46 protein-coding genes and 3 tRNA genes (1 of these 49 running past the window's edge) are annotated in these 57671 nt (G+C 73.8%); 16 read left to right on the plus strand and 33 right to left on the minus strand.

Annotation, left to right across the window (positions count from 1 at the left end; genetic code table 11):
* The 7 genes from IF01_RS49875 to IF01_RS43850 all read right to left on the minus strand — a co-directional run.
* The coding region (locus tag IF01_RS49875) for an NAD-dependent epimerase/dehydratase family protein (protein WP_157855224.1) at positions 1–88 on the minus strand (88 nt) is incomplete at its 3' end.
* Positions 89–205: 117 nt separating this feature from the next.
* Positions 206–874, minus strand: a complete 669-nt coding sequence (locus tag IF01_RS0112705) for a response regulator transcription factor (protein ID WP_030393461.1) — start codon at positions 872–874, stop codon at positions 206–208.
* A gap of 169 nt (positions 875–1043) precedes the next feature.
* Positions 1044–1116, minus strand: a tRNA-Thr gene (locus tag IF01_RS0112710).
* Positions 1117–1181: 65 nt separating this feature from the next.
* Positions 1182–2516 carry an MFS transporter gene (locus IF01_RS0112715; protein ID WP_063764200.1) on the minus strand — a complete coding sequence of 445 codons (1335 nt, stop codon included), beginning with the start codon at positions 2514–2516 and terminating at the stop codon, positions 1182–1184.
* A gap of 121 nt (positions 2517–2637) precedes the next feature.
* Positions 2638–3915: a type VII secretion-associated serine protease mycosin gene (gene mycP / locus IF01_RS0112720; protein WP_030393463.1), complete on the minus strand. Its 1278-nt coding sequence runs from the start codon at positions 3913–3915 to the stop codon at positions 2638–2640.
* A 98-nt stretch (positions 3916–4013) separates the two neighbouring features.
* Complete coding sequence (locus IF01_RS48205) at positions 4014–5666, minus strand: WXG100 family type VII secretion target (protein ID WP_157855209.1); 1653 nt, start codon at positions 5664–5666, stop codon at positions 4014–4016.
* Between the two features lie 43 nt (positions 5667–5709).
* Positions 5710–6171 (minus strand): DUF2563 family protein, encoded by a 462-nt coding sequence (locus tag IF01_RS43850; RefSeq protein WP_051740386.1) that lies wholly within the window; start codon positions 6169–6171, stop codon positions 5710–5712.
* Positions 6172–6646: 475 nt separating this feature from the next.
* Between IF01_RS43850 and IF01_RS0112740 the strand changes: the two genes are divergently transcribed.
* The gene (locus tag IF01_RS0112740; RefSeq protein WP_051755263.1) at positions 6647–8632 is read left to right on the plus strand and encodes an FUSC family protein; all 1986 of its coding nucleotides are present in this window, start codon (positions 6647–6649) and stop codon (positions 8630–8632) included.
* Positions 8633–8708: 76 nt separating this feature from the next.
* Here the strand turns inward: IF01_RS0112740 and IF01_RS0112745 are convergent, their stop codons facing one another.
* The 7 genes from IF01_RS0112745 to rsmI all read right to left on the minus strand — a co-directional run bounded on the left by IF01_RS0112745 (position 8709) and on the right by rsmI (position 16870).
* On the minus strand, positions 8709–10556 hold the full coding sequence (locus IF01_RS0112745; protein ID WP_030393466.1) for an ABC-F family ATP-binding cassette domain-containing protein: 1848 nt from the start codon (positions 10554–10556) through the stop codon (positions 8709–8711).
* A gap of 149 nt (positions 10557–10705) precedes the next feature.
* A complete protein-coding gene (locus IF01_RS0112750) occupies positions 10706–11641 on the minus strand; it encodes a 4-(cytidine 5'-diphospho)-2-C-methyl-D-erythritol kinase (RefSeq protein ID WP_030393467.1) in 936 nt (311 codons plus the stop codon).
* Positions 11642–11651: 10 nt separating this feature from the next.
* Positions 11652–12521, minus strand: a complete 870-nt coding sequence (rsmA, locus tag IF01_RS0112755; RefSeq protein WP_030393468.1) for a 16S rRNA (adenine(1518)-N(6)/adenine(1519)-N(6))-dimethyltransferase RsmA — start codon at positions 12519–12521, stop codon at positions 11652–11654.
* A gap of 88 nt (positions 12522–12609) precedes the next feature.
* Complete coding sequence (locus IF01_RS0112760) at positions 12610–13488, minus strand: TatD family hydrolase (RefSeq protein WP_030393469.1); 879 nt, start codon at positions 13486–13488, stop codon at positions 12610–12612.
* A gap of 32 nt (positions 13489–13520) precedes the next feature.
* The gene (metG, locus tag IF01_RS0112765) at positions 13521–15140 is read right to left on the minus strand and encodes a methionine--tRNA ligase (protein ID WP_030393470.1); all 1620 of its coding nucleotides are present in this window, start codon (positions 15138–15140) and stop codon (positions 13521–13523) included.
* 52 nt (positions 15141–15192) lie between these two features.
* On the minus strand, positions 15193–15642 hold the full coding sequence (locus tag IF01_RS0112770) for a hypothetical protein (RefSeq protein WP_030393471.1): 450 nt from the start codon (positions 15640–15642) through the stop codon (positions 15193–15195).
* Positions 15643–16000: 358 nt separating this feature from the next.
* A complete protein-coding gene (gene rsmI, locus IF01_RS0112775; protein WP_078879911.1) occupies positions 16001–16870 on the minus strand; it encodes a 16S rRNA (cytidine(1402)-2'-O)-methyltransferase in 870 nt (289 codons plus the stop codon).
* Between the two features lie 97 nt (positions 16871–16967).
* On the opposite strand from rsmI, the gene IF01_RS0112780 reads away from it, so the two are divergent.
* Together IF01_RS0112780 and IF01_RS0112785 are read left to right on the plus strand one after the other, a co-directional pair.
* Positions 16968–18872, plus strand: a complete 1905-nt coding sequence (locus IF01_RS0112780; protein ID WP_078879937.1) for a dolichyl-phosphate-mannose--protein mannosyltransferase — start codon at positions 16968–16970, stop codon at positions 18870–18872.
* A 193-nt stretch (positions 18873–19065) separates the two neighbouring features.
* Positions 19066–20838 (plus strand): penicillin-binding transpeptidase domain-containing protein, encoded by a 1773-nt coding sequence (locus tag IF01_RS0112785; protein ID WP_051740389.1) that lies wholly within the window; start codon positions 19066–19068, stop codon positions 20836–20838.
* 27 nt (positions 20839–20865) lie between these two features.
* Here IF01_RS0112785 and IF01_RS0112790 read toward each other — a convergent pair whose 3' ends face one another.
* The 4 genes from IF01_RS0112790 to IF01_RS0112805 all read right to left on the minus strand — a co-directional run bounded on the left by IF01_RS0112790 (position 20866) and on the right by IF01_RS0112805 (position 27114).
* Entirely contained in the window at positions 20866–22281 is a 1416-nt protein-coding gene (locus tag IF01_RS0112790; protein WP_051755265.1) for a glycosyltransferase 87 family protein, read from the minus strand.
* A 211-nt stretch (positions 22282–22492) separates the two neighbouring features.
* Positions 22493–23980, minus strand: coding sequence for an amino acid permease (locus IF01_RS0112795; protein ID WP_051755268.1), 1488 nt, complete (start codon positions 23978–23980; stop codon positions 22493–22495).
* A gap of 252 nt (positions 23981–24232) precedes the next feature.
* The gene (locus IF01_RS0112800; RefSeq protein ID WP_369826060.1) at positions 24233–25687 is read right to left on the minus strand and encodes a penicillin-binding transpeptidase domain-containing protein; all 1455 of its coding nucleotides are present in this window, start codon (positions 25685–25687) and stop codon (positions 24233–24235) included.
* A 95-nt stretch (positions 25688–25782) separates the two neighbouring features.
* Entirely contained in the window at positions 25783–27114 is a 1332-nt protein-coding gene (locus IF01_RS0112805) for an FtsW/RodA/SpoVE family cell cycle protein (RefSeq protein ID WP_037779750.1), read from the minus strand.
* A 200-nt stretch (positions 27115–27314) separates the two neighbouring features.
* Between IF01_RS0112805 and IF01_RS0112810 the strand changes: the two genes are divergently transcribed.
* Both IF01_RS0112810 and IF01_RS0112815 read left to right on the plus strand, forming a co-directional pair.
* The gene (locus IF01_RS0112810) at positions 27315–28637 is read left to right on the plus strand and encodes a VWA domain-containing protein (protein ID WP_030393479.1); all 1323 of its coding nucleotides are present in this window, start codon (positions 27315–27317) and stop codon (positions 28635–28637) included.
* Positions 28638–28639: 2 nt separating this feature from the next.
* Positions 28640–29512 carry a hypothetical protein gene (locus IF01_RS0112815; protein WP_051755269.1) on the plus strand — a complete coding sequence of 291 codons (873 nt, stop codon included), beginning with the start codon at positions 28640–28642 and terminating at the stop codon, positions 29510–29512.
* A 209-nt stretch (positions 29513–29721) separates the two neighbouring features.
* Here the strand turns inward: IF01_RS0112815 and IF01_RS0112820 are convergent.
* From IF01_RS0112820 to IF01_RS0112855, 8 genes are all read right to left on the minus strand, one after another.
* Positions 29722–29795 (minus strand) — tRNA-Ala (locus tag IF01_RS0112820).
* Between the two features lie 169 nt (positions 29796–29964).
* Positions 29965–31077, minus strand: coding sequence for a divisome protein SepX/GlpR (gene sepX / locus IF01_RS0112825; RefSeq protein ID WP_030393481.1), 1113 nt, complete (start codon positions 31075–31077; stop codon positions 29965–29967).
* Positions 31078–31227: 150 nt separating this feature from the next.
* Positions 31228–31836: a GNAT family N-acetyltransferase gene (locus IF01_RS0112830; protein WP_030393482.1), complete on the minus strand. Its 609-nt coding sequence runs from the start codon at positions 31834–31836 to the stop codon at positions 31228–31230.
* Between the two features lie 14 nt (positions 31837–31850).
* Positions 31851–32354, minus strand: coding sequence for a MogA/MoaB family molybdenum cofactor biosynthesis protein (locus IF01_RS0112835; RefSeq protein WP_030393483.1), 504 nt, complete (start codon positions 32352–32354; stop codon positions 31851–31853).
* Entirely contained in the window at positions 32351–32851 is a 501-nt protein-coding gene (moaC, locus tag IF01_RS0112840) for a cyclic pyranopterin monophosphate synthase MoaC (protein WP_030393484.1), read from the minus strand. Before moaC ends, IF01_RS0112835 begins: the two co-directional genes overlap by 4 nt.
* A gap of 120 nt (positions 32852–32971) precedes the next feature.
* Positions 32972–34327 (minus strand): molybdotransferase-like divisome protein Glp, encoded by a 1356-nt coding sequence (gene glp / locus IF01_RS0112845; protein ID WP_030393485.1) that lies wholly within the window; start codon positions 34325–34327, stop codon positions 32972–32974.
* A gap of 26 nt (positions 34328–34353) precedes the next feature.
* Positions 34354–35274 carry a UTP--glucose-1-phosphate uridylyltransferase GalU gene (gene galU, locus IF01_RS0112850; protein ID WP_030393486.1) on the minus strand — a complete coding sequence of 307 codons (921 nt, stop codon included), beginning with the start codon at positions 35272–35274 and terminating at the stop codon, positions 34354–34356.
* A gap of 161 nt (positions 35275–35435) precedes the next feature.
* Positions 35436–36245, minus strand: coding sequence for a GGDEF domain-containing protein (locus IF01_RS0112855; protein WP_051755271.1), 810 nt, complete (start codon positions 36243–36245; stop codon positions 35436–35438).
* 105 nt (positions 36246–36350) lie between these two features.
* Here IF01_RS0112855 and IF01_RS0112860 point away from each other — a divergent pair, with 105 nt between their 5' ends.
* On the plus strand, positions 36351–36977 hold the full coding sequence (locus IF01_RS0112860; protein ID WP_030393488.1) for a 5-formyltetrahydrofolate cyclo-ligase: 627 nt from the start codon (positions 36351–36353) through the stop codon (positions 36975–36977).
* A 151-nt stretch (positions 36978–37128) separates the two neighbouring features.
* On the opposite strand, the gene IF01_RS0112865 is transcribed toward IF01_RS0112860, so the two are convergent.
* Positions 37129–39849: a penicillin acylase family protein gene (locus IF01_RS0112865; RefSeq protein WP_030393489.1), complete on the minus strand. Its 2721-nt coding sequence runs from the start codon at positions 39847–39849 to the stop codon at positions 37129–37131.
* Positions 39850–40181: 332 nt separating this feature from the next.
* Here IF01_RS0112865 and IF01_RS0112870 point away from each other — a divergent pair, with 332 nt between their 5' ends.
* From IF01_RS0112870 to mscL, 4 genes are all read left to right on the plus strand, one after another.
* The gene (locus IF01_RS0112870) at positions 40182–41672 is read left to right on the plus strand and encodes a potassium/proton antiporter (RefSeq protein WP_030393490.1); all 1491 of its coding nucleotides are present in this window, start codon (positions 40182–40184) and stop codon (positions 41670–41672) included.
* A 339-nt stretch (positions 41673–42011) separates the two neighbouring features.
* Positions 42012–43352, plus strand: coding sequence for an MFS transporter (locus IF01_RS0112875; RefSeq protein WP_051755309.1), 1341 nt, complete (start codon positions 42012–42014; stop codon positions 43350–43352).
* 115 nt (positions 43353–43467) lie between these two features.
* Complete coding sequence (locus tag IF01_RS0112880; RefSeq protein WP_030393492.1) at positions 43468–43794, plus strand: FmdB family zinc ribbon protein; 327 nt, start codon at positions 43468–43470, stop codon at positions 43792–43794.
* 655 nt (positions 43795–44449) lie between these two features.
* Entirely contained in the window at positions 44450–44869 is a 420-nt protein-coding gene (mscL, locus tag IF01_RS0112885) for a large conductance mechanosensitive channel protein MscL (protein ID WP_030393493.1), read from the plus strand.
* 73 nt (positions 44870–44942) lie between these two features.
* On the opposite strand, the gene IF01_RS0112890 is transcribed toward mscL, so the two are convergent.
* On the minus strand, positions 44943–45209 hold the full coding sequence (locus IF01_RS0112890; RefSeq protein ID WP_030393494.1) for a hypothetical protein: 267 nt from the start codon (positions 45207–45209) through the stop codon (positions 44943–44945).
* Positions 45210–45402: 193 nt separating this feature from the next.
* Entirely contained in the window at positions 45403–46374 is a 972-nt protein-coding gene (locus tag IF01_RS0112895) for a sigma-70 family RNA polymerase sigma factor (RefSeq protein ID WP_030393495.1), read from the minus strand.
* A 397-nt stretch (positions 46375–46771) separates the two neighbouring features.
* Between IF01_RS0112895 and IF01_RS43855 the strand changes: the two genes are divergently transcribed.
* A complete protein-coding gene (locus tag IF01_RS43855; protein WP_051740395.1) occupies positions 46772–47647 on the plus strand; it encodes a phosphatase PAP2 family protein in 876 nt (291 codons plus the stop codon).
* Positions 47648–47793: 146 nt separating this feature from the next.
* Here IF01_RS43855 and IF01_RS0112905 read toward each other — a convergent pair.
* Positions 47794–47866 (minus strand) — tRNA-Arg (locus IF01_RS0112905).
* A gap of 199 nt (positions 47867–48065) precedes the next feature.
* Here IF01_RS0112905 and IF01_RS43860 point away from each other — a divergent pair.
* Positions 48066–49631, plus strand: coding sequence for a glycosyltransferase family 39 protein (locus IF01_RS43860; RefSeq protein WP_078879913.1), 1566 nt, complete (start codon positions 48066–48068; stop codon positions 49629–49631).
* Between the two features lie 120 nt (positions 49632–49751).
* Positions 49752–50690 carry a YhjD/YihY/BrkB family envelope integrity protein gene (locus tag IF01_RS0112915; protein WP_030393498.1) on the plus strand — a complete coding sequence of 313 codons (939 nt, stop codon included), beginning with the start codon at positions 49752–49754 and terminating at the stop codon, positions 50688–50690.
* A 52-nt stretch (positions 50691–50742) separates the two neighbouring features.
* Here IF01_RS0112915 and IF01_RS0112920 read toward each other — a convergent pair whose 3' ends face one another.
* Positions 50743–52953, minus strand: a complete 2211-nt coding sequence (locus IF01_RS0112920) for a D-alanyl-D-alanine carboxypeptidase (RefSeq protein ID WP_030393499.1) — start codon at positions 52951–52953, stop codon at positions 50743–50745.
* 298 nt (positions 52954–53251) lie between these two features.
* On the opposite strand from IF01_RS0112920, the gene IF01_RS0112925 reads away from it, so the two are divergent.
* The 3 genes from IF01_RS0112925 to IF01_RS0112935 all read left to right on the plus strand — a co-directional run bounded on the left by IF01_RS0112925 (position 53252) and on the right by IF01_RS0112935 (position 55717).
* Positions 53252–54007, plus strand: a complete 756-nt coding sequence (locus IF01_RS0112925; protein WP_030393500.1) for a GOLPH3/VPS74 family protein — start codon at positions 53252–53254, stop codon at positions 54005–54007.
* 640 nt (positions 54008–54647) lie between these two features.
* Complete coding sequence (locus IF01_RS0112930) at positions 54648–55511, plus strand: helix-turn-helix domain-containing protein (RefSeq protein WP_030393501.1); 864 nt, start codon at positions 54648–54650, stop codon at positions 55509–55511.
* On the plus strand, positions 55508–55717 hold the full coding sequence (locus tag IF01_RS0112935; protein WP_030393502.1) for a DUF397 domain-containing protein: 210 nt from the start codon (positions 55508–55510) through the stop codon (positions 55715–55717). Before IF01_RS0112930 ends, IF01_RS0112935 begins: the two co-directional genes overlap by 4 nt.
* 141 nt (positions 55718–55858) lie before the next feature.
* Here the strand turns inward: IF01_RS0112935 and IF01_RS0112940 are convergent, their stop codons facing one another.
* The gene (locus IF01_RS0112940; protein ID WP_030393503.1) at positions 55859–56974 is read right to left on the minus strand and encodes an ADP-ribosylglycohydrolase family protein; all 1116 of its coding nucleotides are present in this window, start codon (positions 56972–56974) and stop codon (positions 55859–55861) included.
* A 217-nt stretch (positions 56975–57191) separates the two neighbouring features.
* Positions 57192–57671, minus strand: partial view of a bifunctional FO biosynthesis protein CofGH gene (locus tag IF01_RS0112945; protein ID WP_030393504.1) — the final stretch only. Its footprint extends 2109 nt past the window's final position; the window shows 480 of its 2589 coding nt (coding positions 2110–2589); the start codon falls outside the window, past its right edge — the gene reads right to left on this strand; the stop codon is at positions 57192–57194.

A 57671-nucleotide genomic window follows, 5' to 3' on the forward strand; every position in this document is an offset into this window, starting at 1 on the left:
CGGTCACCCGGTGCCCCGCCTCCAGCAGGTGGGCGGCGACCACACTGCCGACATAGCCGGCGCCACCCGTGACCAGGTACTTACTCATGATGCGACCTCCAGCGGGCGATGGTCCGCGGTCGGCGGACCATCGGGGACGTTCGTACGACTGGGGCCCATTCTCCCTGCCCACCGGGGGTGCTCGGACCACCCGAACGGCCGTCCGTCAACCGCGCGCCATCCGGTCCAGCAGGCCGGTCCGCGCCGCCACCGCCGCCGCCTCCAGCCTCGTCCGCGCACCGAGCTTCATCAGCACCCGCTGGACGTGGGTCCGGGCCGTGCTCGCCGCGATCCGCATCCCCGCCGCGATCGCCGCGGTGTCCTCGCCGTCCGCGATCCGCGCCAGCACCTGCACCTCGCGCCGGGTGAGCAGCCGCAGCAGCCGGACCGCCTCGTCGTCCGGCTCCGCCGCCGGTCTCAGCAACTGGTCGAACGCGCCCCGCAGCACCTCCACCGCGACCGCCGCCTCACCGGCCCGGGCCCGCGCGATCGCCCGCTCGACCACCTCGATCCGCTCGTCGCTCGGCACGTAGCCGGCCGCGCCGGACGCGAACGCGCCCGCCACACCACGGAGTTCACCCACCGGACCGAGCACGATGACGGCCACCTCGGGCCGTTCCCGGCGGATCCTGCGCAAGCCCTCGAACGCCCCCGGGTCGGCCGGCGCGGCCACCCCCAGCAGGCACACCTCCGGACGCCGCCCCGCCACCAGATCGGCCGCCGACGCGGCGGGCGACCCCACCGCGAGCACCCGGTGGCCCCGCAGCTGGAGCGCGGTGGCCAGCGCCTCGGCCAACAACCGGTGGTCGTCGACCACCACGAGGCGAACACCCATGAGACCCCTCCAGGTCGGCGTCCCGCCGCAGCCCCGCCCGACGGGAGCGGGCGGCCGGTGACGCACCATCACAGCGCATTCCGTACCCGACTTGCCAGACCGTCTCACCGCCACCAACGGGCGAGCACAACGAAAAGGACCCCCGCCTCGACGGCGGGGGTCCTGACCGAGCCCCCATGCGGAATCGAACCGCAGACCTTCTCCTTACCATGGAGACGCTCTACCGACTGAGCTATAGGGGCCTGTTGCCTGTCCGAGCTCCTCGGCTTCGCTTCCGCTCCGCCCTCTCGCTCGAACAAGGAAGACATTACACGGCAGGGGGGCGGAATGGGAAATCGGTCCCGGCGGTCCGGACGGCCGCCCCGGACACCGCCGAGAGGTCGCTCCCACTGGTCTCCGGCAGCAGCCGCAGACACAGCAGCGCCACCACCCCGCACCCCGCCAGGTACCAGCCCACCGGCTCCGCGGTCCCGTACGTCCCGGTCAGCCTGGTCGCGATCAACGGCGTGGTCGCCCCGCCCACCACCCCGCCCAGGTTGTAGGTCAGCGCCGCCCCCGTGTACCGCACCCGGGTCGGAAACAGCTCCGGCAGGAACGCCGCCAACGGCCCCAGCAGGCAGCCCAGTACCACCATCGCCCCCGCCAGCGAGAGGAACATCAACCCGCGCCGCTCCGTCTCCAGCAACGGGAACAGCAGCAGCGACCACACCACCGCCAGGCCCGTCGCCCCCTGCAGCGTCCGCCGGCGCCCCCAGCTGTCACTGCGCCGCGCGCTCAGCCAGACCGTCACACCCTTCCCCACCGCACCGGCCAGCAGCATCGACAGCACCACCGTGCTCGGCACCCCGAGCCCCGTCGTCGCGTACGCCAGCGAGTACGTCGTGGTCAGGTAGAACAGCGCGTACCCCACGGTGATCGCGCCGCAGCCCAGCAGCACCGTCCGCCAGTGCCCCCGCAGCACCTCCACCACCGGCGCCCGCTCGACGCCCGTCCGCGCCTCGCCCCGGAACAGCGGCGTCTCCTCCAGCCGCAGCCGCACGAACAGCCCGACCGCCACCAACCCCAGCGACGCCAGGAACGGCACCCGCCAGCCCCAGGACCTGAACGCCGCCTCGTCCAACCACAGTTGCAGCACCAGGAAGATCCCGTTCGCCAGCACGAACCCGGTCGTCGGCCCCAACTGCAGATACGCCCCGTACCGCCCCCGCCGCCCGGCCGGCGCGTTCTCCGCCACCAGCAGCGCCGCACCGCCCCACTCCCCGCCCAGCCCCAACCCCTGACACACCCGCAGCACCACCAGCGCCACCGGCGCCCACCACCCCCACTCGGCGAACCCCGGCAGCACCCCCACCACCGCCGTGGACAGCCCCATCAGCAGCAGCGACACCACCAGCGTGGTCTTCCGCCCCAGCCGGTCCCCGAAGTGCCCGAACACCACCGCCCCCAGCGGCCGCGCCAGGAACGCCACCGCGTACACCGAGAACGCCGCCAACAGCGCGCCCACCGTACCCAGTTCGGGAAAGAACACGTCCCCGAAGACGAGCGCCGCCGCCGTCCCGTAGATGAAGAAGTCGTAGAACTCGATCGCCGTACCGATCAGCGCCGCCGCAGCGGCCCGCCGCATCTGCCCCGTCGCACCCATACCCCCAACCCTGGCGACCCCGCCCCACCCCCGACAGCGCCCACCCGGGTGACACCCGCGCCCCACCGGGCACCCCACGCCCCCCCGGCGCCGCCCGCTCGCCGGGGGGCGTGGGCGTCCCCTACGCCCTCCGCCGCCGCAGCAGCAGCACCACAAGTACTGCGGCCACCAGCACCAGCCCCCCGGCCACCGAGGCCACCAGGACCAGGGCCGAGCCCTCGTCCTTCTGCTCCGCGGCCGGCGCGGCGGAAGCCGAGGGCGGCGGGGTGGGCGCGGGCTGTGCCGCCGGACTCTGGGACACAACGGGCGTCGGGGCAGGTGCCGACGGAGCGGCCGAGCCACTCGGCGCGGACTGCCCGACCGGCTGCTCCTGGATCGGGTACACATCCGCCGGCCCCGGATCCCCCGGCTCCGTCAGCGCCACCCGTGGGCGGACGATGCCGTATCCAATGGCGTCGTTCCGCTGGGCTCCGTCGTCCGCCTTGCCCGCCGTATTGAGCAGAACCCGCGCCACCTGGTTGGCGGTCCACTCCGGATGCGCCGCCCACACCAATGCGGCCGAGGCCGAGACGAGCGCCGTCGCATCCGATGTGCCGTGCCCCTTGCAATAGCCGGAGGACGCGGCGCAAGCGCTGAAGATATCGATTCCCGGAGCTGCGAGATCCACCTGCGGACCTCGCTCCGACTCCGCCGTGACTGTGCCGTTCCGGTCGACCGCCCCCACACCGAGCACCAGGGGAATCGCACCGGGATACTGGACCGGATTCCCGCTCTGCGCCGAGTTCCCGACGCTGGCGACGACCAGCGAGCCCTTGCTGTTCGCGTGGGTCACAGCGGCCTTGAGGGATTCCACATCGGCGGTCGTGGCCTCTCCTGCGACACTTCCCTGCGAGATGCTGATGACCTTCGCGCCCTGGTCGGCCGCGAAGGTGATGGCCTGGCTGATCTGGCCGAGGAACTCCGACGTATTGACCGTGGTCCCGGTGTTGCCGTTGTCCTTGACCTTCACCGGCAGCAGTTTGACCGAAGGCGCGAGCCCGTATGCGCCCTGACCACCCAGTCCCTTGCCGGTACCGGCGATGACGGAGGCCATCTGGGTGCCGTGGCCGCTCTTGTCCTCCTCGATGCCGCCCGGAAGGCCGCTGAGGTCCTTCCCCGGGAGGAACTGTCCTGCAAGGTCGGGGTGGCTCAACTGGAAGCCGCTGTCGATGACCGCGACGACAACCCCCTGCCCCTTGCTGGTCCTCCACATGTCCGGCGCCTTCATGGTGTCCAGGTGCCACTGCTGCTCGCGGATCGAATCCGCCGCGACCGCCGGGCCCGCCAACGGCCCGGCCACGATCCCGGCCGCCACCATCGCCGCGGCGAAGCCCCGCGCCCGTACGTTCGTCCGCCGCATCGCTGCTCCCTCGTCACTTTCCCCGTCGAACCAGAACCGCGCCCCGCGCAGGACTGCCCGGCCACCGGGAGTCCCAGTGGCCGGGCAGTTGTTCCGGACTACTCAATCACGCCCGGGTTGCTCTTCGGAGTACCGCTGGTCCAGGTCTCCTCGTCCTCGTGCAGGTAGTCGGCCCGGTTGCGACGGTCGCGTTCGCGCCGCTCGCCCGCGCCGCCCGCCATGCCCGGGCCCATCATGCCGTTCTGGCCCGGCCGCGCCGCGCCCTCGGCGGACGCAGCACCGGCCGCGGCGGCCCGGTTGCGCAGGCCGCTGCCGCCCGGGGTGAACTCCCCGGCGGCCACCGGCCCCTTCGCCCCGCCGACCACACCGCCGCCGGTCGAGCTGTAACCCCGACCGCGCGAACCACCGACCGCGCCACCGCCGTGGCCGCCGCCCTGGTGCATCCCGCCACCCGGACCGCCGAAGCCGCCGCCACCGGACCCGCCGGACCGGCCCTGGGCCTCGCGCGCCCCGAAGACCGTGCCGCCGTTGCTCGCGCCCGGACCGCCGTTCTTCGTCGGCAGACTGCCCCCGACAGTGCCGGTCCGGCTCGGGGGGACCGGGCCTCCGCCGCTCTTCAGCGGACCGGTCCCACCGGTGAACGGACCGGTCCCGCCGAACGGGATCGGCCCCCCGCCCGGGAATCCACCGGGGCCGCCACCGGGCATACCCGGGTGCCCGGGACCGCCGCCCTGCGGGTACACGGGCGCGGGACCGCCCCCGGGACCCACCGGTCCGGTCGGGCCGGGCAGCGTAGGTACCGTCGGCAGGCTGTCGAGCCCGGTACCGGGACGGTCCCCGGGGTGCGTCGGTCCCGTCGGCACCGGTCCCGGCGTGGTCGGGTCGCCCGGCAGCGGCACCGGAGTGCCGCGCCGCGGCGGCGTCGGCGTGACGCTCCCCGGCGGGGTCGGCCCGGGCGTCACCAGCACCGGCGGACGCGGCGTCACGGAACCGCCGCCGCTCCGGTCGCCGCCGGAGGGCGGGCTGTAGCCGCTGCTGCCGGTGTAGCCGCCACGCGGAGTACGGCCCGTGCCGCCGGAGCCGGCACGTCCGCCGCCGCCACCACCGACCGATACCTCTTCCGCCCCGCTGTGCGACTCGCCACCCGACTGACCCGGCAGATCCGGCATCTTGAGCGAGTTCAGCTTGGTCGTCGCCGCCTCGTAGGCCTGCCCCAGCTTCTCCATCTGGTGGATGGCTTCCTGGTGCGCGGTGTCCACCCGCTTCTGCGCCGCCGCGGCCTCCGTGTAGGAGACCCAGGTCGGGTCCTCCTTCTTCATGATCGCGTCGGTGGAGACGGACGGGTTGCCGAAGCCTGCGATGCTCAACGGCGAAGGCTTGAGGCACGGCTGCTCGGAGTGCCGCTTGACCGTGTCGAGGTCCTTGGTCGGGACCTCCGGCACGCCGGTCTTCGCGGTGCTCAGGGCCTCGCCGGCCTGCACCATGGCGTCGCCCGCGCCCTTCGAGTACTCACTGATCATGGACGCCGACTTGTGCAGGTCACCGGCCCACGACTTGAAGTTCTCGGCGGCCGGCCCCTCCCACTGGATCTGCGTCACGTGGGCGGCCAGTGCCTTGCTGAGCTCGTCCAGGACGCGCCCGGCGGCCTTGAGCTGGTTGCCACGACCGGTCACCTTGGACGGATCGCTGCCGGCCACCATCAGCTTGAGCTGGGGATGTCCCAGCCCTTCGAAGTTCGTTCCACCTGCCATCAGTTGCTCCCCGTTCCAACGAAGCGAACACACACGCCGATCATCAGTACTTGCCGGTCGCCGCCGGCCCGCCCGGGCCGCCGTCCGCGTTCTTCGCGACCGCCTTGACCGCCGCCGTCTGGTGCTCCTCGTTGTTGCCGTAGCTCCCCGCCGTCTGCGCGACCGCCTTGCTCATCTTGTCGATCTGCTCCGCGAACGACTTCGAGAGCTGCGCGATCGCCGCGTGCGTCTTCTCGTACGCGGCGATCAGGTCGGCGGACTCGTGGAAGCCGCTGCCGAGGTTCCCGGCGTGCAGCTTCTGCTCCTTGATCTTGTGCTGCGCCGCCTCCGAACCCTCCAGCGAGGCCAGCAGCGCGTCGACCTTCTTCTTGAAGTTGGTGAGCGTGTCGAGCTCGATCTTGACGTCCTTGGACCCGAACGCCGCCACCAGCGCGTTGGCGCTGACGTCGACCTGGACCTGGCCGACCACGCGACCGATCCAACTGTTGCTCAGCGTCCACGGCATCACTTCACCGTCGGGGCCGTCGGCCCAGCCCGCGCCTCCCGGTCCAGCCTCGCCTGGCACAGCATCCACCTCTCCCCCGTGCACGGCGCGGCCCCTGCGGGTCGCCGCACCGCGACACACCGTCAACTACTCGGTCCTACCGGCCGCACAGATCGATCGGGCCCGTCAGGCCCATCGGGTCGATCCGGCAGAACCGTCCGCCCATCGGGACGGACGGCGCCTCAATCATCGTAGCCACCGCCTCCGTCGGACCGGCAGGGCCCGTGCTCCGCTTGAACGCGATCGGTACGAACTTGACACGTGCACCCCGTGCGGGGGCCGGGCGGCCCGGTCGGTGGGCGCCGTTAGACTGGCCGGGTCCGGTCGCGCCGGACGAGACCTCCACTGCCGCGCAGCGTCGCACAGCAGCGCCCCGGGCCGCCGCCCAGCCCCGCACCCGCCGGGCCCCGGCCCCGCCGCGGATCGGACGCCCCGCATGCCCACCAGCACCCCGGTCGACCCCAGCGCCCCGAACAGCCCGAGCGCCCCGAACCCCGCCACCCCCTGGTGGGCCCGGGCCGCCCGTCCGGCCCGGCCGCCGCTGCCGTGGGCGCCGATGGCCCGGGCCGCGCTCGCCATGGCGCTGGCGCTGGCCGCCGGGCTGCTGGCGCACCGGGTGGACCTCGGGGTGTTCGCCGGGCTGGGTGCGATGCACGCGACCATGAACGACCGCGTCGAGCCGGTCCGGCTGCGGGCCCGCCGGATCGCCACCGCCGTGCCGGCCTCGGCGCTCGGCATGCTGATCGGCAGCGCGCTCCAGCACGCCCAGGTCGGCGCGCTCGGCCTGGGCGCCGGGCTGACCGTGACGGCGTTCGTCTCCGGCGCGCTGAGTGCGACGGGCCCGCGCGGTTCGGCGGCGGGGCTGCTGCTGCTCGTCTCGGCCGCGCTCGGGAGCGGTATGCCGCTGCCGCACCCGTGGTGGGCGGCCGCGGCGGTGCTGCCGGCGGGTGCGGTGCTGGTGCTGCTGCTCGGTGTGCCGCTGCGCGGCCGCCGGACTCCCGGTGCCGACCCGGCCGTGCGCGCGCTCGCCGCCGTGTACGACGCGCTGGGGCGGATGCTCGCCGATCTCGGGACTCCGCGGGGGTCGGCCTCCCGCCAGGTGCTGACCGCCCGGCTGAACCAGCTCCAGGACGTGCTCCCGCCCCTTCCCCGCCACCCCGGGACCTCGCCCGGCGCCACCGCCCACCGCGTCCACACGATGTACCGGGCCGCTCTCGCCGCCACCGAGGCGGCCACCGGCCTGCTCTGGGCCCTGCGGCCGGTGCCGCCCGAGGTGGCCGCCGTGCCGGGCCTGCTGGCCCGCGCGGTGGAAGGCGGCAGCGGGGCGGAACACAGCGCCGGCGAGGTGCCGGTGCCGGACTGGGCGCCGGACACGCCGTCCCGGCAGGCCCTGGACGCGGCACTGCGCGCGGCCGCGGCGACGGTCGCGGGCCGGGAGGCCGCGCTGGGCACGGCTCCCGCGCCCCCACCGGACCCGTGGCGGCTGCGGGTGCGCCTGGTCTCGCCGGGGGCGGCCCGGTACGGGGCGCGGCTGGCACTGTGCATCGCGGTGGGGGCGGCGCTGACGGCCGCGCTGCCGCTGAGCCGGAGCTACTGGGTGCCGATGACGATCGCCTTCGTCCTGAAGCCGGACCTCGGCTCGGTGTTCCTGCGTTCGGTGAGCCGTGCGGTGGGGACGGTGCTGGGGGTGGCGGTGACGGCGGCGGTGCTGTCGCTGGCTCCCGGCCCGTGGGCGCTGGTCGCGATCGCCGCGCTCTGCGTGGCCCTGCTGCCGTACGCGACGGCGGCGCACTACGGGCTGAACACCGTGGTGATGACGCCGATGGCGCTGGTCCTGCTGCAACTGGGCGGGCAGGACGGTGCGGCCGAGTTCCGGCCCCGGGTGCTGGACACCGTGCTGGCCAGCACGATCGTGCTGCTGTTCGGCCATCTGCTCTGGCCGGAACGGCCGCGGCACCGGATCGAGCCGCGGCTGGTGTCCGCGGCGGCCGCGCTGAAGGCCTACCTGGCCTCGGTGGTGCGGCAGGACGGGCCGGAGCCCCGGTCCGAGGTGTGGCTGCGGCGGACGGCCTACCGGGCGCTCGCGGATGCCCGCGCGGAGGTGGAGCGGGGCCTGGCCGAGCCGCCGCCGACGGGCCGGCTGGCGGCCGAGTGGCTGCCCGCGACAACCGCGCTGGAGCGGCTGAGCGGTGCGGTGGCGGCGTTCGCGGCGCAGCGCCGTTACGGCGGGCGGGTGCCGGAGCGGGCGGAGGTGGAGCGGGTCGGCCGGGCGCTGGACGAGCTGACGGCGGCGGCGCGCGCGCACCGGCCGCCGACCGGGGCGGCGGCGCGGCCGACCCGGCCGCACGACCCGTCGCGCAGCGCGCTGGGCCGGGCGGCGGACGAGCTGGACACCCTGCTCGCCGGCCGCCCGCCCCACTGAGCCGACCGGCCCCGACCCCGCGACCCCCGCGACCCCGAGCCCTCGGGAGCCCGAGCCCCCCGGGAGCCGACCCCGGTCAGACCTGCTCGGCCAGCTCCAGCCAGGTCATCTCCAGCTCCTCCTTCTCCTCCCGGACCGCCCGCAGCTGGCTGTCCAGCTCGGCGACCTTGGAGAAGTCGGCGGCGTGCTCGGCGAGCTGGGAGTGCAGCTTGGACTCCTTCTGGTCCAGCTTGGCGATCTGGCGCTCCAGCTTCTGCAGCTCCTTCTTCGCCGCCCGCAGGTCGCCGCCCGACAGGGCGGGCGCCGAGTCCTCCGCGCCGCCCGCGGCGGCTCCGGTCGCGCCGGACGCCACCGAGGCGGCGGCCGAAGCGGCGGCAGCGGCGGCGGCCGCCATCGCGGCCCGACGCTGCAGGTACTCGTCGACACCGTTCGGCAGCATCCGCATCCGCCGGTCACCGAGCAGCGCGTACGTCACGTCGGTGGTCCGCTCGATGAAGAAGCGGTCGTGGCTGATGACGATCATCGAACCGGGCCAGCCGTCGAGGAGGTCCTCCAGCTGGTTCAGCGTCTCGATGTCGAGGTCGTTGGTGGGCTCGTCGAGGAAGAGCACATTGGGCTCGTCCATCAGCAGCCGGAGCAGCTGGAGCCGGCGCCGCTCGCCGCCGGACAGGTCGCCGACCGGCGTCCACTGCTTGTCCTTGCCGAAGCCGAACTGCTCGCACAGCTGGCCGGCGCTCATCTCCCGGCCCTTGCCGAGGTCGACCCGGGAGCGGACCTGCTCGACGGCCTGCAGCACCCGGGTGGTCGGCTCCAGCTCGGCGACCTCCTGGGAGAGGTACGCCAGCCGCACCGTCTTGCCGACCTTGACCACGCCGGAGGCGGGCTGGATGTCGCCCTCCGAGGTGTACGCGTCGCGCAGCGCCCGCAGAAGCGAGGTCTTGCCGGCGCCGTTGACGCCGAGCAGGCCGATCCGCTCGCCGGGGCCGAGCTGCCAGGTGACGTCCTCCAGCAGCAGCTTCGGGCCGGCCTTGACCGTGATGTTCTCGACCTCGAAGACGGTCCTGCCCAGGCGCGCGTTGGCGAACTTCATCAGCTCGCTCTTGTCGCGCGGCTCGGGGACGTCGGCGATGAGCGCGTTGGCCGCCTCGATGCGGTAGCGCGGCTTGGAGGTGCGGGCCGGGGCGCCGCGGCGCAGCCAGGCGAGCTCCTTGCGGGCCAGGTTCTGGCGCTTCTGCTCCTCGGTGGCCTCGATCCGGGAGCGCTCGGCGCGCGCGAAGACGTAGTCGGAGTAGCCGCCCTCGTACTCGTGCACCGAGCCGTGCTGGACGTCCCACATCCGGGTGCAGACCTGGTCCAGGAACCAGCGGTCGTGGGTGACGCAGACGAGCGCGGAGCGCCGGTTCTGGAGGTGCTGGGCGAGCCAGGCGATGCCCTCGACGTCGAGGTGGTTGGTGGGCTCGTCGAGCACGATCAGGTCGGGCGAGCCCAGCAGCAGCTTGGCGAGGGCGATCCGGCGGCGCTCACCACCGGAGAGCGGGCCGATGACGGTGTCCAGGCCGTCGGGGAAGCCGGGCAGGTCGAGGCCGCCGAAGAGGCCCTCGATGATGTCGCGGATGCGGGAGTCGCCGAGCCACTCGTGGTCGGCACGGCCGGCGATGACCTCGTGCCGGATGGTGGCCTCGGGGTCCAGCGAGTCGTGCTGGGTGAGGACGGCCATCTCCACCCCGCCGACGTGGGTGATCCGCCCGCCGTCCGGCTCCTCCAGCTTGGCGAGCATCCGGATCAGGGTGGTCTTGCCGTCCCCGTTGCGTCCGACGACGCCGATCCGGTCCCCCTCGCTGACGCCGAGGCTGACCCCGTCCAGAAGGGCCCGGGTGCCGTACACCTTCGTGACGGACTCGATGGTGGCGAGATTGACGGCCACGTGTGCTGCGCTCCTGGGTTCGACGGTCCGGGCTCGGGCGGAGGTCCGGATCCTCCCCAGCCTAGTGGGCCCGCCCCGGCTCCCCTCCCGCCCGAGAGCCGACGACTGCCGCTGCCCCGCCGCCGCCCCGCTGCCGTTCCGCTCCCCCGCTACTCCCCCGCGGTCACCGCTGCGCCCGGCACCGGCCCGTGGGTGGCGTGCGCGGCCCGGCAGCTGCCGGAGGCCCGCAGCGCGGCCGCGACGGCCTCGGCGGCGTCGGCGTCCTTGGCCAGGAAGGCGCAGGTCGGCCCGGAGCCGGAGACCAGGGCGCCGATCGCGCCGGCCTCGGTGCCCGCCCGCAGGGTGGCGGCGAGGGCGGGGCGCAGCGACAGGGCGGCCGGCTGGAGGTCGTTGGTCAGCGCGGCGGCCAGGGCGACGGCGTCGCCGTCGGCGAGGGCCACGAGCAGCGCGGGCTCGGCGTCGGGGGTGGCCACCTCGGTTTCGGCGGAGCCGGTGCCGGCCTCCTCGCGCAGGCGGTCGCACTCGCGGAAGACCGCGGGCGTCGACAGGCCGCCGTCGGCGACGGCGAAGACCCAGTGGTAAGTGCCGGCGACGGGCAGCGGCTCCAGGATCTCGCCCCGGCCGCGGCCCAGGGCGACGCCGCCGACCAGGGCGAACGGCACGTCCGAGCCGAGTTCGGCGGCGAGCTCCAGCAGCACCTCGGCGGGCGTGCCCAGCTTCCACAGGGCGTCGCAGGCGACCAGCGCGGCCGCGCCGTCCGCGCTGCCGCCGGCCATGCCGCCGGCCACCGGGATGGCCTTGGCGATGTGCAGGTGGACGTCGGTCGCGGCGAGGCCGTGGTGGGCGGCGAGCAGTCGGGCGGCGCGGGCGGCGAGGTTGCTGTCGTCCAGCGGCACGGCGTCGGCGTCCGGCCCGGTGCAGCTGAGGGTGACGCCCGCACCGGGTTCGCCGGCCGTCGCGGTCACCTCGTCGCCGAGGGCGACCGCGAAGAAGACGTTGGCCAGGTCGTGGAAGCCGTCGGCGCGCAGTCCGCCGACCCCGAGCTGGACGTTGACCTTGGCGGGCACGCGTACCGTGACGGTCACTGGGAAACCCTTACTCCGGCTTGTGTTCGGCGATGGCGGCGAACTGCTCGACGGTGAGCATCTCGCCGCGCAGCTTGTGGTCGATCCCGGCGGCGGCGAGCGCCTGCTCGGCCCCGGCGGCGGAGCCGGCCCAGCCGGCCAGCGCGGCCCGCAGGGTCTTGCGGCGCTGGGCGAACGCGGCGTCGACGACCGCGAACACCTCCTCGCGGCTCGCGGTGGTGCTCGGCGGGTCGTGGCGGACCAGCGAGACCAGCCCGGAGTCCACGTTGGGGGCGGGCCAGAAGACGTTGCGGCCGATCGCACCGGCCCGCTTCACCTCGGCGTACCAGTTGGCCTTGACCGAGGGGACGCCGTAGACCTTGTTGCCCGGCTTGGCGGCGAGCCGGTCGGCGACCTCGCTCTGCACCATGACCAGGGTCCGCTCGATGCTGGGGAAGGTGGCGAGCATGTGCAGCAGCACCGGCACGGCCACGTTGTACGGCAGGTTGGCGACCAGCGCGGTCGGCGCCGGACCGGGCAGCTCGGTGACCAGCATGGCGTCGCTGAACACCAGGTCGAAGGAGTCGGCCTTGCCGGGCATCCGGGCGGCCACGGTGTCCGGCAGGTGGCGGGCCAGCACCGGGTCGATCTCGACCGCGGTGACGTGCCGGGCGACCTCCAGCAGCGCGAGGGTCAGCGACCCGAGCCCGGGCCCGACCTCGACCACCGTGTCCTCGCCGGTCACCTCCGCGGCCCGGACGATCCGCCGTACGGTGTTGCCGTCGATGACGAAGTTCTGCCCGCGCTGCTTGGTCGGCCGAACGCCGAACGCTTCCGCCAGCGCCCGGATGTCCGCGGCGCCGAGCAGGTGGCTGTCAGAGGTGGGGTCGGTGGTGCTCACCCGCCAAGGATACGGGCGCCCCGCCCCCTCACCGCTCGGCGACCGGCCCGGGGCCGGTCGCCGGCACCCGGGGCCGCGTTCGAACGGATCAGTACCCGAACGCCCGCGCCGTGTTCTCCGCGATCGCCGTGGCGAGCGCGTCCTCGTGCAGGCCCAGGGTGTCCGCCATCGACCGCACCGTGACCGGGATCAGGTACGGCGCGTTGGGGCGGCCGCGGTAGGGGTGCGGGGTGAGGAAGGGGGCGTCGGTCTCGACCAGGACCCGGTCCAGCGGGGTGACCGCGAGGGCGTCCCGCAGCGGCTGGTTGGCCTTGAAGGTGACCGGGCCGGCGAAGGAGAGGTACCAGCCGTGCTCGGCGCAGACCTTGGCCATCTCCGCGTCGCCGGAGTAGCAGTGGAAGACGGTCCGCTCGGGCGCGCCCTCCTCCAGCAGGACCGCGACGACGTCCTCGTGGGCGTCCCGGTCGTGGATCACCAGGGCCTTGCCGTGCCGCTTGGCCATCGCGATGTGGCGGCGGAACGACTCCTTCTGGATCTCCACGCCCTCCGGCCCGGTGCGGAAGTAGTCGAGGCCGGTCTCGCCGACCGCGCGGACCTGCGGCAGCGCCGCGAGCGCGTCGATCTCGGCCAGCGCCGCGTCGAGCGCGGCCTGCCCGCCGGGCTCGCGCCGCTGCCCGGACCACCCGTCGGGGTCGCCGAGGAAGATCCGCGGCGCCTCGTTGGGGTGCAGGGCGACGGCGGCGTGCACCTGCTCGAACCGGGCCGCCAGTTCGGCGGCCCAGCGCGAGCCCGGCACGTCGCAGCCGACCTGGACGACGGTGGCCACCCCGACCGAGGCGGCCTTGGCGAGGCCCTCCTCGGGGGTGCCGGACTGCATGTCCAGATGGGTGTGCGAGTCCGCCACCGCCACCGCCAGCGGAGCCGGCAGCGGCGGCGGGGTGGACCGCTCGTCGTCCTTCTTCGGCATCGGTCGTCCTCCTCCGGCCCCAGGGACAAGCCCTAGGCGGCCGGCTTCTCCTCGAGGCGCGGGAACAGGATGTCGCCCTTGGTGACGGTGGCGCCGACCGGCAGCAGGCCCCACTGCGCCGCCTGCGCGACGGTCTGCTCCGCGAGCGCGCCGAGGCCCTCGGCGGCGCCCAGCGAGTCCCAGAGCTTCTCGGCGGTGGCCGGCATGACGGGGTTGAGCAGCACCGCGGTGGCCCGCAGCGACTCGGCCGCGGTGTAGAGGATGGTGGCCAGCCGGTCCCGGCCCTCGGCCGAGTCGTCCTTGGCGACCTTCCACGGCTCCTGCTCGGTGAGGTAGCCGTTGACCTGCTTGACGAACTCGAAGATCGCCGCGAGGCCGCCGGCGAAGTCCAGCTCCTCGCCGATCTTCCGGTCGGCGGTCGCGACCGCCGCCGCGAGCCCGTCCGCGACGGCCTGCTCGGCGTCGCCGTGGGCGGGCGCGGCCGGGAGGGCCCCGTCGAAGTACTTGCCGACCATCGCCGCCACCCGGGAGGCGAGGTTGCCGAAGTCGTTCGCCAGCTCGGAGGTGTACCGGGCGGTGAAGTCCTCCCAGGAGAACGAGCCGTCGGTGCCGAACGGGATCGCCCGCAGGAAGTAGTAGCGGTAGGCGTCCACGCCGAAGTGCGAGGTCAGGTCGGTGGGCGAGATGCCGGTCAGGTTGGACTTGGACATCTTCTCGCCGCCGACCATCAGCCAGCCGTTGGCGACGACCCGCTTCGGCAGCGGCAGCCCCGCGGCCATCAGCATCGCGGGCCAGATCACCGCGTGGAAGCGCAGGATGTCCTTGCCGACCAGGTGCACCGAGGCCGGCCACAGCTCGGCGAAGCGCTCCGGGTCGGCGCCGTAGCCGGCCGCGGTGATGTAGTTCTGCAGCGCGTCCACCCACACGTACAGGACGTGCTTGTCGTCCCAGGGCAGCGGGACGCCCCAGTCGAAGGTGGAGCGGGAGATGGAGAGGTCCTGCAGGCCCTGCTCGACGAAGCGCAGCACCTCGTTGCGGGCCGTCTCGGGGGCGATGAAGCCGGGGTTCTCGGCGTAGAACTCCAGCAGCTTCGGGCCGTACGCGGAGAGGCGGAAGAAGTAGTTCTCCTCCTCCAGCCACTCGACCGGCTTCTTGTGGATCGGGCAGAGCTTCTCGCCCTCGGTGGCACCGTCGAGCAGCTCGGCGGGGAGCTTGTACTCCTCGCAGCCGACGCAGTACGGGCCGGAGTAGCCGCCCTTGTAGATCTCGCCCTTGTCGAACAGGTCCTGGACGAACTCCTGCACCCGGGCGGTGTGCCGCTCCTGGGTGGTGCGGATGAAGTCGTCGTTGGCGATCTCCAGGTGCTGCCAGAGCGGCTTCCAGGCCTCCTCCACCAGCTTGTCGCACCACTCCTGCGGGGTGACGCCGTTGGCCTCCGCGGTGCGCAGGATCTTCTGACCGTGCTCGTCGGTGCCGGTCAGGTACCACACCCGCTCGCCGCGCTGGCGGTGCCAGCGGGTCAGTACGTCGCCCGCCACGGTGGTGTACGCGTGGCCCAGGTGGGGGCGATCGTTGACGTAGTAGATCGGGGTGGTGACGTAGTACGCGGGAGTGGTGCCCCCGGTGGTGCTGTGGTCTGCAGTGGCCGCCATGGTCGGCAAGCTTAGTCGGGCCCGGGTACGGGCCCGACCGCCGCTACCACCGTCAGCCCCGCATCCGCGCCCAGAAGCGCGCCCAGCGCCCGCCCGAGGGGGCGGTCCGCACCGGCCGCGCCGCGTCGGCCGGGACGGCCGGCTCCGCGTGCGAGGAGTACCCGGGGGCGTGCTGCCACGGCTGGTCCTGCCCGGCCACCCGGCCCTCGCGCATGATCCGGACGGTGTGGCCGCCGCAGCCCGGGCAGGCCGGCTTGAGCAGCGGCGACGGCACCCGGACTCCGTTGGCGTGGTACTCGAACACGACGCGCCCGTCCCGGGCCACGTGGTGCTCGATGTCGTACGCCTGCTCCCAGCCGTACCCGCAGCTCAGGCACACGAAGGAGTAGGCCTCCCGGACGGTCTCGACGGGGGTGTGCGCCCGGCCGCTCGGGCCGGCGCTGCTCGGGCCGGGGTCGCTCAGGGCGTTGCCACCGCGGGGGCTACCGATCGTCTCGCTCATAGCCGTCTCCCAGCGCCCGCCGGGCGCTCGCCCGGCTGGGTCTTTCCATCCCAGCAAATGCCCGGAACGCCCCGGCCGATGCCCGTCTTGTGAAGACTTGGAGGGGGGTTGGGAAGCCCTATACGAAAGGGTGGGTCCTGTCCGAAAACCTCGACCGAAGCTTCAGCTCGGCGGGCGTTTACCCGGGGCCTTCTCTCCAAGGTACGCGCCCGCGCGCCCGGCGGCACCTCGCCCACGAACCGTGTGTACTCGCAGCTCAGGCGCCTTCCGAAGCGCTTTCCGACCGTTCCCCGGCCGTTCGTCGACCGTTCCCGACCGGATTGCCCGCCACCGCCCCGACCGCCACCCGGCCGTCCGCTCAGCCGGCCCCGCCCGCGGCGGCGTTCTTGGCCGCCACCACCGCGTCGAACACCTCGCGCTTGGGAAGCGAGAGTTCGGCCGCGATCGCAGCGATCGCCTCCTTGCGCCGCTCCCCGGCCTCCTCCCGCACGGCCACCAGCCGGGCCAGCTCGGCCGGGCCCAGCTCCTTCGGCGCGGCCGGCGGCGCGCCCGCCACGACCACCGTGATCTCGCCCCTGACCCCCTCGGCCGCCCACGCGGCCAGGTCGCCGAGCGGCCCGCGCTTGACCTCCTCGTAGGTCTTGGTCAGCTCCCGGCAGACGGCGGCGGGTCGCTCGGGGCCGAACGCCTCCGCCATCGCGGCGAGCGCCTCCGCGATCCGGTGCGGGGCCTCGAAGAAGACCATGGTGCGCGGCTCGGTGGCGATCGAGGCCAGCTGCCGGGCCCGGTCGCCGGTCTTGCGCGGCAGGAAGCCCTCGAAGGTGAACCGGTCGACCGGCAGCCCGGACAGCGCCAGCGCGGTGAGCACCGCGGACGGCCCCGGCACCGCGGTCACCTTGAGGTCGGCGGCCACCGCGGCGGCCACCAGCCGGTAGCCGGGGTCGGAGACGGAGGGCATCCCGGCGTCGGTGACCAGCAGGACGCGGGCCCCGCCGAGCAGCGCCTCGACGAGCTCGGGGGTGCGCCCGACCTCGTTGCCCTCGAAGTAGGAGACGACCCGCCCGGCCGGGGTCACCCCGAGTGCCTGGGTGAGCCGGCGCAGCCGCCGGGTGTCCTCGGCCGCGATGACGTCCGCCGCGGCGAGCTCGGTGAGCAGCCTGGGCGGGGCGTCCGCGACGTCGCCGATGGGGGTTCCTGCAAGTACGAGTACTCCTGTCACGGACCCCATCCTTCCAGCAACCGGCCGCCGGGTGCTTTTGGTGACGTTTCGGGCAGCTTCGGAGGGAGCGGTCCCACCGTCATGACGCACCCCTACCATGTGGCGGATGAACGGCGACACGGCGGCGCAGACGCCCACTGGTACAGACCTCACCGCGCGGGGTGGCGTCGGCGGGCCGGTCCTGGCGGACCAGCCGTCGCCCGCCCTGCCGGGCCCGCGCGACCCGGCCGGCGACGCCGCCGACGGCGGTCCGGACGAACCGGGCGGCCCGGCCCCGGACGTCCCGGACGGCTCCATACCCGCCCCGCCCCCGCCGCGCCCCGCCTGGCTGCGCGGCCTGGCCCGGTTCGGCTACGCCCCGGCGCCCGCCGCGACCACGGCCGAGCGCCTGGTCCCGCCGATGCCTGACGGCCCGGGCGTCACCCCGGAGCGGGTGCCGCCGTCCCCGCTGCTGCTCCGACTCGGCCTCGCCCTGCCGGCGCCGCTGTGGTCCTGGCTCTGCCGCTGGGCCGGCTGGCTCGGCCCGCTCGCGGTGACGCTGTTCGCCGGGGTGCTGCGGTTCACCGACCTCGGCTCGCCGAACGCGATCGTCTTCGACGAGACGTACTACGCCAAGGACGCCTACGCGCTCTGGCACGGCGGCTACGAGATCAGCTGGCCGGACGGCGCCAACGAGCAGATCATGGCCGGCGGCCCGGTCCCGTACCGGTCGAACCCCTCGTACGTGGTGCACCCGCCGGTCGGCAAGTGGATCATCGGCGCCGGTGAGCAGCTGTTCGGGATGAACCCCTTCGGCTGGCGGTTCGCGGTGGCGCTGCTCGGCACCCTGTCGGTGCTGATGCTGGCGAGGATCGCCCGCCGGCTGTTCCGCTCGACCCTGCTGGGCTGCGTGGCGGGCCTGCTGCTCGCCGTGGACGGCCTGCACTTCGTGATGAGCCGGTCCGCGCTGCTGGACCTGGTGGTGATGTTCTGGATCGTCGCCGCCTTCGGCTTCCTGCTGCTGGACCGCGACCGCACCCGGGCCCGGATCGCGGCCCGGCTGACCGCCCTCGGCGACGGCGGCCCGGACGCGGGGATCGCCCACCGGCTCAACCTGGGCTGGCGCCCGTACCGCATCGCGGCCGGTGTCTGCGTCGGTCTGACCTGCGCGACCAAGTGGAGCGGCCTGTACGTGGCGGCCGCCTTCGGCCTGCTGACGGTGCTGTGGGACGCGGGCTCGCGCCGGCTGGCCGGGGCCGACCACCCCTACCGGTGGACCCTGGTCCGGGACGCGGTGCCGGCCTTCGTCTCGCTCGTGGTGGTCCCGGTGGCCGTCTACATCGCCTCCTGGTGGGGCTGGTTCGCCAGCAGCACGGTGCCGAACCAGGGCGGCTACGGCCGGGACTGGGCGGTCGGCCGCTCCACCGACTTCCCGTGGATCCCGGAGGGCCTGCGCGCGCTCTGGCACTACCACTCGACGGTCTACGACTTCCACACCCATCTGAGCGACCCGCACACCTACCAGTCGAACCCCTGGAGCTGGCTGGTACTGGGCCGGCCGGTGTCGTTCTTCTACGAGTCGCCGAAGCAGGGCACGGCCGGCTGCACGGTGAGCGAGTGCGCCCGCGAGGTGCTCGGGATCGGCACCCCGCTGCTCTGGTGGACCGGTGTGATCGCCCTGGTCTACTGCCTGTGGCGGTGGGCGGCCCGGCGCGACTGGCGGGCCGGCGCGGTGCTCTGCGGCCTGGCCGCCGGCTACCTGCCCTGGTTCGCCTACCAGCAGCGGACGATCTTCCTGTTCTACGCGGTCTGCTTCGTGCCCTTCCTGGTGCTCGCGGTGACCATGCTGCTGGGCGCGCTGGTCGGACCGGTCGGGGCCTCCCGGGACCGGCGGATCATCGGCGGGGCGGCGGCGGGCCTGGTGGTCCTGCTGATCATGTGGAATTTCCTCTTCTTCCACCCCCTGTACACGGGCGAGACGATCCCGATGGGGGACTGGCGCAAGCGGATGTGGTTCAACACCTGGATCTGACGGCGGGGGGCGCGCCGGGGGCGGTGCCGGGCGGCGAAGCGTACCGAAGTGGTGCGTGACACGTACCAGATCCGTCACAAGACGCCGCCGATTCGCCGGGGCACGGAGTCCGGCTGCCTAGGCTGGACTCCGAACGCGCATCCGGCCTCGTCCGGCTGCGGCCCGACCGCCTGACCCTTGGGGGAACATCACCATGCGCAATGGCGCGAAGACCGGCCTGATCACCGGCGTGGCCGTCGCCGTGCTCGCCGCGGGCGGCTACGGGGCGTACAGCCTCGTCGGCGGCTCCGACGACAAGGACGCCCCGGCCGCCAAGAAGGCGCGCACGGTGGTCGCCGAGCCCCCGAGCGCCGAGCAGGCGGCAGCCGGCACCAAGGACTTCCTGGACGCGTGGGCGGCCGGCGACCTCGCCAAGGCGGCCTCGCTGACCGACGACCCGGCGGGCGCGACCACCGCGCTGACGGCGTTCCGGGACCAGGTGAAGCCGAGCGGGCTCACCCTGGCCCCGGCCGGCCCGGCCACCCCGGCGGCCTTCGCCGCGGCCACCGGTTCCCCGAGCGCCGCCCCCAAGCCCCCGGCCACCGCCTCGGGCGCGCCGACCCCCGGCGCCACCGACTCGCCGTCGGCCACCGCCCCGGCCACCCCGGCCGCCCCGACCGGGGTGCTGATGGGCTTCAAGGCCCGCGCCGAGTTCGAGGGCACCAACCGGGTCTGGGACTACAGCGGCTTCCTGAGCGTCGTGAAGATGAGCGACAACACCCCGGCCGTGCACTGGGCGCCCTCGGTGATCCACCCGCACCTGGCCCCGGGCGAGACGATCGGCGTGCAGCCGCTGCCCCCGATCGCCGGCAACGTGGTGGACCGCAACAACAAGCCGCTGACCGGCGCCTCGATCACCCCGCTGATCCCGACCCTGCAGGCCAAGGTCGCCAAGCTGCTCGCGGACCAGAACAAGGACCAGAGCGACAACGGCACCGGCGTGGTGATCACCAACGCGGCCGACCAGAACAGCGTGCCCGACCGGCTGTTCACCATCGTCGACCCGAAGCCCCCGAAGCCGTTCAAGCTCACCATCGACAACACCCTCCAGGCCGCCGCCGAGAAGGCGATGACCGACCTGGGCGGCAAGAAGGGCTCGATCGTCGCCATCGAGCCGAGCACCGGCCAGGTGCTGGCCTTCGCCAACGCGCCGGTCACCGGTCTGAACCGGGCCTTCCAGGGCCAGCTCGCCCCGGGCTCCACGCTGAAGATCCTCACCTCCACCGCCCTGCTGGAGGCCGGGGTCAACCCGGACACCCCGGTGGCCTGCCCGACCCTGAGCAGCAACCCGAAGAAGATCCCGAACTCGTTCCCCGACGCGTACCCGAACAACACCCTGCAGCAGGACTTCATGATCTCCTGCAACACGGCCTTCATCGACCAGGGCCTGGCCAGCCTCAAGCCGGGCGCGCTGACCACCACGGCCAAGGACGTGTACGGCATCGGCCTGAACTGGCAGACCGGTCTGCCCAGCTTCGACGCGGTGGTGCCGGACGCCGGCACCAACAAGGACGAGCAGGCCATGCAGTCGATCGGCCAGGGCAAGGTCCAGATGAACCCGCTGGCCATCGCCTCGATCACGGCCACCGTGCAGAGCGGCTCCTTCAAGCAGCCGATCCTGGTCGCCGAGCTGCCGCAGCAGAAGGCCCCCCGTGACCTCGGCCCCGACGTCGCCGGCAAGCTGCGCCAGATGATGGCCGCCACCGCCGTCGGCGGCACCGCCAAGGACGTGATGGCCGGGATCTCCGACAACGCGGGCGCCAAGACCGGCTCGGCCGAGGCCACCGGCATCGCCACCACCAACAGCTGGTTCACCGCCTACCGGGGCAACCTCGCGGTCGCCTCCGAGGTCGAGGGCGGCGGCCACGGCGTGGACGCGGCCGGCCCCGCCGTCGCCTCGATCATCAAGGCGGCCGGCAACCGCTGACCCCGACGACCCCCGACCGGGCCCGTCCTACCGCACCGGTAGGGCGGGCCCGGCCTGGTTCAGCAGGCAGGCGGCCGGCCGGACCGGCGGCCGGGCACCGCTCCACCGCCGCGCCGCCAGCCGGGGCCAGATCACCAGCACCGCCGGCAGCGCCAGGTACCCGAACCGCCCGGCCGGAGCCAGCATGAAGGCGATCGCCAGCCCGGTGGCCAGCAGGTCGGCGGCGGCGATCGCGGAGACCGGCGGCCGGGCCAGCAGCCAGATCGTCACCCCGAGCCCGCCCACGGTCAGCAGCACCAGCGAGGCGGTGTGCCCGGTGGGCCCGAAGCCGGCCAGCACCTTGCCGGGCAGCGGACTGCCGGCCGGCGTCTGGATCGCGGTCAGCCCGAGCGGGAAGCGCACCACCTGGTCGCGCAGCTCCTCGGCCCGGGTCAGCACGTAGGGCACCATCACGGCGGACGCCGCGCCGAGCGCGGCCAGCCCGGCCCGGGCGGCCGGGCGCCGGCCGTAGAGCCGCCAGAGCAGCAGGACGGCCACCGGCAGCGCCGGCCAGACCGTCCACTTCAGCGTCCCGGCCAGGGCCAGGACCAGTCCGGCGGCGACCGTCCGGTCCCGCTCGGCCAGCGCCATCGCCAGACAGCAGAGGCCGATCAACGGCAGGTCGACCCCGCCGCCCACCAGCGCCAGCGCGACCAGCGGCGAGGCGGTGAGCACGGTCAGCGGCAGCAGCGGGGCGCAGTCCCGGCTCGGCCGCAACAGCCGCCAGCTCGCCAGCAGACAGGCGACGAAGGCCAGCGCGAACCAGATCCGGGCGTCCCCGGCCAGCCGGGCGAGCGCGTTGCCGTCGCCGAACAGCGCCCGCGGCACACCGAACAGCGACATCGCCGGCAGGTAGGGGTTGTAGTCGGTGACCACCACCGGATCCGGCAGGTACGGGCTGCCGGTGCTGAAGAGCAACCGCGCGGAACGCTCGACCACCATCACCTCGGACTGGTGGCGCCCCTGCAGCACGAGGACCACCAGCGGCACCAGGACGGCGCCGAGCAGGGCCGCCGCGGCCCCGGCGCGGGCCGCGATCCGGCGCGGGAGGAGCAGGCAGAACACTCCGGCGAGCAGGTAGGCGGGGGCCGCGAGGGTCCCCCACAGCCGCTGGTTGGGGAGGTCGGAGACGATCGGGAATCCGGCCGCCCAGCCGGCCGCGACCAGGCAGCCGAGCAGCTGGACGCCCCGGTGCCCGGCGAGCCGGGCCGGATTCAGCCGATCGGGCGGGGAGGACGGGCCCTCCTCACCACGCTGGCGGGGGAACGGCCGGTGGCCCCGGTCGCCGGGCGGTCGTCCGGATCCGGTCGGGGGCACGGCCGGAACGGGCGCCGTCGGCGTCGCGCTCCGGCCGGTGGAGCGGCCGCGCGGGCGGGAGAAGCCGGGCGTGCGGGTGCTCACCATGGTGGAAGGTTAGGGCCGGGGGTGGTGCCCTGTCGCCATGCGGAGGACACGAGTGTCCGGCGCCACGGCCTCGGACTCCCACCGGGACAGCGGCCGGGACACCGGCGGGCGAACGGCCGGGAACAGCAGCGGGAACGCCCGTGCGGACACGGACGGGGCCGCCCGGGGAGGGCTGTTCCCCCGGGCGGCCCCGTCCGTGTCATGTCGCCGCTCAGCCGACCTTGGAGCCGGCGTCCGCCCGCTCCCCGGCCCGCTCCAGCTTGGAGTGCTTGATGCTGTAACCGAAGTACACGGCCACCGCGACCACCAGGGCGGCCCCACCCGCCTTGAAGGTGTCGGCGTGCAGCCCGGTGATCAGGTAGACGCAGAAGCCGATGCTGGCCAGCGGGACGACCGGGTAGCCCGGGACCCGGAAGCCGCGCGGCAGGTCCGGCTGGGTGCGGCGCAGCACGATCACGCCGATCGAGACCACCGAGAAGGCGATCAGGGTGCCCAGGCTGGTGATGTCGGCCAGCCGCGCCAGCGGGACGAAGGCGGCGAGCACGCCGACGCCCAGGCCGACCACGATGGTGTTCCAGACCGGGGTGCCGGTGCGCGGCGAGAGCTCGGCGAAGCGCTTGGGCAGCATGCCGTCGCGGCCCATCGAGTACAGGATGCGGGTCTGGCCGTAGATGACCACCAGGGTGATCGAGAAGATCGAGACGATGGCGCCGATCGCGAACAGGATGGCGGGCCAGCTCTGGCCGGTGATGTCCTGGAGGATCTGGGCGAGGCCGGCCTCCTGGCCGTCGAACTTCTGCCACGGCTGGGCGCCGATGCCGGCCAGGGCCACCAGGATGTACAGCACGGTGACCACCACCAGCGAGATGATGATCGCCATCGGCAGGGTGCGGCGGGGGTTCTTGACCTCCTCACCGGCGGTGGACACGGCGTCCAGGCCGATGAAGGAGAAGAAGATGCTGGAGGCCGCGACCTGGACGCCGCCGATGCCCAGCGGCATGAACGGGGTCAGGTTGCCGGAGTGGAAGCCGGTCAGGGCGACCCCGATGAACAGCAGCAGGATCAGGATCTTGACGGCCACCATGGCCGTGTTGACCTTGACCGACTCGCTGACGCCGCGGATCAGCAGGAAGCAGACCATGGCGACCAGCAGCAGCGCCGGCAGGTTGAACCAGTGGGTCGCGTCGGGCGCGCCGGCGATCACCTCGGGGATCTTGAAGCCGAACGCCAGGTCGAAGAACTTGTTCAGGTACTCGGCCCAGCTGACCGCGATCGCGGAGGCCGAGACGCCGTACTCCATCAGCAGGCAGATGCCGACGCCGAAGGCCACGCCCTCGCCGAGGGTGGCGTAGGCGTAGGAGTAGGAGGATCCGCTGACCGGGATCGCGGAGGCCATCTCGGCGTAGCAGAGCGCGGTCAGCCCGGCGGTGACGGCCGCGATCACGAACGAGAGGATGACGGCCGGGCCGGCTGACGGCACGGCGCTGTTCAGCACGAAGAAGATGCCGGTGCCGATGGTGGCGCCGATGCCGATCGCGGACAGCTGCCAGAGCCCGATCGAGCGACGCAGGTGGATGCCGGAACGGCCGCCCTCCTCGGGCGCCCCGGCGGGCGGGCCCTCACGGCCCTCGCTCTCGGCGATCAGGGTGGAGACGGGCTTGCGCCTGAGGAGGCGTGCGCCGAGCGTGTTGGGGGCCAAAGCGGGGGTGTCCTTCTAGGCGGGGGAGGGTGTCCTAGTGGCCGGTCGCGCAACACACCGAAGGGTGCCATCGGGGACCAACCGAACAAAGATGGGACAGTACCGCGCGAAAGCACCAGTGTCGCAAACGAACAGTCCCGGCGCGCGCATTGTACGAACCGTCGCATCGGCATGTACAAACCGGACACTTCGCAAACGGCGGATCTCCCGGCGAGCCGATAAAGCAGCAGGTCACCGCCGTCGGTAAGGAGCTCACCGGGACAGCACCGCCTGCATCACGGCACGCGCGACCGGCGCCGCCAGCCCCCCGCCCGTCACCTCGGTCGCGTCGCTGTCCGCGACCACCACGGCGACCGCCACCGGCGGCACCGCGGCCGAGCCGGCCGGCGCCGCCCAGGCGATGAACCAGGCGTACGGCGTCCCGGTGTTGTCCACCCCGTGCTGGGCGGTGCCGGTCTTGCCGCCGACCACCGCGCCGTCGATCCGCGCGGCCCGACCGGTGCCGTTCTCCACCGCGTCGACCATCAGCCGCCGCACCTGCCCGGCGGTGCCCGGGCCGACCGCCTGCCGGTACACCGACGGCCGCACCGAGTGCACCACCGTGCCGTCGGCGGCGGTCAGACTGTCCACAAGCTGTGGACGCATCACGGTGCCGTTGTTGGCGATGCCCGCCGCGACCATCGCCATCACCAGCGGGGTGGCGGCGGTGTCGAACTGGCCGATCGAGGAGAGCGCCAGCTGCGCCTCGTCCATCCGGGTGTCGAAGTTGGACCTGGCCGCCCGCACCGGGGTGTCCAGCCGGGCCTCGTTGAAGCCGAAGCCCTCGGCCGTCGCCGCCATCCGCCGCAGGCCGACCTCGACCCCGAGCCGGCCGAGCACGCTGTTGCAGCTGAGCGCCATCGCGGTGGCCAGCGACTGGTTCGGCTCGTCGCAGGCGGCCGAGTCGTTGACCAGCGGCACGGAGGTGCCCGGCAGGAGGTAGGGGTTCGGGGTGTCGGTCGGCGCGTCGACGTCGGTGACCACCCCGCTCTCCAGCGCCGCCGCCGCGGTGACCACCTTGAAGGTCGAGCCGGGCGGGTAGGTCTGCCGCAGCGCCCGGTTGAGCATCGGGCGGTCGGGGTCGCTCTGCAGCCGGCTCCAGGCCTCCCGGTCGTCGGCGGAGGTGCCGGCGAAGCTCCCCGGGTCGTAGGAGGGGGTGGAGGCCAGCGCCAGGATCCGCCCGGTGGCCGGCTCGACCGCCGCGACCGCGCCCTTCTGCCGGCCGAGCCCGCGCACCGCCGCCTCCTGGACGGCCCGGTCGACGGTGGTGCGGACGTCCCCGCCGGGGTTCTGCCGCCGGGCCACCGCGTCCCACACCGCCCAGCTCGCCAGCCGGCTGTCGGTGCCGGAGAGCAGCGCGTCCTCGGTCCCCTCCAGCTGGCTGTTGCCGTAGGTCTGCGAGGAGTAGCCGGTGACCGCCGCGTACAGCGGCCCGTCGGTGTAGGTGCGCTTGTAGTCGTACCGCCCGCCGGTGGGCTCGGAGCCGGTGACGCTGTCGGCGCCCACCCGGATGCTGCCGCGCGGCTGGGAGTAGCGCTCGACGACGAGCCGCTGGTTGGCGCTGTTGTGGTTCAGCTCGTCGGCCCGGAACACCTGCACCCGGGTGGCCTGGACGCACAGCGCCACGGTCAGCAGCAGACAGAAGGTGCCGGCCCGGCGCCCGGTCACCGAGATCCCCGGCAGCCCCTGCGGCCCGCCGCCCGGCGGCCCTCCCCCGTCGGCGGCGCCGCGACGTCCGCTCCCCCGCCCGCGTCCGAGCCCCTTCACCGGCCCTCCCCCGGGCCGGGCCGCCGGGCGATGTCGCTCATCCGCACCAGCAGCGCGACGATCACCCAGTTGGTGACCACCGAGGAACCGCCCTGGGCGACGAAGGGCAGCGTCATGCCGGTCAGCGGGATCAGCGCCAGCACCCCGCCCGCCACCACGAAGACCTGCAGCCCGACCAGCGCCGCCAGCCCGATCGCCAGCAGCCGCCCGAACGGGTCGCGCAGCGCGATCCCGGTCCGGAACCCGCGCGACACCAGCAGCGCGTACAGCAGGAACACCGCGACCAGCCCGGTCAGCCCCAGCTCCTCCCCGATGGTGGCCAGGATGAAGTCGGACTTCGCGGCGAAGCCGATCAGCGCCGAGTGCCCGCTGCCCAGTCCGGCACCCAGCTCGCCGCCCCAGGCGAAGGCGAACAGCGACTGGGCGATCTGGTTGGCCCCGTGCCCGGCGGCGATCGAGCCGAGCGGGTCCAGCCAGTCCGCGACCCGGCTGTGCACGTGCGGCGAGAGCCGGCCCACTCCCACCGCCGCGACCGCCGCCAGGAACAGCCCGATGGCGATCCAGCCGGTCCGCGCGGTGGCCACGTAGAGCATCACCACGAAGAGGCCGAAGAACAGCAGCGAGGTGCCGAGGTCGGTCTCCAGCACCAGCACCCCGACGAAGGCCGCCCAGATCGCCAGCACCGGCGCGAGCACCCGCCCGGGCGGCAGCCGCAGCCGCCACACCCGCCGCCCGGTGAGCGCCAGCGCGTCCCGGTGCACCGCCAGGTAGGCGGCGAAGAAGACCGCCAGCAGGACCTTGGCGAACTCGCCCGGCTGGAAGGAGAACGGCCCGAAGGTGATCCAGATCCGCGATCCGTACACCGGCGGGAAGAAGATCGGCAGCACCAGCAGGACCAGCGCCACCAGCGCCCCGATGTACGCGTACCGCTGGAGCCGCTTGTGGTCCCGCAGCAGGAGCAGCACCAGGACGAACAGCCCCACCCCGAGGGAGGACCAGAGCAGCTGGGTGGGGGCCGCGTTGCCCGGGGTGGCCCGGTCCAGCCGGTAGATGACGACCAGTCCGACGCCGTTCAGCAGCACCGCGATCGGCAGCGGCAGCGGGTCAGCGTACGGCGCCCGCCAGCGGACCGCGCCGTGCGCCAGCAGCGCGAGCACCCCCAGCGCGCCCCCGTACTCGCCCGCGTCGGCCGGCACCGCGCCGTCGACGTTGAGGCCCACCTCCGCGTAGCCGAGCACGGCGGTCAGCACGGCGGCGAGGACCAGCGCGAGTTCGGTGTTGCGCCGGGTCGGCACCGTACGGCGGGGCCGGCCGGCGGTTCTCGTCACGGCGGAGGGTGTCGCCACGGACCGTCCTGGGAGTCGGGGCTGCGGGCGCCGCCGGGACGACCACCGGGGAGGACGGGCGGCACCCCCATCCCCTTCGCCACCCTAACGAGCACTGTGCGGGTATTCCGCCCGGTTCACCCGGTGTGTCCCGCCGCATCGCGCGTTGGCCACGGCGAACTGATGGTCCCTAGGATCGACGGGTGACTACCGGACGACGACCGAAGGCCAGGCTCGGCAGCCTGCTGGCCGCCCTGGCGATAACGGGCGGGGCGCTGCTCAGCGGCCTGCCCGCCCATGCCGACGAACCATCAGCCAACCCAGCCGGCAAGGAGGCCCCGCGGGTCGATCTCGTACTCGATGTCAGCGGCTCGATGCGCGAGGCGGACATCCAGGGCAAGACCCGAATCTCGGTGGCCCAGCAGTCCCTGAGCGACGTCATCGACGCCCTGCCCGCCGAGACCGAGTTCGGCATCCGCACCCTGGGCGCCAACTACCCCGGCACCGACAAGGCCCAGGGCTGCCTGGACAGCAAGCAGCTCTTCCCGGTCGGGAAGACCAACAAGACCGAGGCCAAGACCGCGGTCGCGACCCTGCGGCCCACCGGCTTCACCCCGATCGGCCTGGCGCTGCGCGGCGCCGCCCAGGACCTCGGCAAGGGCGAGACCACCCGCCGGGTGGTGCTGATCACCGACGGCGAGGACACCTGCACCCCGCCCGACCCCTGCGACGTCGCCCGCGAACTCGCCTCCCAGGGCATCCACCTGGTGGTCGACACCCTGGGCCTGGCCCACGACGACAAGACCCGCCAGCAGCTGCTCTGCATCGCCAACGCCACCGGCGGCACCTACACCGACGTGCGCACCCAGGAGCAGCTCACCGAGAAGGTGAAGCAGCTGGTCGACCGCTCCAACGACACCTACACGGTCGCCCCGGTCAAGACCGCCGGCACCGACAAGTGCGAGTCCGCGCCGGTCCTCACCCCGGGCGTCTACAGCGACCGCGAGAAGTTCTCCGAGCACCGCGTCTACCGCGTCCCGGTCAAGGCCGGCCAGGAACTGCGCGCCTCGGTCAGCGTCGCCCTGGACCGCCCGGTGGCCCGCGACTACGGCGTCCTGCTCCAGGCCACCAGCACCACCGGCCAGGAACTGGTCCGCGGCACCGACGCCGGCAGCAGCCGCACCGACGTGGTCTCCACCGGCCTGCGCTGGTCCGCCGCCGCCTCCAAGGGCTACGCCACGGCCTCCGCCACCGCCTCCGCCTCGCCGAGCGGCAAGCCGGAGACCAATGTCTGCCTGGTCGTCTCCAACTCGCTGGCCCCGCAGGCCGGTGCGGCGGCCGACCCCGGCCTGCCGCTGGAGCTGACGGTCGACCTGACCGCCGCCTCCCCCGCCCCGGACGGCCCGGCGATGGGTCTGGGCCGCGGCTGGATCCTGCTGCTGGTGCTCACCCTGGCCGGCCTGCTGACCGGCCTGCTGTTCGGCTGGATCGCGCGCTGGCGGATCGCTGTCTGGCAGGAGAACTGACCATGCGTACGACCTTCCTCCGCACCGCCGCGGCCGCCCTGGCCGTGTTCCCGGCGCTGCTGCTCGCGGCCCCGGCCGCCACGGCCGCCTCGCCCTCCCCGAGCGCGAGCGGCACCCCGGCCCCGGCCAACAAGGCCGGCACCTCCTTCCTGACCGCCGTCAACCTGGCGCCCGGCCAGGACGCCAAGGTGGACGTCTCCACCGGCGACTACCTGTACTGGGCCTTCGGCGCCGCCGAGGGCCGGACCGCCAAGGTGGACCTCACGGTCTCGCTGGCCCCGTCCGCCGACCGGCACGGGCCGCAGACCTGGAACGTCGAGGTGTTCGACGGGCTGCGCCGCCGCCAGTCCTGCACCGACGGCACCCAGAACGCGACCGCCGAGCAGGCCGCCGGCTCGCTGGCGCTCAGCTGCACCCTGCGCGAGGTCCGCTCCTGGGCCGAGCCGTGGTCCGGCGACCCGCTGCCCGGCACCTACTACGTCCGGCTCTCGGTGGGCGACGCCCCGCAGCCCGACCTCGGCCTGGCCGCCGCGGTGCAGCTGCGGGTGACCGCCAAGGGCGACGAGGACAACGCCCAGCCGGAGGGCGGCGAGCTCAAGGCCCCTCTGGTCCCGCCGGTCGGCGGCGGCGCCGCGACCGCGAAGGCGGCGGCCCCGGAGGAGCCCGAGGACCACTGGTACACCGGCTGGTTCTCCGGCTGGAACAGCCGCTGGTTCTGGACCCTGGGCGGCGGCGTGCTGGCCGCCCTGGCAGGCGTCGCCGGCTACACCCTGACCCGCCACCCGCGCGGCCGCCGACCGGCCCGCTACGGCTCGGTGCCGCCGCAGTCCGGCGCCCCGCAGCCGGGCCCGTACGCGGGCTCCGGCCAGTCCTGACCCGCCCGGACCCCGAGGGCCGGACCGGAGACCTCTCCGGTCCGGCCCTCACCGCTTCCCGGCCCGCTCGCGCGTGATCCGCCTCACACCCCGCCGGAACCCCGCCCCGGCAGTCCGGCTGACCCCCCGTCGGCCGGCGCACCCCACACCACACCCCCACAACGCAGAAGTCCCGCCCGATCTTTCGATCGGGCGGGACTTCCGTTGGGTGGAGCTGAGGGGATTCGAACCCCTGACCCCCTCGATGCGAACGAGGTGCGCTACCGGACTGCGCCACAGCCCCAACAAGAAGAAACTTTAGCACCTCTCCGAGGTGGTCCGTGACCACCCTCCTGGTGACGCCCCTGCGGCAGGACGGGAGCGGGGGGAGGGGCGGGGGCGGAACGGAGGCGGAACGCGAAGAGGCCCCCGGCGGCGGGGGCCTCTTCGCGGACGGTCGCGGACCGCTCGCGCTACTCGTTCGCGGCGCGGGGCCGCGGCTCCTGGGCGGGCGGCTCGGCGTACTGGTCGAAGAGCGGGGTGTTCCGGGACTCGACCGGGCGGCCGGCGGTCCAGGTGCCCGGCGCCGACAGGTCGAGCCCCCGGTTGACCCGGGGGGCCACCGGCGCGGTCACGTACGTCGGCAGCGGGACGGGCACCGGCTCCCAGGAGTCCGGGCCGGCCGCACCGCGCTCCCGCATGCCGTCGACCCACTCCTCGTGCTCGGTGACCTCCGCGACGGCCGAGGCCGATGCGGAGGAGGCCCCGACCGGGACCCCGGCAGGGCTCACCGCGGAGCCCGCCGCCGGACTCCCCCCGGAGGCCGCCCGCGCGGCGTCCGCCTCGGTGGCGAGCCGAAGGTGCGGGCGTCCGCGCCCGGGGGCGGGCGTCCGCGGCTCCGGCTCGGCCGCCGGGGCCGGCACCGGGGCGGCGGCCGCACGGCCCGCCTCGGCCCGCTGCTGCTCGCGCTTGCGCAGCCGCTCGGCGGCCTGGGCCGCGCGGTTGCGGTCCAGCTTCACCGCGTACCGCTGGCGCTCCAGGCGCCGCAGGTGCCCGATGTAGAGGGTCAGCAGCGCGGCCGGGACCGCGGGGACCCACAGGAAGGCCAGACCGGCCACGGCCGCGACCACCGCTCCCAGCGCGAAGGCCAGGAACAGCGCGGTGACCATCCGGCGCCGGCGCGCCAGCAGCCGGGCCCGGCGCTCGGGGCCGCCGCCTCGGGGTGCCGGCCTCGGCTCGGCCCGGTCGCGTTCCACCGGCCGGGCGGGCGCGGGCGCGTCCGTCCGGTCGTCGGGGAGGTCCGGGGCACCCGGGGTGTCCGGGGCGTCCGCGGGGTCGCCGGGGGCGGCCGCGTCCCGCTCGGGGGGGCCGTTATTGCTCTGCTCGTCGTCACGCGGTTCGTCACCCAGGGCCCGGGACGCCCGCCGCTCCAGCGCCGAACGCCCGGCCAGCAGGCGGATGGCGGTGCTGAAGCGTTCCGTCGGGCGCGCCTCGTTGAGCTCGTCCTGCCTGCGGAGCCACATCGGCACCAGATAGGCGGCCCAGGCCCCTACGATGACGGCGTAGATAAGGCCGCTACTGCTCACGATTCACACCGTACGGGCGTGCAGGAGGGGCCGGTAGCAATTTGGCACGGCGTGTCGTGTGATCAAGCTGATTCTCCGACTATTTTGCCGGTATTTGTGCCCGTCCGTCGTCGCGCCGATGCCATATCGATATTTCATTCGAACATACATTCAATTACGTGGTCGGCGGCCGGAGCTGAGGGAACGCCAGCGTTCGAGCATCCCCTCCGGGACCTCCTCGGCGGCGAGTGCGAACACCAGGTGGTCCCGCCAGTCGCCGTCGATGTGCAGATAGCGCGGACGCATTCCCTCCGAGCGGAAGCCGAGCTTTTCCACCACGCGCCGGCTCGGGGCGTTCTCGGGCCGGATGCACACCTCGATCCGGTGCAGGCCGAGAGTGCGGAAACAGTGGTCCACCGAGAGCGCGACGGCGGTCGGCATGATGCCCCGCCCGGCCACCGCCTCGTCGATCCAGTACCCGACATTGGCCGAGCACATCGACCCCCAGGTGATTCCGCCGACGGTCAACTGACCCACCAGCCGGCCGCGGTACAGCACCACGAAGGGCAGCATCCGGCCGGCCGAGGCCTCGGCGCGCAGATAGCGGACCATCTGCCGGAAGGTCGGGCGCGGGCCCGCCGCCAGACCGGCCGGGCCGGGCGGCACGGTGGCCTCCCAGCGGCGCAGCCAGTCCCGGTTGCGGCGGCTGACCTCCTGCCACTCGCGCTGGTCGCGGGCCCTGATCGGGCGCAGCACGACGTCCCCCTCGTGGAGTTCCACCGGCCAGCCGGCGTTCAGTGCGCGCTCCCGGAAGCTGCCGTGTCGGGCCGGGGGTGGTCCCCGCCACCGAGCTGGTCGACGGCGTGGGCGAGCAGCGGGGCCAGGACGGCCAGGCCGTCCCGGACGCCGCCGGTCGATCCCGGCAGATTGACGACCAGGGTACGTCCGGCGAGGCCGGCCAGCCCCCGGGAGAGCGCGGCGGTGGGCACCGTGTCCCGGCCGTACGCCCGGATCGCCTCGGGGATGCCGGGAATCTCCCGGTCGATCACCCGGGCGGTCATCTCGGGGGTGAGGTCGTTCGGCGAGATGCCGGTGCCGCCGGTGGTCAGCACCACGTCGTAGCCGGCCGCCACGGCCTCCCGCAGCACCGCCTCGACCGGTTCGCCGTCCGGGACGACCCGGGGGCCGTCCACGTCGAAGCCCATCGCCCGCAGGCCCTCGACCAGCAACGGGCCGCCCCGGTCGGCGTAGACGCCGGCGGAGGCGCGGTTGGAGACGGTGACCGCGAGGGCTCTCATTCCTCCCCCTCCGGGGCGGTCCAGTCACCGCTCTTGCCGCCGGTCTTGCTCAGCACCCGGACGGACTCAACCGCGGCGCCCTTGTCGACGGCCTTGACCATGTCGATCACGGTGAGCCCGGCCACCGCGACGGCGGTCAGCGCCTCCATCTCGACCCCGGTCCGGTCGGTGGTCCTGACGGTCGCGGTGATCTCCACCGCGTCGTCGGCGACGGTCAGCTCGACCTTCACACCGGAGAGCGCGATCGGGTGGCAGAGCGGGATCAGCTCGGGCGTCCGCTTGGCGCCCATGATCCCGGCGATCCTGGCCACGGCCAGCGCGTCGCCCTTGGGCACTCCCTCGCCGCGCAGCAGCTCGACCACCCGCGGGGAGACCCGGACCCGGCCCGCCGCGACGGCGGTCCGGGCGGTCACGTCCTTCGCGGAGACGTCGACCATCCGGGCCGCGCCCTGCTCGTCGACATGGGTGAGGCGGTCGCCGGGGGGTGAGGCGGTCACGGGTGGCTCCAGGGGGCGCGCAGGTCGAATACCGCGCTACCGTACCCCCCGTCCCGGTCCCGGCGCGGGAGGGGCCGCATCGGTGGGACGGCCCCGCCGCAACAGGGAGTTCGGCCGTGCTCAGCCGCCGAGCAGCACCACGTCGACCTCGCTGCCCGCGGGCAGCTCGGTGACGTCCTCGGGAACGGTGATCAGGCAGTCCGCCCGGGCGAGCGCGCCGACCAGGTGCGACTCCGCGCCGCCGACCGGCTCCACCAGGCCGTCCGCGGCCGTGTACCGGCCGCGGAGGAACTGCCGGCGGCCGGCGGGCGAGCGCAGCGCCACCGGGCAGTGCGCCCGGACCACGGGGCGGTGGACGTCCTCGGCGCCGAGCATCACGCGGATCACCGGGCGGACGAACAGCTCGAAGGAGATGTACGCGCTGACCGGGTTGCCGGGCAGGGCCAGCAGCGGCACCCCGGGGCCGGGGCCGATCCGGCCGAAGCCCTGCGGCTTGCCGGGCTGCATCCGCAGCCGCCGGAAGTCCACCCCGCCGTACTCCGCGAAGACCTCCTTGACCACGTCGTACGCGCCGACGCTGACGCCGCCGCTGGTGACGATCAGGTCGGCCCGGCCGAGCTGGTCCTCCAGGACGGCGCGCAGCCTGGCCGCGTCGTCGGGGACGCCGCCGACCCGGTAGGCGATCGCGCCGGCGTCACGGGCCGCGGCGGTGAGGGTGAAGCTGTTGGACTCGGAGATCTGCCCGGGTCCGACCGGCTCGCCGGGCTGGACCAGCTCGCTGCCGGTGGACAGCACCACGACCCGGGGGCGCGGGCGGACGGTGGCGGTGGCCCGGCCGATCGCGGCGAGCAGGCCGAGCTGGGCGGGTCCGAGCCGGGTGCCGGCGGTCAGCACCCGGCTGCCGGCGGCAACGTCGCTGCCGCGGCGGCGGATGTGGGCGCCCTCGGCGACCGGGCGCAGCACCCGGACCTCCTCGCCCTCGACCGCGGCGGCCATCGCGTCGGCGGGCCGGCCGGTGCCGGTGCCGCCGTCGGTCCACTCGACCGGGGCGACGGCCCCGGCGCCGGGCGGGACGGGCGCGCCGGTCATGATCCGGGCGGCCTGGCCGGGGCCCACGGCCGGGAGTTCACCGGCGCCGGCGGCGATGTCGCCGACCACGGTCAGCACCGAGGGGTACGCGGTGCTCGCGCCGACGGTGTCGGGGGTGCGCAGGGCGTAGCCGTCCATCGAGCTGTTGTCGAAGGGGGGCAGGTCGCCCTCGGCGACGACGTCCTCGGCCAGCCGGCAGCCCTGCGCGTCGAGCAGTTGCAGCTCGATGGCGGGGAGCGGGCCGACGGCGGCCAGGACGTCCGCGAGGTGCTCGTCCACGGTCCACAGACCGTCCGGACGGGCACCGGGGCGGGCGGCCGCGGCCGGGTCCGCGGAGTCGTCGCAGCAGGCTGCGGGGGTGGTACCGCTCTCCGTGGACCCGGTCATGGGCGCGCTCGCTCTCTGTCGGTGTGTCAGTCCTGCAGCTCGGTGGCGACGAACTCGCGCAGCCAGGTGCGGAACTCCGGCCCGAGGTCCTCGCGCTCCGAGGCGAGACGGACGATAGCGCGCAGGTAGTCCGAGCGGTCGCCGGTGTCGTAGCGGCGGCCCTTGAAGAGCACGCCGTGGACCTGGCCGCCGGTGTCGGCGGGGCGGGTGGTCAGTTCACGAAGCGCGTCGGTGAGCTGGATCTCGCCGCCGCGGCCGGGCGGGGTGTCCCGCAGCACGTCGAAGACGGACGGGTCGAGCACGTACCGGCCGATGACGGCGTAGTTCGACGGCGCCTCGGCGGTCTCCGGCTTCTCGACCAGGTCGGTCACCTGGAAGACGTCGTCGCCGAAGGTGCTCGGCTTGACGGCGGCGCAGCCGTACAGGTGGATCTGGGAGGCGTCGACCTCCATCAGCGCGACGACCGAGCCGCCGAGCTCCTGCTGGACCTCGATCATCCGGGACAGCAGCGGGTCGCGCGGGTCGATCAGGTCGTCCCCGAGGAGGACGGCGAAGGGCTGGCCGGCGACGTGCTGCTCGGCGACCGAGACGGCGTGGCCGAGGCCCTTGGGGTCGCCCTGGCGGACGTAGTGCATGTTGGCGAGCTCGACGGACTCGCGGACCCGGCGGAGGCGGTCCTGGTCGCCCTTGCGGGCGAGCAGCTCCTCCAGCTCGTAGGCGCGGTCGAAGTGGTCCTCGAGGGCGCGCTTGTTGCGGCCGGTGACCATCAGTATGTCGGACAGGCCCGCGGAGGCCGCCTCCTCGACGACGTACTGGATCGCCGGCTTGTCGACGACGGGCAGCATCTCCTTCGGAGTGGCCTTGGTGGCCGGCAGGAATCGGGTACCCAGACCGGCCGCGGGGACCACTGCCTTGGTGACCGGGATACGGGAGTTGGTCGTCGTCATGCGTTTACCTTACTAAGGCACGTATTTCGCCTGACCGGGCGCAGTTGACCGATGCTTGGGCAGCACGTCGCCGGACCCGGCCGCGATGGCAGGCAAGGGGGACGGCCGGGCGGGGTGAGGGGGTCCCCTCCGACACAGGGCGACAGATTACCCGGCTTTTCCTAACGGTCACGTTCGGCTGCGAAGACTCCGTCCGACTGCTGGGAATTGACCGTCGCCCCGGTTGCCGGGACGTTTCCGGAAAGCGCCGCCGGGGCGACCGGGCGCCAGCAGTCGCCGCCGTCCGCGCGGGCGGCGGCGAGCGCCCGGTCGGCGGACCGCAGCAGGACGGCGGCGTGGGTGCCGTCCTCCGGCAGCACCGCCAGGCCGATCGCGGCGGTGAGCCCGTTGCCGTGCGGGCGGCGGTCCGCCCGCTCGCCGGAGGACCAGTCCAGCAGCAGGTGGCGGCGGACCGACCAGACCAGGCGGTCGGCGACCTGGGCCGCGCCCTCGGCCCCGGTGTCCGGCAGCACCACCAGGAACTCCTCCCCGCTGTACCGGCCCAGGGTGTCGGAGCGGCGGATCTCCATGCCGAGCCGCTGAGCGAGGTCGCGCAGCACCGTCCCGGCCCGGGCCCGGCCGTGCTCGGCGACCACCGCGTCGAAGCCGTTGATCTCCAGCAGCAGCACGGCCAGCGGGCGCGGCCCGTCCTGCGGCTCGTGCTGCTCGGCCCGGCGGGCCCGGTCGATCTCCCGGTCCAGGGTGAGCTGGAGGTGCCGGTAGTTCCAGACGCCGGTGACCGGGTCGCAGGAGGCGGTGCGCTCCAGTTCGGCGCAGCGCTCCTCCAAATCGGCGAGGCGCTCGCGCAGCCCGGTCTCGCGCCGGGCCGCGCGGGCCGCGCCGCGCCGCAGCCGGACGCCGAGGACGGCGGCGCCGGCCAGCGCGGGGGCGCTCAGCACGGCCAGGGCCTGGACCAGCAGCGGGGTGGACATCGGGGGCTGCCTTCCGCGTGTCAGGCTCTGGGCGGCCCGGTCGCACAGGCGTCAGGGGTCCAGAGCGGTCGTGGTCGGAGCGATGGAGGAACGGTGGACCATCCCATGCACAACGAGAAGGGCGCGCTGAGGACACGGCTGCTGTCCGAGCGGCGGGCACTTCCGGCCGAGGACCGGGAGCGGGCCGCCGAGGCGCTGGCCGGGCACGCCGGCGCGCTGGCGGCCGCCGCCGTTCCGGGCGGGGAGGCCGGGGCGGCGGGGACGGCGGGGACGGGAGCGGCGGCCACGGTGGCCGCGTACGTCTCGGTGGGCACCGAGCCGGGCACCCGCCCGCTGCTGGACGCGCTGCGGGCGCGCGGGCTGCGGGTGCTGCTCCCGGTGCTGCTGGCCGACAACGACCTGGACTGGGCGGAGTACGCGGGGCCGTCGGCGCTGGCCCCGGCCGGGCGCGGCCTGCTGGAGCCGGTCGGCGGGCGGCTCGGCCCCGAGGCGGTGACCGGGGCCGGGCTGGTGCTGCTGCCGGGGCTGGCGGTGGACCGGCGGGGGCTGCGGCTGGGGCGCGGCGGCGGCTCGTACGACCGGGTGCTGGCCCGGCTGGAGCGGGCCGGGGCGCGGCCGGTGCTGGCGGTGCTGCTGTACGAGCACGAGCTGCTGGAGCGGGTGCCGGCCGAGCCGCACGACCGGCCGGTGGACCTCGCGCTGACCCCCTCCGGCGCCCACCGGCTGGGGTGAGGTCCGGCCGCGACCGGGGCGACGGGCGGGCTCGGGCGCGGCAGAAGGCCCAGCAGAGGGCCCAGCAGAGGGCGCAGCAGAGGGCGCAGCAGAAAGCCCCGCGCCCCCGGACGGATCCGGGGGCGCGGGGCTTCGACGCGGCGGGCGGGCCTCAGCCCGCGGTCAGCGTCAGCTTGTGCTTGGTCGCCCGCTCGACCGCGTCCGGCGAGAAGGACCAGCTCAGCAGCTTGCCCTTGAGCCAGAGGTCGGTCTGGTCGTTGTAGTTCTCGTGGAAGGCGTGACCGGAGGCACCGCCGACGATGATCCAGCGCGAGGCGTCGAGGTCGTTGAGGTCGACCACCATGCGCATCGAGGGGATCCAGTCGACCTGGTACCCGGCGGCCGCGTTCCAGCCCGCCGCGTCGACCGCCGCCGAACCGCCGGAGAGCCGGTAGGGACCCCGGTTGAGCAGCTGGTGGACGACACCCGAGGCGATCGAGGAGCTGTCCGAGCCCATGGTGCGCTCCCGCAGCTCCAGCTTGTGCAGCCGGCCCCAGCTCCAGGTGGTGATGTCCTTGGTGAGCAGCGAGGTGAGCTCCTGGCGGGCGTTGGTCATCGCCTCGCGCAGCAGGTTGTCCAGGCCCTTCTGCTCCTTGTGCTGGGAGTCGATGTACGTCCACCAGCCGCTGTCGGGCTTCTCCAGCTGCTGCCGGACGACCTCGTTCCAGCGGTCGCCGCCGTCCGGCTGGGCCTTGGCCGGGTCACGGGTGCCGCACTCGGTGACGATCTTCGACTTGCTGTCCGGCCTGGTCGGGTCGATCTGCTGGCGGACCAGCAGGCAGTTCTCCTCGGCCCGCAGGTCGGCCGGGAACTTCTGGCCGAAGGCGAGGGTGAGCAGCTGGCGCCAGACGCCGTTGTAGTAGGCGGCGGCGGCCGAGTCGGCGTCCTGGTGGAAGTTCCAGTCCTTCAGCAGGTCCTGCGCCTCGCGCACGTAGGGGTCGTCGACCTCGACCTTGAGCAGCATCGGGACCAGGGTCTTGGCCAGGATGCTGGTGTTGTCGAGCTGCATGTCCTGCATGTCGTCCGGCGAGATCTTGCCGTTGTTCTTCAGCCGGGCCTCCAGCTGGTCGGTGATCTCCTTGGCCCGGGTGCCGTACTCCCAGTCGGTGGTCAGCGCGGGCTTGTAGCTCGGGTCGACCACGGCCTGGTTGGCGGTGACGATGTAGCCGCTGCTCGGGTTGAGGCTCCAGGGCATGGCGCTGAACGGGACCGGGTCCTTCTTCCACTGGTAGGCGGAGTCCCAGCCCGGCGCCGGGTAGCGGCCGTCGCCCTTGCCGCGCACCGGGATGTAGCCCGGGGCCTGGTAGCCGATGTTCTTGGCGTCGGCGTAGACGAGGTTCTGCGACGGGACGGTGAAGTCGGCGGCGGCCTTCTGGAAGTCGTCCCAGTTCTTGGCCCGGTCGAGCGCGAAGACGGCGTCCATGGTGCGGCCCGGGATCAGCGCGGTCCACTGCAGGGCGACGCCGTAGCCGCCGGTGCCCCGGTCCGGGGCGGAGGCGCCGTTGGGCGCGTACTTGCCGACGTTCTGCTGCTCGGTGCTCGGGTCGGAGATCAGCGGGGCGCCGGTCTCGGTGGTGCGGACGGTGATGGTGCGGTCCTCGCCCCCGGCGACCTTGATGGTCTCCTTGCGGAGCTCGAACTTCTTCTCCTTGCCGTCGACCAGGTAGGTCTCGGGGCCGGTCACCTTCTCCAGGAAGAGGTCGGTGACGTCGGCGCCGAGGTTGGTGAAGCCCCAGGCGATGTCCTTGTTGTGGCCGATGACCACACCGGGCATGCCGGCGAAGGTGAAGCCGGAGACGTCGTACTGGCAGGTCGGCGAGACCGTCCGGCAGTGCAGGCCCATCTGGTACCAGACCGAGGGCAGGCCGGGGCCGAGGTGCGGGTCGTTGGCCAGCAGCGGCTTGCCGGTGGTGGTGTGGCTGCCGGCCACCACCCAGGAGTTGGAGCCGATGCCCTGGCCGTTGCGGCCGAGCAGCTCGGGCAGCGCGTCGATCCGGTCGGTGACGCCCTTGAGCAGCGCCGAGGTGGCGGCGGCGCCCTGGGCGGTGCCGGCGGCGGTCCCCTGGGCGGCCGGGGCGGAGCCGTCGGCCGGCTTGTAGGAGGTGCCGTTGACGGTGCCGGTCTTCACGATCGTGCCGTTGCGCGCGTACGGGTAGTCCGGGTACAGCTCGGCGATCTTCTCCGGGCTGAAGTCCTGGGCGAGCAGCGAGCGGTCGATCTCCTCCTGGAGGTTCCCGGAGAGGTCCCAGGCCATCGCCTTGAGCCAGGCCACCGAGTCGACCGGGGTCCACTGCTCGGGCTTGTAGTCACCGTTGACGACACCGAGCACGCCGTACTCCACCGAGGCGGCGGAGCCGCCCGGGTGCTCGGCGAGCCAGGAGTTGACCCCCTCCGCGTAGGCCTGGAGGTTCTTCTTGGTGTCGGCGTTGAGAAGGGTGTCGAACTCCTTCTGGGCCACCTGGCGCCAGCCCATGGTGCGGATCATGGAATCGGTGTCGACCTGGCTGTCGCCGAACATCTCGGAGAGCCGGCCCGCGGTGATGTGCCGCCGGACGTCCATCTCCCAGAACCGGTCCTGGGCCTGGACGTAGCCCTGGGCGCGGAAGAGGTCCTCGGAGCTGTCGGCGTAGAGCTGGGGGATGCCGTTGGCGTCCCGCTTCACGTCGACCGGCGCGCTCATGCCCGCCACCTTGACGCTGCCGTCGACCTCCGGGAAGGACGCGCGGACCGCGGCCACCCCCCGGTAGCCGCCGTAGCCGGCGCCGGCCACCAGCAGTACGACCAGCACGATCACGATCAGACGGGCGCGCCGGAACTTTTTCGAGCGGGGCATCTGGGTCCTTGCGGTCCTCACTGGGGGGCGGGCGGACATGTCAAGGGCACGGGGCCGTGACAGGGCACCACATTAGGCCGACTCGGCTGGCGGCCGTGCACGGGGGACGCTCACGGTGGGATCGGAGGAGGTCAGAAGGCGGTCGGAAGGAGGCCGGGAACAGGCCGGGAACAGGCCGGAAGCGCGGGCTCGAGGGAACGCGTGGCCAATGAACCTAAAGATATGGCAAAATGTTAGACTAAGTAACGATCCGCAAGGGGAGTAATTGGCACCCCAGGTCGCCACCCCTGTCGGGACCCCGTCCGCCCCCGCCACGTCCGAGGTGCCCCTGCGTGAATGTCGACCACCTGAACCAGCTGCTGCTCGAGTTCTCCGTGATCCTGCTGATCGCGGTGGTCGCCGTGCGCGTGTCCACCAAATCCGGCCTGCCCAGCCTGCTGATCTACCTCGGCATCGGGGTGGCGCTCGGCCAGAACGGCCTCGGCATCTCCTTCGACAACGCCGAGCTCACCCAGGTCCTCGGCTACGCGGCCCTGGTGGTGATCCTGGCCGAGGGCGGCCTCAAGACCAACTGGCGCGAGGCCAGACCCGTCATGGGGGCCGCCACGGTGCTCGCCACCGTCGGCGTCGCGATCAGCGTCTTCGTCACCGCGGCCGGGGCCCACTGGCTGGTCGGCCTGGACTGGCGCACCTCACTGCTGCTCGGCGCGATCGTCTCGTCCACGGACGCCGCGGCCGTCTTCTCGGTACTGCGGACGGTGCCGCTGCCGCGCCGGCTGACCGGTCTGCTGGAGGCCGAGTCCGGCTTCAACGACGCGCCGGTGGTCATCCTGGTCGTCGCCTTCGCCGCCGTCGGCGAGCCGGACCCGTGGTACGTCCTGATCGGCACGATCCTCGCCGAGCTGGCGATCGGCCTGGCGGTCGGCCTCGCGATCGGCAAGCTCGGCGCGTACGGCGTCAAGCGCGTCGCCCTGCCGTCCTCCGGCCTCTACCCGATCGCGGTGCTGGCCCTCACCGTGCTCGCCTACGCCGGCGGCGCGCTGCTGCACGGCTCCGGCTTCCTCGCCGTCTACGTCACCGCGGTGATCCTCGGCAACGCCAAGCTGCCGCACGGCCCGGCCGTCCGGGGCTTCGCCGACGGCCTGGCCTGGATCGGGCAGATCGGCATGTTCGTGCTGCTCGGCCTGCTCTGCGCCCCCGAGTCGATGGGCTCGGCCGTGGTGCCGGCGCTGGTGATCGGCGCGGTGCTGGTCTTCGTCGCCCGGCCGCTCTCGGTGGTGCTCACACTCACCCCGTTCCGGCTGCCGCTGCGCGAGCAGGCCCTGCTCAGCTGGGCCGGCCTGCGCGGGGCGGTGCCCATCGTGCTGGCCACCATCCCGATGGTGGCCGGCGCGCCGATGGCCCAGGACGTCTTCAACATCGTCTTCATCCTGGTCGTGGTCTTCACCCTGCTCCAGGGGCCGACCCTGCCCTGGGTCGCCAAGGGCCTGCGGATCGGCGACGGCTCGATGGGGCAGGACCTCGGCATCGAGTCGGCGCCGCTGGAGAAGCTGCACGGGCACCTGCTGTCGGTCGCGCTGGCGCCGGACTCCCGGATGTCCGGCGTGGAGATCGGCGAGCTGCGGCTGCCGACCGGGGCGGCGGTCACCCTGGTGGTGCGGGAGGGGAGCAGCTTCGTGCCCGACAAGGCGACCGTGCTGCGCGGCGGGGACGAGCTGCTGGTCGTCACCACCGACGCGGTGGGCGAGGCGGCCGAGCGGCGGCTGCGGGCCGTGGACAAGGGCGGCAAGCTGGCCGACTGGCTGCACGGACGTGGGACCTGAAGGTCTCGCGCGGAGTTCACCTTGACTTAACAGGACAACTTTGGATCCGTCCTGTAGTGTCGAGTCGAGCGCGACATCTACGCGCGTATAACCATTGTTTGCTGACACACCACACCCCAGCATCTGCCTGAAGCAGAGTTGGCGCGACCGCTCGGCGGCCGCGGCCCGGACCCGGCCCACCGCCGGACCGGCCCGGTAACTACCCCGGTCGACGCGCGAGAGGACGACTCTCGGCGCCGTCGGGGCCACCCCATGCCCTGCCGCGCTACCAGGCAGCAGGAAGGACCGACCGTGACGGCCCGCCGAACGGTCGAGAGCGTCGAGGACGCCGAGAATGCCATGGCCGAGGCTGACGCCACGGGCGACGCCGGCAGCACGGGCGGCGCGGACACCGCGCCGGCCCGGGTCGGCTACGGGGCCCTGCTGCGCACTCCCGGGGCCTGGACGTTCCTGACCCCCGCGCTCCTCGCGCGGCTGCCCTACGCGATGCTCAGCATGGGAATCCTGCTGCTGGTCAAGGACACCCACGGCTCCTACGGCACCGCCAGCACGGTCGCGGCGGTCGCCGCCGTCGCCCAGGCGCTGATCGGCCCGCAGACCGGGCGGCTCGCGGACCGGTACGGCCAGGCCGCCGTGCTCGTCCCGACCGTCCTGGTGCACGCGGCCTCGGTCGGCGCGCTGATCGCGCTCGCCCTCGGGCACGCGCCGGCCTGGAGCCTGTTCCTGGCCGCCGCCCCGGCCGGTGCGAGCGTCCCGCAGATCGGCGCGATGGTGCGCGCCCGCTGGATCTCCACCTTCACCGCCGAGGGCGCCTCCGCCTCCTCCGCCGCCAAGGTGAGCACCGCCTTCGCCTTCGAGTCCGTGACCGACGAGTTCACCTTCGTCGTCGGCCCGATCCTGGCCGCCGCCGTGGCCACCTCGGTCAACCCCTCGACCGGGCTGATCGCCGAGGCCGCGCTGACCCTGGTCGGCGGTCTGGCCTTCGCGGCCCAGCGGCGCACCGCGCCCGCCCGGGTGGTGCGCGAGCCCGGCGTCCGGCAGGCCTCGGCCCTCGCCTCCCCCGGCGTCCGGCTGCTGGCCGGCACCTTCCTGGGCGTGGGCGCCGTCTTCGGCGGCCTGCAGGTCTCGGTGAACGCCTTCGCCGACTCGGTCGGCCGGCCGGGCGCCGCGGGCACCGTCTACGGCATCTTCGCCGGCGGCTCGATGCTGGCCGGCGTGCTGTACGGCATGGTCGCCTGGCGGCGGTCGGTCCAGCAGCGGATGGTCATGAGCTACGGCCTGCTGGTGCTGGGCTGCTCGACCCTGTGGGCGATGCCGAACCTGGTCGCGCTGTCGGTCGCCGGGCTGGTCTGCGGCCTGGCCATCGCGCCCACCCTGATCAGCGGCTACACCCTGGTCGAGACGCTGGTCGAGGACGGCGCCAAGACCGAGGCCTTCACCTGGCTGACCGGCGCCATCGGCCTGGGCCTGGCGACCGGCGCGACGGCGGCCGGGCGGCTGATCGACGCGCAGGGCCCGACGGTCGGCTTCCTGGTGCCGGTCGCCGGTGCCGGTCTCGGCCTGATCGCCCTGCTCTCGCTGCGGGGGCTGCTGGTACCGGCCGGAACCCGCAGCACGGTGGTCGCCGGCTCGGTGGAGCGCGGTGCGCCCGCCGGGCTGGTGGGGGCCGTCAAGGGCTGACCCCGGGGCCGGAACCGACTCATCTCACATTCGAGTCGCTGGACTGATCCTTCGGAATGCCGCATCATTGAGGATCGTTAGCACTCATCAGGCGAGAGTGCCAGGAGGAAGACAAGTGCCCACGTACCAGTACCAGTGCACCGAGTGCGGCAACGGCCTGGAGGCGGTGCAGAAGTTCACCGACGAGCCGCTGACCACGTGCCCCGACTGCCAGGGACGGCTCCGCAAGGTCTTCTCGGCGGTGGGTGTCGTCTTCAAGGGCTCCGGCTTCTACCGGACCGACAGCCGCTCCTCCTCCAGCAGCTCGGTGGGATCCGGCTCGTCGTCGTCCTCTTCGTCGACGTCGGCCTCGGGCTCCTCGTCGGGCTCGTCCTCGTCGGGCTCCTCGGGTTCGTCGGGGTCCTCGGCCCCCGCGGCCAGCCCCGCTCCGGCGGCCGGCTGACCTTCTGCCGGGTCGCGGCAGCAGCTTCTCGGACGGCCCGCCGTTCCCGTTCTCCACGGGTGCGGCGGGCCTTTCGCGCGTTCTGCGGCGGGTGTCCCGGGGGCGGGCGTTTCGGGGCTGGGGCGTTTTCGGGGGCAGGGCTTTCGGGGGCGGGTGTCCCGGGGGCGGATTCTGTCAGCGCCGGGCGGGTCGGTTCACCCCTGCGGGTGGGTCCCGTTGTCCACAGGGCCGGGTTTTCCACAGGTTCGGAAAAGGGAGTTCCGGCGGTCGCGCGGGCGACCCAGAGTGGGCACCGCAAGCCCCGAACCCGACCAGTGGAGGTACCCGTGCGTACCGCTTCACCCGCCCTGTCGCCCCGTCCGCTGCCGATCCCGCCGCTGCCCGCGCCGACCGTTCCGCCCCGGCAGCCGGTGCCCTCCTTCCCGCCGATCGGAGGCCGGGCCGGTCTGCGCGGCCGGCTCCGACAGCTGCTGGCAGCCGGCCCCCGGGTGCCGGCCGTGCTGCTCTTCGCGATGGCGGCCGCACTCGCCCTCGGACCGGCCTGGGCGAACCCGGGGACGCCGGAATCGGCACCGCCGGTCGGCCGAACGGGTTGTCCGGCGGAGGGGGGAGGAAATCACCCGTAACCGAGGAACGACTTCGTCGTTCACGCGGCATGAAGGGCTTCAAGGAATTCCTGCTGCGCGGAAACGTCGTCGACCTGGCCGTCGCCGTAGTCATCGGTGCGGCTTTCACCAGCATCGTCAACGCCTTCGTCAAAGGCGTCATCAATCCGATCGTCGGCGCGTTCGGGGCCAAGGACCTCGCGTCCTACAGCTCCTGCATCAAGGGGCCCTGCGAGGTGACCGCCGCCGGTGAGGTGACGTCCGGAATCCTCATCCTCTGGGGCAGCGTGCTCAGCGCGGCCCTGCAGTTCCTGATCACCGCCGCCGTCGTCTACTTCTGCCTCATCCTGCCGATGACCAGGTTCACCGCCCGGCGCAAGACCCTGGCCGAGGTCCAGGCGGAGGCCGAGGCCAAGGAGGTCCTGCTGCTCACCGAGATCCGCGACGCCCTGGTCACCCGGGCCGCCTGAGCCCCTGGCCCGTCCGAACCCCGCCGCGCCACGCCCCGTCCCGTCCGGGGCCCGGCGGCCCCTCCCCCTCGGATCAGTCCCCGTGGTGCGGCGGGCGCTGGCTCAGGTACCAGTCCAGCCCCCGTCCACCGCTCTCCCCGGCCCCGGGGCGCTCGCCCCACCCGGTGTCGGTGTCGTCCCGGGACTGCCGGTCCAGCGGGTCCCCGAAGATCAGCCGGGCCTTCGCCGCCGCGTCCGCACCCGGCTGTGCCTTGGGGGCGGCCTGTGCCGGCCCGCTCCCCGCCCCTGGCCCGGTACCGGGCTGCGTGCCCGGTCGGCCGTCCGTCGCGTCCTTCGCCATCGTCTCCTCCACCGCTCTCGCCGTCCCCGCCGCTGTCCGCCGTCGCCCGCCCCTGCCCACCAAGCCTAGAAGGCCCCGGAGCGGCCCGGGGACGACGGTGGGCCCGGCGCGGACCGCTCCGCACCGGGCCCACCGGGCCGTACCCACCTCCGGCCGCGCCGCCCCGCGCGCCCCACGTCTCCGCACACCTCCGCTACGCGGCCTCGAAGCCCGCATGGTCGGCGATCTTCTTCAGCTCCGCCAGCGCGTGCTTCTCGATCTGGCGGATCCGCTCACGGGTCAGCCCGTGCTGCTTGCCCACCTCGGTGAGGGTGCGCTCGCGGCCGTCCTCCATGCCGTAGCGGGAGCGGATGATCGATGCCGTCCGGTCGTCCAGCCGCCCGATCAGGCCGTCCAGCTCCTCACGGCGGAGCATGACCATCACGGCGTCCTCGGGGGACGTCGCCCCGGTGTCCTCGACCAGGTCGCCGAACTGGGTCTCGCCCTCGTCGTCGACCGACATGTTCAGACTGACCGGGTCGCGCGCCCAGTCCAGCACGTCCTTGATCCGGGTCTCGGTGGTGTCCAGCTCGGCCGCGATCTCGGCCGGCTCGGGCTCACGGCCCAGCTCCTTCGACTTCTCCCGCTGCACCCGCCGGATCCGGCCCAGCTCCTCGACCAGGTGGACGGGCAGCCGGATGGTGCGCGACTGGTCGGCGATCGACCGGGTGATGGCCTGGCGGATCCACCAGGTCGCGTAGGTGGAGAACTTGAAGCCCTTGGCGTAGTCGAACTTCTCCACCGCGCGGACCAGGCCCGCGTTGCCCTCCTGGATGAGGTCCAGCAGGGGCAGGCCGCTGCGCGGGTAGCGCCGGGCGACGGCGACCACGAGACGGAGGTTCGACCGGATGAAGACGTCCTTGGCGCGCTCGGCGTCCTCGGCTATCGCCTCCAGCTCCTCGCGCTGGACGCCCTCGGGGAGCCCGCCCTCGTCCAGCAGATGCTGGGCGTACACGCCGGCCTCGATCCGCAGCGAGAGCTCGACCTCCTCGGCGGCATCGAGCAGGGGTGTCCTGGCGATCTCGTCGAGATACATGCCGACCAGGTCACGGTCGGCCTCGAAGTTGGTCGGGCGGGCCGCGCGAGTCCGGTCGGCCCTGTCGCGAACGACGGCACGGGTGGCCATGCTTGCTCCCTTTGCTGGTGTTGCCGAGGTCTGGGCTGCCTGCCCCCAGGAGGGCACGATGTGCGGGCCCCGAGGGGCTCACACGTAACGATCCAACGAACAGATTCCGGACAACATTCCCAAGTCGCTCAGATTCTTCCAGGGATGCAGTATCCTGCGAGATTTATCCCCGATTCCGAACGGAGGGTGACCGCGCGAGCACCGCGGGTGCCGTTCCGGGACCGTTTCGGCGCACCCCGCGCACGGCCCCCGCCAGGCACAACCCCGCCGGCGCCGGGCGCGTTCCCGCGCGGACCCGCGCTCCCGCACCGGCGCACGCAGGTTCTCCGCACAAAAGATGCCAAATCGCTATCACCGCAGCGCACGCTCGGCGCAGGCGGCTGGGAAGGTGTCAGCCATGCACCTGACCAACAGCTCGCCCACCATCACCGCGCGTGATCGCCACCTGCTCCGGCACGCGGCACTCGCGGTCTGCTGCGCCGGACTGTTCGCCGCCCTCGCGGCCCTGGTGCAGACCGGCTGGGGCCCGCTCGCCCGGTTCGACCGCGAGCTCACCGGCGATCTGCACCGCTACGCGGCCGATCACACCGTGTGGACCGCCTCGGTACAGATGTTCTCCGACATCGGCGGGACGATCACGATGCGCAGCGTCCTCGGCGCCGTCGCGCTCTGGCTCTGGCTGATCGGCGCCCGGACGCTGGCCGGCTGGGTGGCGGCCCAGACCCTGATCGGCTGGGGCGGCCAGTGGGTGCTGAAGCTCTCCTTCGGCCGCCACCGGCCGGCCTTCTCCGACCCGGTCGCGCACGCCGACGGTCCCTCCTTCCCCTCCGGGCACGCGATGGCCTCCGTGATCACCTGTGCGGTGCTGGTCGGCCTGCTCTGGCCCCGGGCCCGCCGCGCCGGCCGGACCACCGCCTGCACGACCGCCGCACTGACCGTCCTCGCGATCGGCGCCTCCCGGGTCTTCCTCGGTGTCCACTGGACCACCGACGTCCTGGCAGGCTGGCTCGCCGCCGGAATCGTCCTCGGCGCCGTCACCGTCCTCGTCGAACTCGCCCGCCCCGGCGCCCTCGCCCGCGACTTCCGCCGGGTGGACTGGCGCACCCGCCCCCGCGTCCAGCGGGTGCTCGTCTCCTCCGCCCGCCCGCCCCGCGACACCGACCCCTCGGACGATCCCGCGGACGACCTCCCGGACGCCCCCTCCGACAATGCCCCCGTCGCCGGACCCGCCGCCGACCCCGTCCCCGACCGCCCCGACGGCCTCCTGCGCTGAGGACCTTCCGCGCCGCCGATCCACCGCGCCGACGGGACCGGGCCGACGAACCACCGGGCTGACAACCGCTCACCGGAACGCCGCGGGCCCCCTCGGTCGTGACCGAGGGGGCCCGCGTACTACGTCGTCCGCCGGAACCGGCGCTGTGCCCCAGGCAGGATTCGAACCTGCGACACCGGCTTTAGGAGAGCCGTGCTCTATCCCCTGAGCTACTGAGGCGGGGGAAGACCGCTGACAGCCTAGCGGATCGCCGGGGAGGGTTGGGCGGGGACGGGCCCGGACGGACGGGCCGACGGCGGGTCAGCGGGGCCGGGGGTGGCCCGACCTGCGGAGGGGCCGCCGGATAGCCTGGGAGGACGGGACTCGGCGGCCCTCGGCCCCGGGCCGTCCGGCCGGTGGACAGAGGCGGGGGCGGCAGATGGTGACGGACGAGCGGTGGTACGGGAGATCCGTCCGCCGGGCGGCACGGGTGGCCGGACCGGCCACCTGGCTGGTCCCGGCGCTGGCGATGCTGGTGGTCGGCGGCTACCGGCTGGGGACCCCCACCCTGTGGCGGGACGAGGTGGCGACCTGGACGTCCGCCGTCCGCCCGCTCGGTGAACTGCTGCGGATGCTGCAGCACGTCGACGCCAGCAACGGCACCTACTACGTCCTGCTGCACGGCTGGATCACGCTGTTCGGCGACTCGGTCACGGTGCTGCGGCTGCCCTCGGTACTGGCCATGGCGGGCGCGGCCGCGTTCACCGCGCTGGTCGCCGCACGCCTGTTCGGCGGCCGCGTCGCGGGCACCTGCGCCGGACTGCTCTTCGCGACCGTGCCACTGGTCTCCCGGTACGCGCAGGAGGCCCGCTCCTACGCGCTGGTGACCTGCGCCGTCGCGGCCGCGACCTGGTTCCTGCTGCGCGCGCTGGACCGGTCGACGCCGTGGCGGTGGATCGCCTACGGCCTGGCGATGGCCGTGGCCGGCGCCGCGCACCTGGTTTCCCTGAGCGCCCTGGCCGGGCAGGCGGCGCTGGTCGCGCCCCACCTGTGGGGGGCCCGCGGCCCGGACCTGCGGCGGCTGCTCGTCCGCCTGGCGGCGGTGATCACCGCCCTGGTCGTGGCGGTGCTGCCGGTCGCGCTGCTCGGCCGCCAGCAGTCGGAGCGGCAGCTGGGCTGGCTCGCCCGGCCGAGCGTGGACCAGCTGTGGCACTTCGGCGAGCCGCTGTTCGGCTCGGCCCGGGTGTTCGACGTCTTCCTGGTGCTGGCGGTGCTGGCCCTGGTGCTGCCCGGGCGGCGCGGTCCGGCGCTGCGGCTGCTGCTGCTCGCGGTGCTGCCGGTGCTGGCGGTCTGGGTGCTCTCGCGCGGCACCACCTCGTACTTCCTCGACCGGTACCTGCTGTTCACGGTCCCGGCCTGGGCGGCGCTGGCCGGCTGCGGGGTCGGCGCCGTGTACGCGGCGGTGACGGCCGCGGCCAAGCCCGGCCGGACCAGGCCGGAGCTGCGGGCGGCGGGGCTGGTGCTCGCGGTCGGTGTGGTGGCGGTGACCGGGGTGACGGCGCTGCCCCGGCAGTCGCTGGTGCGCTACCCCGGCTCGCACGCGCAGTCCAAGGAGCCGTACCAGGAGGTGGCCCGGCTGATCACGGCCGGCTACCGGTCCGGGGACGGACTGGCCGTGCCGATCGGCGGGCAGGCCTGGTCGATGGTCGGCCCCGGTGTCTCCTACTACCTGCCGGACGGGATACGGCCGTATCCCCTGTTCGTGGCGAGCGGGGCCGTCCCGGCCGGGGACCTCTTCCCGATACCGTGCCCGAAGCCCGCCGACTGCACCGGGTCCGGGACCCGCACCTGGCTGGTCGTGCTGGGCGACACCACCGATCCGCTCGCCGAGGTGCCCGAGGGCGAGGCGGCCGCCCTGCGGGGCCGGTTCGGCCCGCCGCAGCAGGTGACGCCGCTGGGCGGGATGACGCTCGCGCTGCTGGAGGGGGCCGGCGCCGGCCGCTGACCCCCTCCCGGGGCACCGGCCGGCCGGGCCGCAGATCCGCGGGGCGCGGGGCGGCCCGGATGCGGCGCGCCGGGGCCCGGGCGACCATGGATCACGGCGACCAGGTCGGGAGGACCGTCCGTGAGCGAGCAGCCGAGCGAGCAGCCTCCCGAGCGGCGGACCCCTCGGCCGGAAGGTCCGGCGCCCCGGCGTACGGACCGGTGGAAGCAGCGGTCGACGGCCCTGGCCGGTTCGGCGCGCGAGCTGCCCCAGCAGGTCCCGCTGGTGGGCCGCGCCCTGCGCCAGCTGTTCCGGGTGAACCTGCTGGACTGCGCGACCCGGCTGGCCGCACAGGCCTTCCTGAGTGCCCTGCCCGCGCTGTTCGTGATCTCGGTGTTCACCCCCGCCGCCATCCGGGACGGGCTGGTGCACTCGCTGCGCAAGGAGCTGGGGCTCCAGGGCGCGGCCGCGCAGTCCGTCCAGCAGCTGCTCGGGACCGGCCACCAGGACGACACCAGCTTCGGGGTGATCGGCGCGCTGGTGACCCTGCTCTCGGCGACGGCGCTCAGCCGGGCCATGCAGCGGGTCTGCGAGCGCTGCTGGGAGCTGCCCAAGTCGGGCACCAGGGTGGCGGCCTGGCGCTGGCTGGTCTGGCTGATGGTCTGGCTGGTCTGCCTGGTGTGCCAGACCCCGGTCCGGGAGGGCTTCGGCCTGGGCGCCTGGCTCGGCGTCCCACTGACCTTCCTGGGGGCGACGGCGCTCTGGTGGTGGACCCAGCACCTTTTGCTGGGCAACCGGGTGCGCTGGCTGCCGCTGCTGCCGGGGGCGGTGCTCTGCGGGGTGGCGGTGGTCGGGGTCGGGGTGGCCTCGCGGGTCTACCTGCCGAACGCGATGACCCGCAGCATCGGCCAGTTCGGCCCCTACGGCGTGGTGTTCACCTCGCTGTCCTGGCTGATCGTGGTTTTCACCGGGGTGACGCTGGCGATCGCGCTGGGCCGGGTGGTGGCCGAGGAGGAGGTCGTCGCCGAGTTCCTGGGCTCGCGCACCGAGCCGGGCCGGTGGGGCGGACGGCGCGCCTGAGCGCGTCCCGCCCCACCGGCCGGCCCGACGGGTGTGCCCGGGCCGACGGGCCTCAGAGGGCCCGGGTCAGCCGGGACAGGATGGACGGCGGGGCGAGGTCGGACTTCAGCACGACCGGCACCTCGACCTTGTTGGCACCCTCACCCGACCGCAGCACACCGACCTGGGTCCCGGCCGTCACCCGGTGCCCGACCTTCTGCGGGTCCAGCACCAGGGTGCCGGTGATCCCGGGGAAGCCGGCCACCGAGAGGTCCTGCGCGGCGACGACCGGGACGGAACCGCCGAGGCCGTCGTCGATCCGGCCGACCACGTCGCCCTGCTTGGCCAGGGTCTGACCGGTGAGCCCGTTCTGGGCCGCCTGGATCTGCTTGGCGCTGACGCTCTGCACCACCTTGAGGATGCTGGGCTCGGCGGTGGTCGCCGGCTGGCCCAGGGTGACACCGAGGATCAGCCGCCGCGCACCGGCGACGTCCTTGAACGCGGCCCACATCAGGCAGCCGCCGGCCGGGGTGCTGGAGCCGGTCTTGACGCCGATGATGCCGTTCTTGGGCGAGATCAGCGTGTTGGTGTTGGAGATCTTCTGGTTGTTGAAGGTGGTGTCCGGGGTCGACACGATCTGCCGGAAGATCTCGTCCTGCATCACCTGCTCGGCCAGCTTCAGCTGGTCCTTCGCCGTGCTCCTGGTCTCGGCGTTGAAGCCGGCCGGGTCGGTGTAGGTGGTGTTGGTCATGCCGAACGCGGCGGCGGTGTCGTTCATCTTCTTCACGAACGCCTCCTCCGACCCGGCGTCCCAGCGCGCCAGCAGCCGGGCGACGTTGTTGGCGGAGGGCAGCATCAGCAGCTCCAGCGCCTGGTACTGGCTGAGCTGCTGCCCCTCGGTCAGGGTGACCCGGGACTCGTCGACGTTGCCGGACTCCTGGGCGGCCTGCTTGTCGACGGTGATCTTCGGACCGCCCTCGCCCTTCTTCAGCGGGTGCGCCTGAAGGATGAGGTAGGCGTTCATGACCTTGGTGACGCTGGCGATCGAGGCCGGGGTCTCCGGGCCCGAGCTGCCCAGGCTGCCGACCCCGACCACCCCGGCGGCCGACTGGCCCTTGGCGGGCCAGGCCAGGTCGAGCGGGTCGCCGGGGAAGCCGAAGCCGCCAGCGGCGGTCATCCGCACCTTGGTGTCCGGCAGCGGGCGGAGCAGCTGGGCGGTGACCACCGCGCCGAGGACGACGGCGAGGAAGACCGTCCAGATGGTGATCCGCTTGAGCGCGCGGCGCAGCGGCGAGACCGGCCGGCCGTTGAGCGTGGCCAGTACGTCCATCGCCTCGGAGGTGGACTCCGGGAAGGGCAGCGGTGCGGGTTCGGGCACCGGATCGGGCTCGGGCTCGGGCAGCGGCTTCGGGGCGGGAGGCTTCGGGACGGTGCCCGCGGCGGCGGGGAGGCGCAGCATCCGGGTGCGTTCGGCGTCCTCCCGCTTCTCGAACTTCTCGGCCCGCGCGGCCGCGGCGGCCGACTCGGTCGGCCCTGTCGGCTCTGTCGGCTCGGTCGAGTCGGTCGGCTCTGTCGCCGGGGACGGGGACGCCGGCTGCCCGTCGGTGTCCGCGTCGCTCCCGGCGGGTTCCGCCTCGGACTCGGCCTCGGCCTCGGTGCGACCGGCCGCGCCGGCGGACCCGGCCGCCGCCGTCGGCGCCGTCCGAATGGCGAGACGGGGGTCGGCGCCGGTCGGGCGTTCCGGCGTGCCGGACGCGGCCCCGTCGGCCTTCTCCGCCCGCTCGGCCGAACCGATCGCGGTGGCCCCGGACGGCCGGCCCGGCTCCTTCGGCAGGCGAAGTGCGGTGGTGGCGTCGTCGGACGGCAGGCGCAGCGCCGTGGTCGCGTCGTCCGACGGCATCCGCAGCGCGGTGGTCGCCTGGTCCACGGGCATCCGCAGCGCGGTCGTCCGGGTGTCCGAATCCCGGACGCGCAGCTGCACCGTGGCGGGCTTGGCCGGCCGGCCCGATCCGCCGTCGGCGGGCTCCGGGGCGCCGTGCGACCCACCGGACGGGGCATCGCCCGAGTCGCCGGACGGGGCGTCGGCGGACGGGGCGTCGACGGTGTCCGCGGGCTCGGCGGCGGTGCCCGGTTCCGGCTCCACCGCCCCGTCCGCCACCGCGTCCGCCGCCCGGTCCACCGCCGGCGCGGCCGCCTCCTCGGCCGCGGCGGGCCCGGCCGTTCCGCCGTCCCGCTCCCGCGCCCGATCGCCGTCCCGCAGCACCCTGTCGGGGGACTCGCCCACGTAACCCAGCCTCCTCAACGCCCGGCGGGGCACCGGCCGACCCGATTTCGGGAAGCCGGTACCCCGCCCCGTGTACCTGTACAGTCTCCGCCACCGGCGACCGATCCGGTCGCCCACACCCCGCCCGACCGGCGGTTATTACCGTGGCACGGCCGCACCGCGGCCTGTTCAACGGTCAGACGCCGGGCCCGCCACGGGCGGTTCCCCCGGTCGATCGCAAGGTCACGATTCGGAGGCGTACTCGACAAGCCCGTGTGAGAGGCGTCACGCTGTTTCCCATCCACGCGGGGAGGCTTGGATGGGCAAGAGCCGCAGAACTGTTCCCGAGGAACTCTTGCTGCTCGCTTTGGACCCGGCCACGGGCACCACTGCGCAGCCGCAGACCCTCGACCTCGGACTCGCCGGGGCACAGCTGGTCGAGCTGTCCCTGGCCGGACGGATCGTTCCTGAAGGTGACCGGATCGCCGTGGTGCTGCCACGGCCGACCGGTGACCCGACACTCGACCACGCGCTCGAGCTGCTGCGACGACGCGGCAGCCCGGTCCGCGCCACGCACTGGATCGGCGGGCCCCGGCTGGGGCTGCGGCAGACCTACCTGGCACACCTGGAGCGCTGCGGCATGGTGACCGCCGTGCCCGGTCAGGTGTGCGGGGTGCTGCCGACGATCCGCTACCAGGCGTCGGACGACTGCACCAACGCCGCGATCAAGCAGCGACTGGACACCGCGATCCGCACCGGCGTGCCGCCGGACCCGCGGACGGCCGCGCTCGCCGCCCTGGCGCACTCGGTCGGTCTGGGCAAGCACCTCTACCCGGGCAACGAGGGCCGGTCCTCGCGGTCCCGGTTGCGCGATCTGATCCGCTACGACCCGCTGGGCGGGATGGTCGCGCACGCCGTGATGGACGTGCAGAACGGCCTGCCGAGCCAGCAGAACCGTTCCGCCCAGGCAACTGCGGCGCCGTCGGGCTCGGGAGGCCGGGCCGGTCAGCGCTCGGCGGCCGGGCGCGGCAGCGGCGGAGGCCGGGTCGCGGCATCCCGCGTCGGCGTCCGCTGAGGCTCCCGCCGAGGCCGGACGCCCGCCGAGGGCCGCACCGGGGACCGCACCGAGGGCCGCATCGGGGCCCTCGCCAGGACCCGGGTCCGGACCACCGTCCGGATCCTCGTCCGGACCCCCAGCTCGGCCCGCGGTCCCGCGGGCACCCGAACCACCCCGTGCGCCGAGCGCGCACCAGCGCGAACGGCAGCGCACGCCGAACCGCTCACGCCCCGCAGAGGCGCCGAGCAACCGGCATCACCAGGCAGTGAGAAGGGGCGGTCGCCCGCGACGGAAGTCGCCGGGCGACCGCCCCTCCGCCGTCCCCCGAGTCGGTCCGCCCCCACCCGGACCCCCGGCCGCATACCGCCCCCGCACGTGCCACCAGCACCTGCGCGGCCCCCGGGCCGCGTCCGCACCGCATCCGTCACGCCGTCGCCCCACCACCGGACCGGGCCGCGGCGCCTCTACCACCTGGAGGCGTCCGCTGTCTCACCGAAGCGCTTTTCCGATGATCTGTTCTACTGCGCTCCAGTGATTTCCCGGCGCCGACCTGACCCGGGGTGACATGCTGCAGAACGTCAGGGGGTTGATCCAGATTTCCACCGTGTTCCGAGGACTTCCGTTCCAACGATCACCAGAGGTCCGACCGGAGGTCGACGTGTCCGCGAACATCAATCCCACGGTGCGTCGTCGACGCCTCGGCTCGGAGCTGCGCAAGCTCCGGGACGCGGCGGGGATGACCGCGGAGGAGGTCGCCGGCCGGCTGATGGTCTCCCAGTCGAAGATCAGCCGCCTGGAGAACGGCCGCCGCAGCATCAGCCAGCGCGACGTCCGCGACCTGTGCGACGTCTACAGCGTCACCGACGAGGCGATGCGGGCCAGCCTGATGGAGATGGCCCGGGAGTCCCGGCAGCGCGGCTGGTGGCACGACTTCAACGACATGCCCACCCCGTACAGCGTCTACATCGGGCTGGAGGCCGAGGCCTCCTCGATCCGCGCCTACGAGTCCTCCTTCGTGCCCGGGCTGCTGCAGACCGAGCAGTACGCCCAGGCCGTGGTCGAGGGCACCCAGCCGGACACCGACGCCCTCTCCGTCCAGCGCCGGGTGCAGGTCCGGATGAAGCGCCAGGACCGGGTCAACGGCGAGAACCCGCTGGGCAGCCTGTGGACGGTGATAGACGAGGCGGTGCTGCGCCGGGAGGTCGGCAGCAAGGAGGTGATGGCCCACCAGCTGAAGCACATGCTGGAGCTGAGCCAGCGCCCCAACATCACGATCCAGGTCATACCGTTCTCGCACGGTGCCCACCCCGGAATGACCGGGACATTCTCCCTGCTGGAGTTCCCGGAGTCAGCCGATTCGACGGTTGTCTACTTCGAAGGGGTGACGAGCGATCTCTACCTGGAGAAGGAGGCCGACGTGCGCCGCTATACCAGTCTCTACGACCACCTGCGGGCGGCCGCGCTCGGGGTGGCGGAGACCCGCTCACTGATAGCCGACATCGAAGAGGGATACCACCGATGAGCACCACCATCGAGAACAGGACGAGCTGGCGCAAGAGCAGTCACAGCGGCGGCAACGGCGCGTGTGTGGAGATCAGGGTGCCGGCCGCCGACCGGGTGGCCGTCCGTGACTCCAAGGACCCGGAGGGACCGCAGCTGAGTTTCTCCCCCGAGGCCTGGAACGCGTTCGCCGCCGCGGCGGGCGCCGGAGCGTTCGGCAGCCTCTGATCGACCTCGTGCCGGTTCCCGGCCCAGGTGCCCGTAGCGGTGTCCGTCGCCTCTCCCCCGGGGCGGCGGCCACCGCTACGGGCATCTCGGCACTCGGAGGCATGCCCCCGACAAGCACTCCCCGGCCCGACGGACGGAGGATCAGCCGAGCACCGGGTAGCGGGCCGCCCAGGCCGCGCCCTCCGCGGTGTCGCGGCTGTGCAGCTCGGGCCCGTGCATCAGCTCCAGCACGAAGTCGTCGGCCAGCTCGAGCAGCGCCCCGCGCCCCTCGAGACCCGCCACCAGGCCGGGCGGCAGCGCGGTGTCACCGTGCAGCACCCCGAGCAGGTTGCCGCAGACCGCGCCGGTGGAGTCGCTGTCCCCCGAGTGGTTCACCGCCAGCAGCAGCCCGGACCGGACGTCGTGCGCGACCAGCGCGCAGTACACCCCGATCGCCAGCGCCTCCTCGGCGACCCAGCCCTCCCCCAGCGCCTCGACCCGCTCGGCGGACGGCTCCCCCGCCCGCACCGCGTCCAGCGCGGCCCGCAGCGCCGCCGTGGTCTCCTCGTGCGCCGGCCGCTCCGACAGCAGCGCGAGCGCCAGGTGCACGCCCTCCTCCAGGGTGCCGCCCCGCGCCACCGTCTGGACGATCACCGCCAGCGCCCCGGCCGAGAGGTAGCCGGTGGGGTGGCCGTGGGTCAGCACCGAGCACTCCACCGCCAGCTGGAACACCAGGCCCGGCTCCCAGGTGGTCAGCAGCCCGAACGGCGCCGCCCGCATCACCGTGCCGCAGCCCTTGGAGTGCGGGTTCTTCGGCGCCTCCAGGGTGCCCAGCCGCTCGGCGTCCGGCCCGGAGAGGCCGGAGAGGCAGGCCTGGCCCGGCGCCCGCTGCGCGTACAGCCACTCCTCCCGGCCGAGCCAGCCGAGGTCGTCCCGGCGCTCGTCCGGGCCCCAGTCCCGCTGGGTGACGGCCCAGCGCAGATAGGCGCGGTGGACGTCGGTGGGCGGGTGCCAGCTGCCGGTGTCCCGGCGGATGTGGGCGCGTATCAGCCCGTCGAGGGTGAACAGCACCATCTGGGTGTCGTCGGTGACCGCTCCCAGCCGCCCGTACGCGGGGACGTACCCGGTGACGCCGAGCGGGCCGTGCGCGGCACGGATCTTCTCCAGGGACTCGAACTCCACGCCCGCGCCGAGTGCGTCACCGATCGCTCCGCCGAGCAGGCATCCCCGCACCCGGCTGCGGAAGTCCTGCTGCTGGGCGCGGGACCACAGTGGCATCACGGCAAGCGCCTTTCGTCCGGGAGCGGGAGGGACACGCGACGCACGGCCGGTCGCGCGCCCTCGCACTGTATTCGAATGCCCGAACAGCCCGGCAGGGTTCCCGCTCCACCGGATCACCACCGGATGTTCCACCACCCGCCGGACTCCCCGGGTTTCACCCGGTCCGGGCCGGGCCGCCGTCCGCCGGGGCCCGGCGGACGGCGGCCGGACGGGCTCAGTCGACCAGCGGCAGCAGGTCGGGCAGGTGCCCGTCCGAGGCCAGCGCGGCGGCCAGCCGCTCGGCCGGCACCTCCCCGTAGGTCGTGGTCCGCTGCCGGTGCGGCCGCCCGACCGCCTCGGCGATCGCCTGGAGGTCCCGGACCGACTTGTAGCTGCCGTACGCCGAACCGGCCATCCGCGAGATGGTCTCCTCCATCAGCGTGCCGCCGAGGTCGTTGGCGCCCGAGCGGAGCATCTCCGCCGCTCCCTCGGCGCCCAGCTTCACCCAGCTGGTCTGGATGTTGGGGATGTGCGGGTGGAGCAGCAGCCGGGCCATCGCGATCACCGCCCGGTTGTCCCGCGCGGTCGGTCCCGGCCGGGCGATCCCGGCCAGGTAGACCGGGGCGTTGGTGTGGATGAACGGCAGCGTCACGAACTCGGTGAAGCCCCCGGTGCGCTGCTGGATCTCCGCGAGCAGCCGCAGGTGGCCCACCCA

It is taken from the genome of Kitasatospora purpeofusca, assembly GCF_000718025.1.
GTDB classification, from domain to species: Bacteria; Actinomycetota; Actinomycetes; order Streptomycetales; family Streptomycetaceae; genus Kitasatospora; species Kitasatospora purpeofusca.

Bases quoted from the DNA above. Each gene is read 5' to 3' on its own strand.
- glp (WP_030393485.1), bottom strand. From the start codon at position 34,327: ATGACCGGGTCCACGGAGAGCGGTACCACCCCCGCAGCCTGCTGCGAC.
- IF01_RS0112705 (WP_030393461.1), bottom strand. From the start codon at position 874: ATGGGTGTTCGCCTCGTGGTGGTCGACGACCACCGGTTGTTGGCCGAG.
- IF01_RS0112715 (WP_063764200.1), bottom strand. From the start codon at position 2,516: ATGGGTGCGACGGGGCAGATGCGGCGGGCCGCTGCGGCGGCGCTGATC.
- IF01_RS0112770 (WP_030393471.1), bottom strand. From the start codon at position 15,642: ATGAGCGAGACGATCGGTAGCCCCCGCGGTGGCAACGCCCTGAGCGAC.
- IF01_RS43855 (WP_051740395.1), top strand. From the start codon at position 46,772: ATGCACCTGACCAACAGCTCGCCCACCATCACCGCGCGTGATCGCCAC.
- IF01_RS0112865 (WP_030393489.1), bottom strand. From the start codon at position 39,849: ATGCCCCGCTCGAAAAAGTTCCGGCGCGCCCGTCTGATCGTGATCGTG.
- IF01_RS43850 (WP_051740386.1), bottom strand. From the start codon at position 6,171: ATGCCGTGGACGCTGAGCAACAGTTGGATCGGTCGCGTGGTCGGCCAG.
- IF01_RS0112860 (WP_030393488.1), top strand. From the start codon at position 36,351: ATGCACAACGAGAAGGGCGCGCTGAGGACACGGCTGCTGTCCGAGCGG.
- mscL (WP_030393493.1), top strand. From the start codon at position 44,450: ATGAAGGGCTTCAAGGAATTCCTGCTGCGCGGAAACGTCGTCGACCTG.
- IF01_RS48205 (WP_157855209.1), bottom strand. From the start codon at position 5,666: ATGGCAGGTGGAACGAACTTCGAAGGGCTGGGACATCCCCAGCTCAAG.
- IF01_RS0112760 (WP_030393469.1), bottom strand. From the start codon at position 13,488: ATGCCGAAGAAGGACGACGAGCGGTCCACCCCGCCGCCGCTGCCGGCT.
- IF01_RS0112790 (WP_051755265.1), bottom strand. From the start codon at position 22,281: ATGGTGAGCACCCGCACGCCCGGCTTCTCCCGCCCGCGCGGCCGCTCC.
- IF01_RS0112925 (WP_030393500.1), top strand. From the start codon at position 53,252: ATGGGCAAGAGCCGCAGAACTGTTCCCGAGGAACTCTTGCTGCTCGCT.
- IF01_RS0112785 (WP_051740389.1), top strand. From the start codon at position 19,066: ATGCGCAATGGCGCGAAGACCGGCCTGATCACCGGCGTGGCCGTCGCC.
- IF01_RS0112855 (WP_051755271.1), bottom strand. From the start codon at position 36,245: ATGTCCACCCCGCTGCTGGTCCAGGCCCTGGCCGTGCTGAGCGCCCCC.
- IF01_RS0112780 (WP_078879937.1), top strand. From the start codon at position 16,968: ATGAACGGCGACACGGCGGCGCAGACGCCCACTGGTACAGACCTCACC.
- IF01_RS43860 (WP_078879913.1), top strand. From the start codon at position 48,066: ATGGTGACGGACGAGCGGTGGTACGGGAGATCCGTCCGCCGGGCGGCA.
- IF01_RS0112875 (WP_051755309.1), top strand. From the start codon at position 42,012: ATGGCCGAGGCTGACGCCACGGGCGACGCCGGCAGCACGGGCGGCGCG.
- metG (WP_030393470.1), bottom strand. From the start codon at position 15,140: ATGGCGGCCACTGCAGACCACAGCACCACCGGGGGCACCACTCCCGCG.
- IF01_RS0112815 (WP_051755269.1), top strand. From the start codon at position 28,640: ATGCGTACGACCTTCCTCCGCACCGCCGCGGCCGCCCTGGCCGTGTTC.
- IF01_RS0112890 (WP_030393494.1), bottom strand. From the start codon at position 45,209: ATGGCGAAGGACGCGACGGACGGCCGACCGGGCACGCAGCCCGGTACC.
- IF01_RS0112895 (WP_030393495.1), bottom strand. From the start codon at position 46,374: ATGGCCACCCGTGCCGTCGTTCGCGACAGGGCCGACCGGACTCGCGCG.
- mycP (WP_030393463.1), bottom strand. From the start codon at position 3,915: ATGCGGCGGACGAACGTACGGGCGCGGGGCTTCGCCGCGGCGATGGTG.
- rsmI (WP_078879911.1), bottom strand. From the start codon at position 16,870: ATGGGGTCCGTGACAGGAGTACTCGTACTTGCAGGAACCCCCATCGGC.
- IF01_RS0112940 (WP_030393503.1), bottom strand. From the start codon at position 56,974: ATGCCACTGTGGTCCCGCGCCCAGCAGCAGGACTTCCGCAGCCGGGTG.
- galU (WP_030393486.1), bottom strand. From the start codon at position 35,274: ATGACGACGACCAACTCCCGTATCCCGGTCACCAAGGCAGTGGTCCCC.
- IF01_RS0112935 (WP_030393502.1), top strand. From the start codon at position 55,508: ATGAGCACCACCATCGAGAACAGGACGAGCTGGCGCAAGAGCAGTCAC.
- IF01_RS0112740 (WP_051755263.1), top strand. From the start codon at position 6,647: ATGCCCACCAGCACCCCGGTCGACCCCAGCGCCCCGAACAGCCCGAGC.
- IF01_RS0112835 (WP_030393483.1), bottom strand. From the start codon at position 32,354: ATGAGAGCCCTCGCGGTCACCGTCTCCAACCGCGCCTCCGCCGGCGTC.